This is a genomic window from Pseudomonas sp. GW821-FHT07B01 (genome assembly GCF_059419065.1).
In genome coordinates this window covers 1-57,671 of record NZ_JBWKRA010000024.1, presented here as the reverse complement: position 1 = coordinate 57,671, position 57,671 = coordinate 1, and the positions used below count along the sequence as shown (strand labels likewise).

Sequence of the window (57,671 nt, the reverse complement as noted above, 5' to 3'; positions counted from 1 at the left end):
CTGACCGGGTACAGCCACATGCGGTACTTGAGGCCTGCCTGCTCGGCAGGGCTCAAACCTTTGCGGAACTTGAGCTGAGCCAGCAGGATCATCAGCCAGGTCCAGATCGCGCCGAAGGTGGCGATGGAGGTCACCCAGACGAACACTTGGTCCGGTACCAGATAGTTGAGCAATACGCCGAGCAGCAAGGCAAAGATTGACAACAGCAGCGCCTTGCGCGGCACGCCATTGCTGGAGGTCTGGCCAAAGGTAGCTGGCGCCTGGCCGTTCTGCGCCAGGCTATAGAGCATGCGCCCTGTGCTGAAGATACCGCCGTTGCAGGAGGAAAGCGCGGCGGTGATCACCACGAAGTTGATGATGCCGGCAGCAGTCTTGATGCCAAGGCGCTCGAAGGTCATCACGAACGGACTGCCCTGGGTGCCGATTTCATTCCACGGGTAGATCGACAGGATCACGAACAACGCGCCCACATAGAACAACAGGATGCGCCAAAACACCGAGCCAATGGCGCTGGGGATGGTCTTCTGCGGGTTGCGCGCTTCACCGGCGGTGAGACCGATCATCTCAACGCCCAGGTAGGCGAACATCACCATCTGCAATGACATCAACACGCCCTGCACGCCATTGGGCATGAAGCCGCCATGGGCCCACAGGTTGGAAATGCCCAGTGCAACGCCGTCATTGCCGAAGCCGAAGGCAATGATGCCGACGCCGCCGATCACCATGGCAATGATGGTGACGATCTTGATCAGTGCAAACCAGAATTCGAACTCACCGAAAGCCTTTACCGCGATCAGGTTGATGGTGCCCATGCTGATCAGCGCCGCCAGGGCCCAGATCCAGCGTGGCGTGTCGGGGAACCAGACGCCCATGTACACCGCGACGGCGGTGATTTCCGCGACGCAGGTCACCAGCCACAGGAACCAGTAGTTCCAGCCGGTGAGAAAACCCGCCAACGGCCCGAGGTAATCCTGGGCATAGCGGCTGAACGAACCGGCCACGGGGTTGTGTACCGCCATTTCACCGAGGGCGCGCATGATCACCAGAATGGCCAGGCCACCGATGATGTACGAGAGCATGATCGCCGGGCCGGCCATTTCAATCGCCTTGGCCGAACCCAGGAACAGGCCCACACCGATGCAGGCGCCAAGCGCCATCAGGCGAATATGCCGTTCACCGAGTTCGCGTTTGAGCGGTCCGCCTTGAGCGGTCTCGCCAGGGGGCAGTGGTTTGCCGACAGGCATAGGGATACAACCTCATTTTGTTATTGGATTAAGCCACCGAGCCTGTGGTGCAGCAGCGTGTAGGCCGATACACCGGCTTGACCGGGTCTGCCTCGTGGGCAAACCCGCCTGGCGGGCGTAGGCGGCCAGGTCAGCGGGGCGTCAGTATAAAAAGCAAGCGGTAGGATATTTCACTCTATAAACACACAAATTTGGCGATATGCCCCGTAAAAAAGTCCTTGGACGGGGGAAGTACCAGGCCTCTAGACCGGCCTTCCCAGGGTAAAACGGCGCAGAGTATTGCATAACCTGTTACGGGTTAGGCTCGCTCATCCACCGCAGGCATGAGCGAACTGACCCCTACAATCAATCAACACTAAAGAACAAGCGCCTGGCCAACAGCCTCGAAATGCTCGTCCGTTCGATCTCCAGGGTCTGCTGTACACGGCCGGTCTGGCCGGTGCGAATCCGCGCGAACGCCTGGGCTTCGGCCTGGGCCTGGGCCTGGCGCCCGAGGCGTTCCTGTTCAGGGCTCTTGAGGTGGGCAGCGGTGTAGTGGTCGTCCGGCCCCTCGCGGTTTTCATAGTGAAAATGCGCGTAACACAGAGGTTGCTCACTGTGTGCATCCAATACCGCGTACACCTGCATAAAGTCCCGAGGCTTATCCTTGACGGGCACACGCCCGCCCTCGCGGATGATGCGAATTTCATTGAGCCCATGCAGGAAGTCCACATCTTCGGCGCGACTCAACTTCAACTTGCTTGCTCGCACGCGGGCTTCCACCCCAGCGGCTTCCAGACGTGTCGCAGCGGCACGCAGGTCGCTGGCGCGTACCCTGGCATTGTTCAACTGGGTCGCCGCCAGCCGTGACAAGTTCAGGCTGCGCAGCTTTTTATCGATATCTGCGGCAACCATCCGTCGGCTGTTGGCTTGTGCCGCCAGCAAAGCTTGCAGAGAGGAAGGCTCACATTGGCTGGATAACGCCTGCACCTTGAGGATGGCGATATCTACATCCGCCAACAAACGCTGGCCCTTGTTCAGCAGCGCGCCCAATTGTGGGTTGGCCGTGCGCCGGGCTTCAGGCTCAACCGGCTCCCATATGCCGTCTTCAGCCTCGGTGAAGGTGGCAAGCACACTGCCTTTGTCATCCACCAGCTCTGCCGTACCCGCTGGCGTCTTGATGCGTGCCACATAAACATCCCGGTTACGGGTGCGGATGATCTTTTTGACCCGCGCCCCTGCTGCGCTGGGCGGCCTGGATTGTCTGGGTTGTCTGCCGCCAGGCAACGGTGCCAGCAGATCAGCCAGTTGCCCATCGACTTGCTGGTGCAGGTCGGCCAACAGCGCCTGCAGCTTTTCCAGGTTGGGCAAGTCAAAGGTGTCCGGTGCCATGGCTCGCCAGAACTGAATATGGTCGTCGGTCACCGCGTAGACATGACTGAGGCTTTTAAGCAGTTCGATACGCTCCTCAACAGTGGTGGTCAGGTTCTCCAATTCGGCCAGGGAGCGGCTGGCCCAACGGGCACGATTGATCACCCGGTTCAAGCTGTCGAAAAACTCTGCTTCCAGGGGCGGCCCTTCAATGTCGATGGTGATGCCCCACAGCGTGGTGACCTGCAACGCCTGCAAATCCAGAATGGAGGGGCGCGAAGGCAGCTGTGCGTCCAGCGCCCGGGCTTTGTCACGGCCCAGGCGCGGTACGCTGTTCAACTGCTCCATATAGGCGCTTTCCAACTTGCGATTGCTGATAGCTGCGTCCTCGGCCGTCACCTGTTCGCGCATGTTTTTTTCCAGGTTGGCATGGGCCTGACGGTTAAGGTCGGAGCCGGCTTCGTCATCGGTTTCGTCTTGCAGCAGATCCAACAAAGGTTTGATCCGCCGATTGATCTGGATCATGCGCTCACGGGTGTCAGCGTCCATCAATCGCAAGGTGAGAATCAGCGACTCGAGTATTTCACACAGATTTTCCTCGTAACGGGGACGGGGCTTGATTGCCCGCAGACGCATGAGCAGTTGCAGTTCCTTCTCGGAAAACTCGACCTTGTTGCGCAGTTCCTGCTGGTAACGCTGCTCAAGCCTGGCAAGCTGTTGGGCGTCGATTTTATCTTTGGACTCAACCACCAGCTTGCGCGCCACCTGCATGGCGGCAGCCGCTTTGGCACGCGAACGTCCAGCCTCACGATACTGTTCTTCAAGGCGTGGCAGTGAAAGCTCCAGCGCCTGCAACTGAGCCTCCATCGCCGCATCGGCATTGCCGCCGACCAAGCGCAAGCGCCCATCGAAATCCCAATGCCCGTCCCCCAACGGCTTGAGCCACGGCCCTTTCTGGGCACCATCGGCGCTGATCACCCGCCACGCGCCCGACTCGTCCACCACCCGATAAAGATGCCCACGCACCAAGGCTCGCCATTGCGGCGGCGAATAAGCGGTGTCACGCAACAAGCCACGGCGCGGGCCGCTTGACTCGGCGTGGTCCCAGCCGCCTGAGAACGCGCCCAGGCTCAAGGTACGGGCCCGTGCATGTTGCGCGGCGGTCAGGGTATCGCGGGCGTTACTCCACCGGGTCGGCGAGCTGAACGTCGCGGGCGGTGCGCCACGTGTGGGCACCCTGGTGGTGGCAGTGGCTCGGGCCAGGGGGGCGAACACCGGATGCTCCAGCTGCAATGGCGGTAAAGGATCATGGGGCGTGGCTTGATGGGCAAGGACAACCATCAGATTGCTTAACACGTCCATGACCGCTTTGTTCCTGACCTGTTCATCCTGGCTGGCCAAGTCCTGAATGTCTTGTTGCAGGCTGTCGATCAGTTGCACCAGCCACCCCCCCAGTTGCAAGGGCCCGCTGGCAAACGGCAGGACGCTGCCGAACAGCAGCCACCCCACCTCTTTGAGCCTGGCCCAGCGCTGCTCGGCATTCGATACCGATTGCCGATCCGCCAGAGCCACCAGGGCCTGGGCCGTGCCCTCAAAGACCGGGCTGCAAGCGTCCTCGTCGTTCAATTGTTTGCTGAGCTGGACCGGGGCAGGTTTCTCGTACAGCGTAAATTCATCACCGGGTAAAAAGCGGCGGATATGCGGTTCAAGGAAGCCGCCGTTGGCATACACCGCCTGGCGTGCCGGGGCGAGCCACGTCAGCACGTCATCCTGCAGCGGGCCGTTAGTCTTGATGGCGTCAAACAAAGCCTTGATCGACTCGAACCCTTGCAACATCGGCTTGAGCAAGGGCCGGTACAGCAGATGAACGCCAGCGCTCCCGGTAGCAGGCCCAATGATGAAGTGATTAGTGACCACATCCTGCGCAGCCTCAGGCGAAGCCTTGAATGCCAGCGGCCACAACGTCATCGCCTGGCCTTGCACCTTGCGCTCGGCAAGGCTGGCTTGCAACGCGGCCTGTACGCGGTCGACACCTTCCTGAGTCAGGCCGTGCTCACCTTTGAGTTTCAGTTCCAGCGCCAGCATCGGCAGTTGCACCCGTAACTGGCGGGTGAACAACCCTGAGCGACGACTGCGTTCCAGCGGGTCATCCAGCAGTTTTTTCTTCAATAGATCCGGGTAGGCCTGGCCCACATCGGCTTTTTCCACACAACCTTGAAGCAGGCCATAGGTCAACCACTCGGGGGCTTGGGCACCCTTGAGGGTGATCTCGATGACGGTGTGCGGGAAGCCGGCCAGGTTTTCCAGGGCCAGCTCGGTCAGGCTCACCGTGACCGGGTCGACTTCACCGGCGACAAAGCCCCCTGGGACTGGAATCGCCGCAGCGATCACGCGGTTGAAGGTCAACTGAACGTCGGCGGGCCGTACTGTTTTGGTGGCGGGTTCGGCTTGCAGGCAAGTGCGCAAGGCCCGGTCGGCAAACACCTGAATTGAATCAATACCGTCCAGAAAATGTTGCCGGCCACTGTGCTCACGGGCCAGCACCAGCGCCTGGACCAGACGTGCGTAGGTGATGCTGTCGTCACGGTTGGCATGGACCAGCCACAACGGCAGGGCCTCACGCAGCTTGCGCTGGCCTGCACTCAGGTGCGCAACAAACCAGCGGTGGGGGTTGGTGATGTACGCAAGCAACGCTTGGTGCTGGCCCGGCGCGAGGGGCAGGTTGCGGTCGATGCGATCGATTTCCCGCAGCTGCAGCGCCAGGTAACTGGCGGCCAACGCATCGAAGGGATCGCTTTCCACGTCCTGGGCAAACCACTGTTCAGTGTCGGCGTCTTCGGGCACATAGGCCGGTAACAGCGCCGCCACATCGTCGATGCTGCCCAATGGATGAACACCGCTGGCCGGGCTGAACAGCAATGTCTGTTGCCCGTGGCTGAGGATCAGCAACGGCAACATCAACGGCGTCGCGCCAGCCAGGAACACCGCCTGTACACGCAACGCCTCACCGTGGGCGCTCCACTCGCGGTCGGGCCGCGTCGGGTGCAGCAGGGTCTTGGGGAACAGCCGGGCAAATCCTTCGTCATTGAAACCGGGTGGTTTGCCGGCATCGTACAGCAACGTCAGCAGATCATCCGACAGGTAGCCCCAACGCGTCATCTCCACCGGCAACGCCTCACGCCACCAGGCTTGCAAGCGCTGTGCATACGCCCCCAACAACCCCGCGCCGCAGCGATTGAGCAGCGGCTCCAGCTCGCTGAGGGTCGGGCCACCGACCACAAATACTTCCCGCACGCGCTGCACCACGACGTGATAGTCCGCCACCAACAGCAAGGGCTTGCTGCTGGCCAAGCGTTGCAGCACCCACTCGGGCAAAGACCGGTAGGCCAGCGCGTCGTCGTCATCGGTCGGGGTGGCGATGTAAATCAAGCCAACCTGCCCTTTTCCCGCGCCCAAATGCTCGTCCAGATAAGCCTGGACACTGTCGTTCGCGACTGTGAGCAGGCTCGGCGGCTCGCCGAACAAGGTTTGGATTTGCTCAATGGTGGCTTGGCGCGGCGAGCCTGAAGCGGTGTCGGAAAGGGTCATGGCAGAGCTCTATGATGGTTTAAATCACGAACGCTACCCGCTGCCATCCTGGCGACGCGGTAGTTATTTACTCTCCCGTCTGACGACTCGATCTTTAGCGCCCTACAAACTTCGTAGTGCAGTCAATCAGCGTCTACGCTTCAGACAAGTCCGATCAATCTATAAGAATGGTCAATCGACTATGGGCGCACTGTGGCAAACCGACTCACACCAGGCGCAAGCTGACAGCCCGTCAGCCACGCCGCTGGCAAAAAAACTCAAACCCGCCCAGTCGTGGCGCCGGCTGTACTGGATGATTCTGTTAATGGCCCTGATCGCCCTGGGGTTTGCCGCCACCCGTGAAATGCACACGGCCCACTGGCAAGCCCGCACATTCAGCCAGTGGGCGGCCCAACTGACCTACACGGTGGCCCCCGGCGCCAGCGATGCCATGGTGTACCCCGACGACGGTCCGTTCGATCGGCGCCTGGGCTACAGCGCCCTGGGTGAGTTCCTGCCGCGCCTGCTCAAGCGCAACTATCTGATCGAATCCCAGGCGCGCTTTTCCGACGCGCTGATGGGCTACAGCCGCCATGGCCTGTTCATTCCCTATGCCGAAAAGCTGCAAGCCGGATTGACCATCACCGACTGCCGCGCCGCGCCGCTTTATCAATTCAACTATCCGCCTCAGCTGTATAAGCACTTCAACGAGGTGCCAGCGCTGATGGTCCACAGCCTGCTGTTCATTGAAAACCGCCAATTGCTCGACCCTGACCCGCCCCAGGCGAACCCCGCCGTGGACTGGCCGCGCTTTGCCAAGGCTGCCTGGTCGCAAGTCGCCCGTCAGTTGCACCTGCCAGGGCAATCGGCGGGCGGCAGCACCCTGGCGACGCAATTGGAGAAGTACCGCCACTCCCCGGACGGCTTGACCCTGTCGGGCAGCGAAAAGATCCGCCAGATGCTGTCCGCCAGCGTACGCGCCTACCAGCACGGGCCCGAAACCCTCACCGCACGGCAAAACGTAGTGCGCGACTACCTCAACAGCGTGCCCCTGTCGGCGGTCCCTGGGCACGGCGAAGTGCATGGCATCGCCGAGGGGTTGCGGGTGTGGTACGGCGCCGAGTTTGCCCAGGTCAACCAGGCCTTGAACGACACCGCACAAACCCCGGCCAGCCTCGCAGCGCGCGGCCTGGCGTTGCGCCAAGTGCTCTCGCTGATCATCGCCCAGCGCCGCCCCTCCTATTACTTGACCAAGGGCCGTGACGACCTGGTGCAACTGACCGACAGCCACTTGCGGTTGCTGGCGCAAAATGGTGTGGTGCCGGCCGAATTGGTGACGGCGGCGCTGGCAAGCAAGGTCAGCTACCGTGATTGGCAGCAGCAGCCAACCCTGCAAAAAGTCGAGACCAACAAAGGTATCAGCGTCGCGCGCAGCCGCCTGGCCGCCCTGCTCGACCGCCCACTGTACGACCTGGACCGCCTGGACCTGTCGGCCACCAGTACTTTGCAGGGCCAGTTGCAAGAGCAAGTCACCACCTACCTCAAACGCCTTGCCGCCCCTGACTATGCCGCCGAAGTCGGGTTACTCGGCGAGCGCTTGCTCACCCCGGCGAGTACCCCGCAGGTACGCTACAGCTTCACCTTGTTCGAGCGCACCAACGACGGCGCACGGGTACGGGTGCAGACCGACAACACGGACCAACCCTTCGACATCAACAACGGCAGCAAACTGGAACTGGGCTCCACCGCCAAGCTGCGGGTGCTCACCACTTACCTGCAAATCGTCGCCGAACTGCATGAGCGCTACGGCGCCGCAACACCTGCGGCACTGAAAAAAATCGAGGTTGCGGAGCAGGACCGCATCAGCCGTTGGGCCGTCGATTACCTGCTCCAAAACCCCCGAAAATCCCTGGCCGACATGCTCGACGCTGCGCTTGACCGCACCTATTCGGCAAGCCCGGGCGAGAGCTTTTTCACCGGTGGTGGCCTGCACCGCTTCCATAACTTTCGCAACGAAGACAATGGCCGCAACCCGACCCTGCGCGACGCCCTGCGTGAATCGATCAACCTGCCCTTTATCCGCCTGATGCGCGATCTGGTGCGCTACACCACCTACACCAGTGCCAACAACAGCGCGCATTTGCTCAAGGACGACAACGAGCCGCGCCGTCAGGAATACCTGGCGCAATTCGCCGACCGCGAAGGCACCACGTTCCTGCTCAAGTTCTGGAAGAAATACCAGAAGAAGGACACCCAGGGGCGCCTGGAAACCTTCCTCGACAGCCTGCATCCCACGGCGATCCGCCTGGCCGCGGTCCACCGTTATCTGCTGCCGGAGGCCAGCCGCGACAGCTTCAACAGCTTCGTGCGCGCGCGCCTGGCCGGCACCAAGGGCGAGCAGACGCTGACCGACAAGCGCCTCGATGCACTCTATGACAGCTACGGCCCCGGCGCCTACGACCTGCCCGACCAGGGCTATATTGCCAAGGTGCATCCCCTGGACCTGTGGTTGCTGGGCTACCTGATCAACCACCCGGAGGCGACGTTCAGCGAAGTCGTCAAGGCCAGCCAGTTCGAGCGTCAGGAGGTCTACAGCTGGCTGTTCAAGAGCCGCCACCAGAGCGCACGCGACAGCCGTATCCGCACCATGCTGGAGATCGAAGCGTTCCTGGAGATTCATCAACGCTGGAAGGACGTAGGCTACCCCTTCGACCATCTGGTGCCGTCCCTGGCGACCGCCATCGGCAGCTCCGGCGACCGCCCTGCCGCACTGGCCGAGTTGATGGGCATCATCCTCAACGATGGCGTGCGCATCCCGGTACTGCGCATCGACAGCCTGCACTTTGCCGCCGGTACACCGTACGACACCCGCGTGATCAACGACCCCGACCGGGCGCATCGCGTCATGCCCTCCGAAGTTGCCACGGCCTTGCGCGGCGCGTTATCCCAAGTGGTGGACGCCGGCACTGCAAAACGCGTCGCCGGCAGTTTCAAACAGGCCGACGGCACACCACTGGCCATGGGCGGCAAGACCGGCACCGGCGACAACCGCATCGAAGCGATCGGTTCGGGCGGACGCATCATCAGTTCCAAGGCGATCAACCGCACCGCCACTTTCGTGTTCTACATCGGCGAGCGCCACTTCGGCACACTCACTGCGTTCGTACCGGGCAGCTCGGCGCAGGGCTTCAAGTTCACCTCGGCGTTGCCGGTACAAGTGCTCAAAGGCATGGCACCGCTATTGATGCCTTATCTGCAAGGCGAGAGTCAGAGCGCATGCCTGCCTCGATGACAGCCGCACCAGGGTGGTAACCCGCTGTAGCTTACTCCTGGTTTATTGATCCAAAACGCCCGTTTCCCGGGCCCTGGGGTTTATTTTTCAAGCTTATTTTCAAGCATTCAGCTGAATAGACTCCAAAGCCTTTAAAGGACTATTCAGGTTAAAAGAAATGCCCATTTTGCTCCCCCCAGCCACGACGGACAGTTTTCAGGGCCGCCATATCGAACACCTGAAAAACGCCGTGCCCGACTGGCTCACAGGCGCGTCCCTGGCGCGTATCAACACGCTCAAAACCGCAAAACTGCCCTTGGCGCGGCCTTATCCGCACGCTCCCACCGAAGCTCACTCACCACTCAAACAGGCCATTGCCGAGCATTGGCGGGCCCAGAACACCCTGGACAAACGCCTGGGGGATATCAACGATCTCTACGCGTTTGCCGAGCCGTTACTCAAAGCGGCTTTGTTCACTGACTACGGCGACATTGACGTCAAGAACACCTTTTTGCGCCTGTATACCGATGCCGCCCTGGCCTGGTGGACGGTCAATGTCACACGAGGGGTACACAGCAAAACCCTGTCGTTGCTGGATGCCGCCCTGAGTAACTTTTCCGCGAAAGACCGTTTTGTCGATTTTGCCTTTCTCAGCGCACAAGACCCACGTGGGCAACAAGACATCCTGCATTTCCCCCATCGCCGCACGGGCGTGCGACTCGACGCAGACACCTTCAAGAACATCTGCCGAAGCCTGGACATCGGCGCTCGTTACCAGGCCAGCCTCCGGCAACGACTGGGGTTCGATAACCCGCCCGTTGCAGTCGCCGTGCGCGATGAGGCTGTCAGCGCCCACAAGGCCGCCCTCAAGAGCGCGGCCCATCTGGCGCAACTCAAAGGCGATCTGCGCGCCGATGCACTGGAGACCGTGCGGGGCTTGATCGAAGAACGCGCCGACGTGCGGCTCGATGGCCTGCCCATCAACAGTTACAACCTGAGCCTGCTGGATTGCCCACTCACGGGCATCCTGCTGTTCATGGCACAACCCGCCAGTGGCCGGCTCATTGCGTATGTACCGGGAGACCCTGAACACCCCGTCAAGGAATACCCCGACCCCATCGCTTTTGTACGAGAACTGACCCGCCAGTTGAAGGGCAGCTCCATGCAAACCACTGGCCCCTACCCGCAGTTTTTCAGCCAGTTTGTCCCTCACCAATTGCGCGGCCGGTTTTTCGCACAGCTCAATGCGCGACTCAGCCAGAAGACCGAACGGCCCACCCTGCAATTTCGCCTGCAGGACATCACCGAGGATTATCAGAACCGCTCGGACGACCCGGCCGCCGACAACCTGTGGCGTTACCTGTACCGTGTCCAACTGAACAAGATCGTCAATGACGCCAGGGACATGGCAGTGTCCACAGCCTACGTCGATCACCTGGCCCGTTGGGCCTGGTGGGATAACTTGCAGCAGGTGCTGTCGGACTTGCTCAATGCCAGCCTACTGCTGATCACCCCCTTTGTGCCCCTGGTGGGAGAACTGATGTTGGCCTACACCGCCTATCAAGTGCTCGATGAGGTGTTTGAAGGCATTGTCGACTGGTCTCAAGGCCAGCGCACGGAAGCGGCACAACACCTGCTCGACGTGGCGCAGAACCTGATCCAGGCAGCGCTCTTTGCCGGCGCGGGAAAACTCGGTGAGGTCATCCAGCTCAAGCCTTCGTCGTTTGTCGACGGCCTGCACCCGGTGCGCGTGCCCGACGGCCAACTCAAATTATGGAACCCGGACCTGCGCCCCTACGCGCGACAGGCGCATGGCCTGCCTGCCGACTCGCTGCCGTCGCCATCGGGCCTGCATGAGCATCAAGGCAAGCATCTGCTGGCACTGAACGGCGAGCACTATGAGGTGTTGCCCGACGCCGATACCGAAGAGCATCGGATCAACCACCCGACACGCACGGATGCTTATCGCCCGCAGGTATTTCTCAACGGTGACGGCGCGGTATTGCATGAAGGAGAGCAGCCGCAAACCTGGGACAGCGCCACCCTGATGCGTCGCCTGGGACATCGGGTCGAAGGTTTCACCGATCAGCAGCTGGAACAAATGCGCCGGGCCAGCGGCACCGACGAGGCCGTGTTGCGCGCCATGCATCTGTACCACGAACCCATGCCGCCGCTGTTGGCGGGCACGCTCAGGCGCTTCGAGGCACAGGCTTATCCGGCCATTGCCAGCGAAAGAATCCGCACCGGCCAACCGCTGGCGTCGGACCCTTCATCAGACTGGTTCATACAAACGGTCACCGAGCTGGACGGCTGGCCCTCTGACAAAGCCATCGAAGTGTTCCTCAACCCCGACTTGTCGGGACGCAGCATCAAGGTCGGTAACCCCGACGCAGCCTCGGCAGACACCTTGCCCCTCAGTTTTGCTCAAGTGATGTCGGGACAGTTGCCCGAACATGTCCTGGGATTTCTCGATGAAGAAGCGAGCCGCCGACTGCTGGGTGGCGACATTGCTCAATCGCAACGGGTGCAACACCTGCGAGATCTACTGGCAGATCACGTGTTGCACTGGCGCCGGGATTTCACCGACAACGTGTACCGGCAGGTATGGGAAATGACGGACGACCCGGAGCACTTGCTGTTGCGCCAATCCTTCCCACATCTGGATACGGCCATGCAGACACGCCTGCTCAGTACTGCCAGCAGCGAAGAACATACAAGCATGGCAGAGCAACGCTTGCCCTTGCGCCTGCATAACCAGGCCCGTGAACTGGACGTGGCCGCGCAGTCGGTGCAGGCCTTCGAAGGGTTTTATGCGGCACCGCCCTTGCCGGTCGCCACCGAGCGGATGGCCCTGAACACCCTCAAGGTTCACAGCGACAGCTTTGCCGACCTGCACCTTCAAATCCGCGAGCAGACGCCCACCGGCACCTTGCGTTGTGAGGCCGGCCCTGTCGAAGCGACGATTCGACGAGTCCTGGTGCCGACCGTACGTGGCTATGACCTGTTCGATGAAGCGGGCACGCGGCTGTCCTCCCACACAGACCTGTATGAGGCGGTGCTCGGTACATTACCCGCCGATAAAGCCCAGTCGCCGGGTTACCACCCAGGCCAAGGCGCGCAACTCAAACAGTGGCTGATGGACCAGGTCGCATCACTGGCCGAACGGCGTGTGGTGCTGGCCGAGCCACCGACCTACCGTCGGGCCGACCGAGAAACCGTGCAACTGCTGGGCGGCGGCGGTGTGAGCCGCCGCGCCGAGCCCCCTGTCGAAACCTACGCTCAACATGCCCGGCAAACGTTGCAGCTGCTGTTTCCCACACTCGACGAACAGCGCCTTGAGCTGTTTATCGACAGCGTCCCTCCTCGACACCTGCGCAATCTGCTCAACGAGCTGACCGAAGAAAAACAACGCCTGCATGTCGAGCTGCAAACCTGGAAAGACAGCCCGACACAACACGCCAGAGGCAGTCGAGATGACCGTGTGCAACGAGCCAGGAGAAGACATTTAGCCGTGGCCATCGAGCGATGCTGGGGCGATCGATTTGCACAACACACCGATGCTTACGGCCACCCTCAAAGCGGTGCCCGCCTGGATCTGCACCATTGGCCCTTGCCATCGACCCTGCCTCGACTGACCGCCAATTTCGAACATGTGACCGCCCTGAACCTGAGCAATACCGAATTTGGCCCAGCACACAGCGACTTTCTCAAACACTTCCCCACCCTGCGCAGCCTGGACTTGCACGACAACAAGCTCATGGAGCTTCCGCCGGCGCTGGTGCACATGCGTTTACTCAAAGACCTCGACTTGAGCGGCAATGACCTGACGTTCAGCCCCGACGATATTCGCAGCCTGAGGAAAGCCCGTCGCCTGGAACGTCTTGAACTGAGCAACAACCCGCTGGTACTCGCACCCGACATCAGCCTGATGCCTGCGCTACGCCACCTGGGCTTGAGCCGCACGGCGATCACCCAATGGCCACGCGGCCTGTTCGCCCACCCGCGTGCTGACGAATTTTTGCTCGATCTGCGCGCCAATCCCATCGACGCGCTACCGGACGCCACCGCAGGCACGCCCAAGGCTCGTGTGATTGCCCGCGCACGCCTGGATCGAAACGCCCTGACGGTCGAGGCGCTTACCCGTTACGAACACTACCGGACCGCTGCCGGCCTGGACCCCAACCGCACCTACGAACCCATGGGCAACAGCGGCCCATGGATGCTGGAGGCTGACGCGCAAACCCGCCCCATCGCCGAGCAGGTATGGAATGCGGTTGAACACGAGCATGGATCCCAGGGTTTCTTCGAAGTCATCCGCTACCTTGAACTTCCCGAGTTCTTTGAACAGGCCGAGGACCGCCTGCGCTACGACAACAACCGCAGGGCCATGACGCAAAGGGTCTGGCGACTGATACGCGCCGCCCATGAAGACACCCCGTTGCGCGAACGACTGTTCAAGATGTCCAGTTTCCCAGGCCTGTGCGCCGACGCCGGTGCGCAGATATTCAATGAGATGGGGATCGAGGTCATGGCCAGCGAAGCCTTGCGTTACTCACAAGACGCCGCCGAGTGTGAAGAAAAACTCGTGACCCTGGCCAAAGGCAGTGCGCGCCTCAAGCTGTTGGGCAAGGTGGCTGGTGAAGACATCGCCCAACGCGTGCGACCGGTGAGCGAAGGCGGGCAGGGACAACGGTTCAGGTCGGATGTACGCGACGGCGTGCCAGGAGAGGTCGACGAAGTCGATGTGCATCTGGCCTACCAGACCGACCTGGCGGCCAGGCTGGATTTGCCCTGGGTCTCCAACCACATGCTGTATCGCGCAACGGCCAACGTCAGCGAGGAGCAAATCAACCAGGCCTACACCCAGGTGCTGGCGCTGAGTGAAGGCGACGGGCTGGTCAATCAAATGTTGCTGGAACCTTATTGGGAACAGTATCTGCGCAACAGCCATGACCAGGCATTGCGCGACAACGACCAGCTGTATTCCACACGTTTTCTGCAACTCGATGACCTGCAAACCGCGCAGGCCCAATGGGCGCGAGCAGACGAGCTGACAGCGGAAAAAAAAGCCCTGCTGCGCGACACATTGCGCACGCTGGGCGAAGCGCTCCAGGCCCCGGACAGTGTGGTATTTGCCGACGAGCCCATGTCCGATGAGGTGTATAACGGGCTGCTCAACGACCTCGGGTACAAGGAAAAGGAATGGCTGCGCCAACTGACCCGCCAGGCCCTCGCCCGTGACACGGGGCGCAGCAACCGCGCTTCGTAAGCAGGCACACGATGCGCGGCCCTGCCTAACGTTGTGTGCGACACCGAACCTGCGGCGAGGGCGCTTGCTCCCGTGACGGCCTGCCAACTGATACGTATCCCACTGATGGTCGCGGTGTGAATATGGAAGGGGCTAAGTAGTGGTTATGTATGCCTGGACTTTTCATGAGGGTGATTAGTGTAGATCGGGTTGACCACCCCACTACTCATCTCAAGGCAACACAACCATGTTCTTCGAACGCCCCTCCCCACACGCTGCGAGCCATGCCCAGAAGGGCATGCACTTTGATGTTATCCAGCGCTCCATTCCACATTGGCTCAGCGCGACCACGCTGACACGCGCTCGCGCACTGAAAGCCGCAAGCCCTTTTGTCTACACCCGACTCAAGTCGCTCGACACGCGCGCAGATACGGTTTCCACAGAGGCCATGGCCGAGCAGTGGACCGCCAGGAATGCCTTGGATGAACACTTCAAATACATCAAGGACGTGTACTCATTCGCAGAGCCTCTGCTCAAAAAGGCCTTGCGTGAATACGGCGACATTGATGTAAAAAACACGTTCATTCGCCTGTATGCCCCCGCCGAAGAAAGCTGGTGGGTCATTGGCGTTCAGAAAGGCGTAACCAGCCGGACCGTGACACTACTGGATGCCGCTCTGCATAACTTTTCCGCCAGCGAGCAGTTTGCCGACTATGGGTTCTTGTCCAAGCCCGACGCCCGCGGCCAGCAGGCCATCCTGACGTTCACCTCCAATACCAGCGGCCAGCCCCTGACCGCGCAAGTATTCAAAAACCTGTGCCGCACCCTGGATATAGGCCGCCAATACCAGACACGGTTATTGCGCACCCTTGGCTTCGGCAATCAAGTCCAGGCCGATACGCTACGGCGCAAAGTGATTGCCTGCGACAAGGCCACGCTGAAAAACGCCACCTGCATCGCCTGGTCGCAGCAGCACATTCAGGAGGACGCCCGACGTTTGCTGTTCGATATTGTCGAGGGCAAGCCCGACCCAGCGTTGGACGGCATACCGGTGGAGTACTACAACCTCAGCCTGCTGGATGCCCGGCTCAGCGGTATCGTGCTGATTGCCGCGCCACAGGGCAGCGACAAACACATCGAACGCCTGATTGCCTATGTTCCTGAAGACCCGGAGCATCCGTTGAAGGAGTACCCCTCGCCGATTGAATTCATGAATGAGTTGACGCGCCAACTGCGCGACAGCACCGCCACCCTGGATGCCCACGGCCAAGCGCCTGCAAAGACCACCTACCGGCAGTTTTTCAGTCGATTTGTCGACCATAAACAACGCGGGCATTTTTTTGCCGAGCTGCAAAGCCGCCTGTTCAAGGTGCAGTGGCACGAAAAGAAGCGCACCGATAGTGGCCCCAGTTGGCAAACCATCGCAGTGGACACGCCGCGGTTGCACTTCAGCGTGCAAAACATTTTTGACGACCACGAGAACCGAGCGCCTTCCGGGCATTCGGAGCCTGACACGCTGTGGCACTACCTGTACCGGGTCAACGTCAATAAAATTGTCAACGATACCCGGGAAGTGGCGATCAGCACCGCTTACGCCGACTTGATGGCGCGCTGGGCCTGGTGGGATAACCTGGGCAAGATCCTCTCGGATATTTTCAATGCGGCGCTCCTGGTGGTCACCCCCTTCGTACCGTTCCTGGGGGAGTTGATGCTCGCCTACACCGCCTACCAGGTGGCCAGCGATGTGTTCGAAGGTATTGTTGACTGGGCGCAAGGCAACGGACTGGAAGCCATCGGGCATGTCATGGACGTGGTGGAAACGGTGGTGCAACTAGGCATTTGGGCGGGGGCCGGCACCGTCGGCCAGGCTGTCACCCTCAAGCTGTCGCCCTTCGTCGAGGGCCTGCACCCGGTGACGCTGGATGGCGGTGAAAAGCGCTTGTGGAACCCCGATCTTTCGCCTTACCAGCAGAACATCAGCCTGCCCCAAGGCATCGCCGCTGATACACAGGGTTTGTATCAGCATGCCCAGAAACACTGGCTGGCCCATGCCGACCATCACTACCTGGTAGAACCGGACCCGCAGTTGCCTCATCACCGAATCGTGCACCCCAGCCGGCCACACGCCTATCAACCGAAAGTGCGCTTCAATGGTCATGGCGCCTGGGTACATGAAGGCGAACAACCGCGCAGCTGGGACGATCACACGCTGATGCGCCGCATCAGCCCCGCCACCCAGGCGCTCACCAACGAGCAGCTTGAACAGATCCGTATCATCAGCGGCAGCGAGCCAGACCATTTGCGCCACATGTATGTGCGCAACCAGCCGTCCCCGCCGCTGCTGGCCGACAGCATCGAACGCTTTAGCGCAGACCGTTTCGCCCAGGCGTCTGTCCAGAAAATACGTACGGGCCAGACACTCGCCCCCTATTCCTACTGGTTCGAACAAGCCGTTACCGACCTCCCCGGCTGGCCGCCGAGCAAAGCCCTGGAGGTGTTTCACAACAGCGATCTGAGCGGCGAGTCGCGCAAATACGGCGATACCCACGCCGCGCCAGCCGATACCCTGCGCATCAGCCTGGCTGACGTGATGGCTGCCAGGCTACCCGAGCGCGTGCTGGATTTTCTGGACGAACATCAGGTCAATACGCTGTTGGGTGAAACCTTGCCCCAGGCTCAACAGGCCCAGGCACTGCGCAATAAACTGGCGAACTACGTAGAGGGCTATGGCGGGCATGTCGCTAAAAGTCATTACCAATTGGGCCAAACCAGCAGCGACCCACACGTGGCCCTGTTGCGCCAGGACTTTCCCGAGCTGGCGCTGAGCAGTGCGAACGCGTTGCTCAAGCAGGCCTGGCCTGAAGAAACAACGGTGATGAACGACACACAGCGCCTGCCCCTGCGCCTCAAAAGCCTGGCACGGGAGTTGGACTTCGACCATCAGGCCAGCCGCGCTGTCGAAGGGCTATACCCTCCCCGGCAACCTTCGGCGCACAGCGAACGGTTGGTGCTCAATACCCTGCGCCTGCACAGCGACGTGTTCAGCCATCTGAAAATCGACATCCGGGACAACAACCCCACCGGCGCGTTGCGCTGCAGCGTCGGTGAAGCCGACGCGCCGCAGACCCGCACACTGGTACGCAGCGCAGACGGCACCTACACCGTGTTCGACGCCGATGCCAACCCACTCAACCCTGCCACCACGCTGTACGAGTCCCTGCTCTGGACCCTGGCGCAGGATCCGCAACGCGCCCCGCCCTACGCCGTCGGCGAAGGTGAACAGCTCAGGCAGTGGGTGATCGAACATAACCAGGCACCGGCCGAGCGACGCCTGGCATTGGCCGAACCGCCCTTACGCATGCGGCCCGCTCCCGAGACCGAGGTGCTGCTGGGCGGAGGCGCATCCTGCAAAATGTCCCGGGTCGACAGCTATGACATGCAACCCAAAACCATTGAAGAACGCATCAAACAGCTACTGCCCGCGATGAGCAACGACAGCGTTCGACGCTTATCAATCACGATGAGCACAGCCGAAGGCGAGCAAACGCTGATGCAGATGGAGTCGCAAAAACAGCAGTTGTTCAATCAGCTCGACGCCTACATAAAGGGGCCGACGCCCAGGGCGGGCACGCTGTTGGAGCCGGAAGTCCGCAAACGCCGGGCGCAAGTCGCGACCCGCCTCTATGATGGCTGGAGCAATGGCCTGACGGTGCATCTGGACGAAAGCTTCGAACACCGCGGCGGTATCGCACTGGACTTGTTCAATACGCCCATGCCCGACGAACTGCCCACCCTTAACGTGCCACTGAACCACATCAGCGACCTGGACCTGCGCGGTTGCGATTTTTCCGATCGCCACGCCGCCTTTCTCGACAACTTCCCGCATCTGCGCGACCTCGACCTGAGTCATAACCACCTCACCAGGCTGCCAGCGACCCTTGGCAAGCTCAAACGCCTGCGACGCTTGCACCTGGAAAAAAATGCCATCGTGCTGGACGATGCGGCCATTTCAACCCTCGCACGGCTCAAGCGCCTCAAACAGCTTGAAATGGCCGGCAACCCGCTGGGGCAAGCACCGGATATCAGCCAGATGCCGGCGTTGACCTTGCTGAACCTGCGCGATACGCAAATAAAGGAATGGCCCGCCGGGCTCGTGGGCCAGTCACGCGCGCGCGGATTCCAGCTGGACCTGAGCGAAAACCCGATCACCCAGTTGCCCCATGTCGCGCCGGCTTCGGATGATGCCGACATCATTGCCCGTACCCGTCTGGACCAGAGCAGGCTTACCTCGGATTTTCAGGACCTGCTCGCCGAATACCGCGAGTCCGTGGGGCTGGACCCGCTGCGTATGTACGCCCCTAAAGGCGAGAGCGGCCCCTGGCTGACAGACATCAAGCCTGAAGAACGCGAACGCCATCGGCAACTGTGGGACGCGATTGAAAAAGAGCCAGGCTCCCAGGGCCTGTTTGAAGTAATCAAGTCCCTTGAGGAGCCGGACGCATTTCAAACCGAGGAAGACCGTTTGGCCTACCAGAGCAATCAGTCTGAATTGAGCCAGCGGGTCTGGCGCTTGCTAAGGGCGGTCGAGGCCGACAGCGAGCTGCGCGAGCGCGTGTTCAAGGATACTCGCTACCCCGGATTGTGCCCCGATGCGGGCGCGCTGATCTTTCAGAAACTGGGCGTCGAAGTGCTCGCCAGCGAAGCCCACACCACCAGCACTTCACCGCAGGAACTTGAGGCCAGGTTGGCGGTACTCGCCCGCGGAGCCGCCCGGGACGCCTATATGGGCAAAGCCATCAGTGAAGATATCGCCCACCGCCTCAAACCCAAAGACCAGGGCGGGCTGGGGCAACGGCTATGGTCGCAGGTGATCGACGGCGAACATGGGGAGGTCGACGAGGCCGGTATTCATCTGGCCTATCGCAGCAAGTTGGCAGACCGGCTGGATCTGCCGTGGCTATCGACCCATATGACTTACCGCACGCTCGCTGACGTGACACCCGAGCAGATCGAAAAAGTGGCCGGCGCGGTGGCCAGGCTGGAAGAGGGTGACGGGCTGGTGAACCAGATGCTGCTGGACAAAGGTTGGGAGCGCTACCTTGAACAACACAACCCCACCGCCAAATGGAACAACGACACTGCGTTCGACCTGAAATTTGCCCAGCTTGAAGAGTTGCAGACGCTGCAAGATCAATACGCCCAATCACAGGACTTGCCCGAGACCGACCGGCAAGCCCTGCAGGTCAAACTGCGCAGCCTGGCGCAGGCCCTGGAAGTGGACGAAGCCGGCGTGTTATCCGGCAGCCCCATGAGCGCAACCCAGTACGCTGCAACACTCAACGAGCTGGGATATCGTCACAACCAGTGGCTGCGGGACCTGACCCGCGAGGCGCTGAGCCGGGCGGGGGCACGTAAAAACCGGGTTTGATAGCGAATCGCAAGGTCAAGGCGCTAGAAAGTCAAACATCAGATGCACCGTGCCGTAGTAGGCCCCGCCCTGGTAACCACCCTGCGGCTCGATCGCCGAAATATCCAGCTCGACGCGCCGGCCCATGCCCGCTTCGTCAGCGCTGAGTACCTGGGTCGAGTCCAGGGTCAGGGGCACCCGGTTGAACAGCACGCGCAAATCGATACGGTCATTGCCGCTCAACAGATAGGGAACGTCTCCCAGGCGTGCCGCAACGCCGCCATTGAGATTCTTGACGTCGAAGTTCTTGCGCAGGCGGCCAAGCCGGGAGGTCGCCAAATCCCAGGCCAGCAGCTGATCCTGCCCCATCCAGTCGGGTTCGGAAGGCAACACATAGGCTTCGTGGATCGGGATGGTCACCGACACATCAAAGCTCTGGCGCTCCTGAAACGCCATCGCTTGCCCGCCCAGGGTCAACGGCACCATCAGCGCCGCCAGTCGCGTCAATTGTCTAAATATCATCGGGTGACCTTCATCGGTTTTTTGTCCCGGCCTTCCACCAACTGGAAGCTGAATTGGCGTTCGACTTTCTTCTCGAATACCAGCTGGCGGCCAGGCAGGATGTGGTGCTTGGTGGTGGGTTCACAGTCGGTTTTGTTTGCCACTGAACAGTCCCGGAACTCATCGAGCACGACTGTACTGTTGCCGGCATTACGCAGGGTGTACTGGCTGGCGGTCTCGCTGATCTGCGTATCGAAGCGGGTATCCTTGGGGCGCACGAAGAACACCGTGCCATAGCCCGCCATGACGTTGACCCCGGCTGCCAGGTCTTTTTTGTATTCGCTGCGCTCTGCGTCGGTGACGGCAAAGTCATCTTCCTTTTCCGGCACGACGGGGATAAAGCGCACACGAAAGTAACGCTCCTTGTCACGCTGGCCCATGTACAACAGACGGGTGCCCTGGCGCCCACCGGCCGGCACGATCAGGCGCGCCGGGCTGGCCATCAGGCCGTCGCGATTGGTGGTGCTGCCCTTGGCGTCGGTCATCGAGGCGACCGGCACTTCCCGAGAGGTACCGTCGGCGTTATAGATAATCTCCAGCACATTGACCTTGATGAACGCGGTGCTGGTGCCGCCGTTGAATACCCGCTTGAGGTAGGAGCTGCGGTCGCCTTCCAGGTAGTCGTACACGACGCCGACGTTGATTGCCGGCCCCGCCTGTGCCGTCAACGACATCAGGAAAAGCCCGGCCCATAGCACTGCATGTTTCATAGTTGATTACGCCTTGTTGATTGAACGCGGCCCGCCACGACAGCGGGCCGATGTGCGGGCAAAACCCGCCTAGACTTCCGAATCCCAGACCACGGTGACCACCCCTGAATAGGTACTGCCGGGGTGCTTGAGCATGTCGCCCACGTCTTCCTTGTCGACTTGAAAGTGCAGCGTGCCGGGACGGTTGTTCACGTAGTGCACCGACTGGATCAACTCAGTGCCCACCCCATCCAGGCGCAACGCTCGCCTGGTCACGGGTTCGCCACGCTGGTTTTGCAGGCCAAAGGGCAAACTGACCGCGACCTGCAACGGCACCTCATCCCCTGCGCCGTTGCGCAGGCCGCAGGTGTTGCCGATCGCCAGCCCGCATTCAAGGTTCATCTTGAAACGCCCGCTGGAGAAAATGCTGAAGGTCTGGTCACGGGACAATCGCGAGGGCTGCCGCCCGCGGTTGAGCCAGGCTTGCCAGCCGCCTTCGGGGAGCAGTTCGACACGGTTGCCGCCGGGTGGCAACGTGACCTTGAGGATGTGCTCGACTTGCAGGGTGAAGTTGAAGGTGGCGATGTTGTCACTGGGGATCATCACATCACCGAAATCAAAGTCACCGCCAGGCCCCATGCTGTAAGTCAACGACCCGCGATACTCGCCGGCCGTCATGGTCAATGGGTTGGGCGTTCTGAGCTCGTAACCGTATTCCATATAGCTGTATCTGAGCCATGGAATGTCGTACCCCGGCGTGAGGCTGCACGCCCCGGCATTTTCAGGAACGCTCCAGAAAAACAACCCGAAATTGATCCATGCCGCGTGATAGCCCAGCCCAACACACGGCGGGGCGCCAGCCTTCCAATAGAAATCCCAGGGTTTGCCGGCAAACGTCCATGCACTGACGCCAGGAGGATAGGCAATGTCCCAGCGGGTCCCTACTCCCGCAATACGCATTTGCACAGTGGCCATCTCGCCTGTGCCCGTGTGGATCACCTGCACGTCGCGCCACGCTGAAGGCACCTTGAAATAGGCGCCCTGCCGCGGGTCGGTATGCCCGGCTGCAATTGGCGTCGAAGAGGCAGCCCGAAAATCCGTGTTGCGGATGCTGAAGATGTTCAGCGCCTCGCATCGCGTCGGTATGTGCCACGCGCATACGCCACTGTGCACCGTGGTGTTCTTGAACTTGTTACTCATCGGGTTCGTCGGATCAGGGCGAAACACGGCGGTGATGTCCTCAACGAACGCCTGCGCCGTCAAGCTCGTACAGCCGAGTGCGAGTGCCAGGGGCATCGGCCTCAACAGTGTTTTTATTGCAGTGATAAAAGTCATCGAATCCCATCCAAGCCGCCGTCAACCGGCGGTGTCGGCCTTGTGGTTAGCTTCAGCCAGCGTGTCCGGCGTGCAGCGCAGATCACCGATCATCAACACATCGTTTTCATTGGTCGTATGCCTCGGGTCGAGGCGGAACTGGCATAGCAACTGGTTCTGGTAGCGCACTTGCAGGGTCGGTGAACTGGAACTCATCTCCATGGAGAAAAACCCGTCCACTTCGCTGACGCCACGGCTGGCGTGGTTGATCACGTGATGCCCCTTGAGCGGCGCGCCTCGCCCGTCGAGCAGACGACCCAGTACGGTGACGGTTTTCATCACGGTGACCTTGCGGTAGTCCACACCGCCCTTGTTCAAGTGGTAACTGGAACGGGTGGGCTGGATATTGGCCGCCGGCGGGTGGTTGCCTTCGAAGTCGAAGCTCACGCTGCTACTCTTGTAGGCCGAAACCGGCACATAGTTGCGCCCTGGCCGCAACACGGCACTGCCGCCGCCCAGGTCGTCGGCGCGCAGGGCAATTTCATCGAGGTCGGTTTCCACGTCGATGATCATGCCCGCACCGTTGCCCTGGTACTGGCTGCTCAGCAACATCTTGCCGGCGCCCGCGACGAACGTGCTGTTGAGGTTCAAGCCACCGCTGAGGTCGCCGTTGAAGGAGCTGCGCTGCACAAAGCCGTCACCACTGACCGCGTCGGTATTGAAGCTGGCCATACCCGACAGCCCCACGCCGTAGGTGTCAGAGATCGCCGTGGCCGAGACGCTTTGCAACACATGGTCGGTAAGGTCTTGGCGAATCGTCACCGAAGCGTTGTTGTCGCGCCCACCATCACGGGCGGTGCGGGTGCCGACGCTGCCGGAAATCTGCCGGCCGTCCGTGCCCAGGTTCATGCTCAGGGTCACGTCCACGCCACGGTTGCGTTGATCGTTGGTGCCGCTGCTGCCCGGTCGGTCGAATACCGAGAAACGCCAGTTGGCATCACTGCCGAACAGTTTGTCGTGGCGGCTCCAGCCCAAGTCCACGCCCGCCCCTTCCACATTGCCCTGGCTGTGGGAAACCCGCAGGTTCAAGGTGTTCTGCGCGTCGAGGCGGTGGTTGACCGACAGCGCTGAATTGCTCGCCTGGCCGACGAAGGTGTTGCGCCGCAGACGTGTACCGTCCGGGAGGGTTTCGTAGGTGTCGCGAGTGTCGAGCCAACTGCGGTTATGGCTGAATACCAGGTTGGTCGCACCGAAACTGTAAAGCCCTTGCAGGTCCATGCCGGTGCCATGTTCCTGGGTTTGATACAGGTTGGCGTAGAGGCTGGTATTGCCGGCCACGGTCCAATCCACCGAGCCGCCGTACTGCAGTTGCTCGCGCACCTGGCGAGCGGACAGGCCGAGGATCACGCGCGGATGCACCAGGTAGTTGAGTGACGCACCGGCGGTGATCGCGCCGGAGGCCTGCTCATCCCAGTTGCTGAACAGCTTGGTCTCGCGCCCGGCAAACAGGTTGTAGCGCCACGGGTCGTCGGCGTTGCGCCAGTTGCTGGGCTTGTACACCAGTTCCTGGCTGGTGCTGGTGGTGAGGCCGTCTTCCACCAGGCGCACTTCGACCTCATAGATGCCGCCCGGCAGTGGGCGGGTATCCAGGGTTTGCAGACCGGCCGTCACCGACTGGGTGTTGATCAACAAGCCATTGCGATAAATCTCTACCGCCGCCTGCCGGTTGGCGGTGACGTAGATCGGGTACACGCTGGGCTTGGAATCATTGATCGCCAGTGTGTCGGAACTGCCATACATCACGCCCAACGCCGTATCGGGGCTGGCGCCGAAGCTGCGCAGTTGACGGGTGAGGCCATCGGAATTGGGGGTGAAATGGCCCAGGCGGAAAAACTGCCCCTGCAGTTCGCGCTGGGTGTACAGCTCGTGGATTGCATGACGCATTTGCGCCTCATCGCCACTCTGGCGGGCCAACTGCAGGTTGAACACCTGGCTCCAGTTACCCACGCTGGAACTGGCTTGCAGGCCATAGCGTCCGCCGAGGCTGTCTTGCTGGCTGCCATTGAGGTTGAGCTGGTTATTGATGATCAACCCCAGGCTGCCGCCTTCCGGTTGGTCATAGAAACGCGGAGTGTCGTCTGCCAATTCGACGTTTTGCGTCAGGATCGACAACTGCGAGCTTTCGAGGTTGTAGTACGCCGAGATCATTTTTTCCGGACAGGACTGAGTGCAGGCGCCCAGCGGCACGCCTTTTTCCAGCACGGCCTGCCAGGTGTCGCGGGTGGCTGCCGGGACTTTACTGTCACCGGTATCGGTAAATTCCAGAAGGGTCACGCGGTCGTCTTGAGACAACACGATCAAGGCTTCGCCGAGCAGTTGTTGGTCCAGGTCCACTCGCACCGCCAGCGGCACATCAAAAAAATGGTCGGCAAACCCTGCGGGCAAGCCTTCGGCCTGAGAAATCAGGCTGCCGGGGGTGGCAGCGCCAGAAGTGGCGGGCGCTGCCAGGGCACTCGTACACATCAACAGCGCAAGCGCTGCCGCGATAGGCGTCATCGGAAACATGAACGGAATACTCGGAATGCCAGGGCCAAAAATGAAAATCAGGTCGGCAGACCGAGGAGGGAAAATCAGCCGACCTGCAAGTCATGCAAGTAATGCCCGTGCGTTGCGGGCATTTACAGGTTTCAAGGCGTTGGCAAAACCGCGTCGAACACCACCGGCATCACGGCGGTGTAAGAGCCGCGCTGTGTGGCCGATGGCTTGGCTGCGACGATGCGCATTTCCGCACCCACGCCAGGGGTGGAATCGGCTTCATTGACCACTTCCTGGGGGGTGCCGGTCAGCGTGACGCCATTGAGGCTGGTGGTGAGCGGGATGTTCTGCGCCGCGTCACCGTTGAACAACACAGCCGGGCCACCTTCGATGTAGGCGTGAACCGAACCGTTGGTGTTCTTGATGTCGTAGATGGCGCTCAACGGAGCCAACTCGCCGCTGACCAGGTTGTAGCTCATGGTTTCGTCACGGCCCCAGTTCGGATCACGCGGTTGTGCGTGGAACACGGTAGTCGGGATGTTTGCCTTGAGGTTGACGGTATGGCTGGCTTCGCCGGCAGCAGTAGCCGTTACCGAGGAAGACAGCGCCAGAACAGCCAGCGGAACAGCAACAGCAAACTTCTTGAACATGATCAATACCTGCGGTTATCAACATTGATTGGTTCGTCGCCAAGTAATACCTCAACAACGAATTGCGCTGACGGTTAGTTGAACCGCACAACGCCAAACAATCATCCACTCAAATAAATAACCGATATGCAGGGAACTTCTCACAAGAACGTAGCCCTTGTAATCAGGGCTTGCGCGAAAAAGATGGCACTTTGACCAAACTTAAAAAGTGGCTGTAAGAATTGGACTACTTAAGCACTAATTACGCCAGACAAATTAACTGTAAGAACCGGACTACAAAAAAACAAGTTAACAAGATAACTAAACGCATTGGCATGTTTTGAGCATTGGCTCTAATTAAAGTTATAACTCTAAACTCTGTATTCGTCTATGCACACAGTGTGCGATCCCATGACAGCGCGCCACGCCGTGACCGTTGGTCGCCCTGAGCTACCGCCGGCATAAGATATATCTTAAGTTATATCTAAACGTGAACCGAGGCCCACACATGAAGCACGATCATCGTGGCGAATTTGAAAAACGGGGTGGCCGTGGCCCCCGGGTGTTCGCCCCAGGCGACCTCAAGCTGCTGCTATTAGCCCTCATCGCTGAACAGCCCTGCCACGGCTACGACCTGATCCGCCGCATCGAGGGCTTGTTCGACGGCGCCTACAGCCCCAGCCCCGGCGTGATCTACCCCACCCTGACCTTTCTTGAAGAGAGCGAGTTGATCAGCGGCGACGCCGATGGCGGAAAAAAGCGCTACACAATCACCGACGCCGGTCGTCTCTTCTTAAGCGAGCAAGCCGTTGCCCTGGACGGCGTGCGCATGCGTATCGATGTCAGCAAGCGCTCGCTGCGCGGGCACGACCGCCCACCCGAGATCCACGAGGCGGTGCACAACCTGCGCCATGCCTTGCACTCACACCACGGGCACTGGAGCCCGGAAGAAATCGTTCGTGTCGCGGCGCTGCTCAACGGCACCGCCCAAGCTATTGCCGACGGGAGAGATCAATGACCACACAAGCCATCCATCGCGTGACCCACGACATCAAACGCCGCCGCCTGCAAGTACTGCGGGTGGTGGATATCACCCCGCGTATGCGCCGTATCACCTTGGGTGGGCCGGAACTGGCAGGTTTCATCAGCCTGGGCAGCGACGATCACATCAAACTGCTGTTCCCGCAGAACGCCGCCGAACAAGCGGCGCTTGAAAGCCCGACGTTCGCCATCAAGGGCGACGGCCCGCAACCCGCCATGCGCGACTACACGCCACGGCGTTACGACCTGGACATCGGCGAGCTGGACATCGACTTCGTGCTGCACGGCGATGGCCCTGCCTCCACCTGGGCCGAGCAGGCACGGGTCGGTCAGCACCTGTATATCGGTGGGCCAAGGGGTTCGATGATCGTGCCGGACATCTTCGACAGCTACCTGCTGATCGGTGATGAAACCGCCCTGCCCGCCATCGGTCGACGCCTGGAAGAATTACCGGCCGGGCGCAAGGTGCTGGCGGTGATTGAAATCGCCGATGCGGCGGAACAACAGGTGCTCGGCAGCGCAGCCGAAGTCGAGGTGATCTGGGTTCTGCGCGGCCACGATGACCTGCTCGATGTAGTGCGCAACCTGACGCTGCCCAGCGGGGCGTTGTACAGCTTCGTCGCCACCGAAACCAAGCTGTCGCGCCAGGTACGGCGGGTGCTGCTGGATACGCACAAGGTCAACGAGGAATACCTCAAGGCCGTGGGTTACTGGCGTACTGAGGGCAGCGACGAAGAATAAATAAGGTGGGAGCTGGCTTGCCAGCTCCCACCTTAATGGTGCTCACTTTAAATCGAGGGGGATTTGAGGTGCTTGTCCAGGCCAATGATCGCCAGCGCGATGACGATGAACCCTGCCAAAATCCCTGCGGCATTCACAAACACCTGTGGATAACCGAGGCTGTCCACATCCATGAACGGGTACTGATACTGCCCGAGCATATGCCCCCGCAGCAGCACATAACCGAAGTACACCAATGGGTAGATCACCCAGCCGGCAATGTGTTTGAGCCGCAACGTACCCTTGGGCACACACCGCCACCAATACACCACAAACAACAGCGGCATGACGTCGTGCAGCAACTCATCGGCGATAAATTGAAAGCCTTGCGGGCTCCACAGATGCCGCAGCAGCAGGTTGTAGGCCAGGCTCACCACCACGATGCTCGCGGCAATCGCGCTACTGATGCGGGGCGCGAGGAAAAACCGTTTGGCGGCAGAGTCGCGCTTGACCAGCGCGTAGCTGAACACCACGACCACCAGGGTATTGGTCAGCACGGTGAAGAAGCTGAAGAAACTGATCAGGCCGCCCAGCAAGCTCGCGCCACTGGTCCAGCGCGAATAGAGAATCAGGTATTGCTGGATCGCCAACCCCACCCAACCGGCCAAGGCTGCCGTCGCGACAAAGCGCTTCATGCTTTCAATCCAAGGGGCGCTTGGTACGCATCAGCTTGACGTACAAACCTTCGACCTTTTCCCGCGCCCACGGGGTTTTGCGCAGGAAAGTCAGGCTCGACTTGATGCTCGGGTCACTCTTGAAGCAGCGGATATCAATGCGCTCGGCCAAGCCGCTCCACTCGTAATGCTCCACCAGGGTGGTGAGCACGTGTTGCAGGGTCACACCGTGGAGCGGGTCGTTGCTTGTCGCGGTCATGCCAGGCCTTTTGCAAAAAGAGGAAACACAGCCGCGCACCTTAGCCGACGGGGCGTGCAGGTGGAAGCATCGCATTGAATATAGCCCGCCAGGAAAAGTTCCCCTTCTACACAAAAAAGAGATGTTATATTGTAACTTAAATTATCAGTCATTTTGCCCAGGAATCTCCGATGTCGCTGCCTTCTCTCTGGCGCTTGTCGCCCCTCGCCGCCGCCCTGTTGATTGGCTCCCAGGCCCATGCCCTGGAACTGCCACCCCAAGTGATCACTGGCAACCCGCTGGGCAGCGAACAGCTGGCCTCGCCCACCACTGTGCTGACAGGCGATGACCTGACCCTGCAACAAAAAGGCAGCCTCGGTGAAACCCTGAACAAGCAGCCGGGTGTGTCGTCTTCGTACTTTGGCCCGGGGGCCAGCCGCCCGATCATTCGCGGCCAGGACGGCGACCGCATTCGTATACTGCGCAACGGGGTGGGGGCACTGGATGCCTCGTCGCTGTCCTACGACCACGCGGTACCGCTGGACCCGATCAACGTTGACCGCATCGAAATCGTGCGGGGCCCGGCCGCCCTGCTGTACGGCGGCAGCGCCATCGGAGGGGTGGTCAACACCTTCGACAATCGCATCCCCACCGAGGCCATCGAAGGCATCCATGGCGCTGGCGAGTTGCGCTACGGCGGTGCCGACACCACCCGCAGCAGCGCGGGCAAGTTGGAGGCCGGCAACGGTACCTTCGCTTTGCATCTGGATGCCAATGGGCGCGAGTTCAATGACTTGAAAATCCCAGGTTATGCCCGCAGCCGGCATGCACCGGAGAGCGAGAACGGCCCCGGCAAAAACGGGCGCCTGGGCAACAGCAATGGGCGCCAGGACGGCGGTGCGGTGGGCGGTTCCTACACTTGGGACGATGGTTATGCCGGGCTGTCCTACAGCAATTACGACAGTAACTACGGCTCACCCGCCGAGCAGGATGTGCGCATCCGCATGAAACAGGACCATTACGCCTTTGCGTCCGAGATCCGCAACCTGCAAGGGCCGTTTACCTCGGTGAAAATAGACGCCGGTTACACCGACTACGAACACCGGGAAATCGAAGGCGGCGAAACCGGCACCACCTTCAAGAACAAAGGCTATGAAGCCCGCGTTGAAGCCCGACACCAGCCGATTGCCCCGTTCGATGGCGTGGTCGGCGCCCAAGTGACGCGCAACGAATTCTCGGCCCTGGGCGAAGAAGCTTTCGTGCCACAGAGCGACACCAACGCCGGCGCGCTGTTTATCCTCGAAGAAATGCAAGCCACTGAACGCCTGAAACTCAGCCTCGGCGCACGCGTGGAACACACCAGCGTCGACCCGAACGCCAAAGGCAACGAGCGTTTTGCCAATGCCGACAAGAGCAATAACTTCACCGCCGGCAGCTTGTCGTCTGGCGCTGTCTACACCCTTACGCCGGTCTGGTCCCTGGCCGCCACCCTGGGCTACACCGAACGCGCACCGACCTTCTACGAGCTGTATGCCAACGGCGCCCACGTCGCCACCGGCACCTATGAGTTGGGCGATGCCAACCTGAAGAAAGAAAAAGCCGTGTCCAGCGACCTGGCGCTGCGCTTTGACAACGGCACCCACAAGGGCAGCTTTGGCGTGTTCTATAGCCGCTTCTCCAATTACATCGGTTTGCTCGGCACTGGCCGTACGCTAAACGACGAAGGTGAAGGGGACGCGGGCGGTGTTCCCGAGTACGAATATTCTGGCGTACGAGCACGCTTCGCCGGCTTCGAAGCCCAGGATCACTGGAAGCTCGGCGAAGGCGCCTACGGCAAGTTTGCGCTGGAACTGTCGGGCGACTACACCCGCGCCACCAACCTGGACACCGGCGAAGCCTTGCCACGCATTGCGCCTCTGCGCATGAGCAGCGGCCTGCTGTGGGAACTGGATCGCTGGCAGGCGCGTATCGACGTGGAACATGCCGCAGGCCAAGGACGCGTGCCGGATAACGAAAGCGGCACCGATGGCTACACCACCCTCGGCGCCAGCGCGGGGTATCGCTTCAATGTGGGCGGCAGCCAGTGGCTGGCCTTCGTCAACGGAGAAAACCTGACCAACCAGACCGTGCGCTATGCCAGCTCGATCCTGCGCGATATCGCGCCGGCGCCAGGTAGAAGCGTGCAGTTCGGCGTTCGCACTACCTTCTAATCATCACCGAAAATCCCCTGTGGGAGCGGGCGTTGGGTCAGTCAACATCAATGTTTGCTGGGCCGACGTCTTCGCAGGCAAGCCAGCTCCCACATTTGAACGTCGTTGCGTTGAGCATTGCGTTCGCTTGACTGATCGGTATTGGGGCGACTATCTGTCACTGTTACCAAAACTGAAATGATGCATCTTGCGATTCACCCTTTCTCAAAACGCCCCGCCGCATTATCCTTCGCAACAATCTGAAACGCTTCAGCTCCCGGTCGACTCCTTTTGCCGAATCTCTTTTTGCTCAAAGACAGCGCTGTCTTAATCCGACCTGCGCTCGGGAGTTTATTGCCTGCCTGTGGATAACCCGGTTATCCACAGAAAAAACCAAAAATAACGATGAACCAAGCCCGAGCCGAATCGTCATCTACAGTGAGTGAAGCACGGGGTTACATAATTCCAACGTAACGGAGAAACACACTATGAGCACTGATGGTGCCTCAAGCCCAAGCCGCCTGTTGCCCAGGCTGCTAGGCGTCTTGCTGCTGATCATGGGGCTGGCCTTGCTGGCTGGCGGCGTCAAGCTGAGCATGCTCGGCGGGTCGCTGTACTACCTGCTCGCCGGTATCGGCATCACCCTGACCGGCGTGTTGCTGCTGGCCACCCGCCGCGCTGCGCTGGGCTTGTACGCCCTGGTGTTGTTCGCCAGCACCGTGTGGGCGCTGTGGGAAGTCGGCCTGGACTGGTGGCAGTTGGTGCCGCGCCTGGCCCTGCTGTTCGCCTTGGGCATCGTCATGCTGTTGCCGTGGTTTCGTCGTCCGTTGCTGCGTGGCCAAGCGGCCCCGCTGGGTACCGGCGCGCTGAGCGTTGCCGTGGTGCTGGCGGGCGCGACCGCCCTGGCCAGCCAATTCACCAACCCAGGTGAAATGGTCAAGACCGGCCAACTGGACCGCGACGCGGTGCCGGGTATGGCCAGCGCTGCGCCAACCCAGGCCGATGGCGACTGGAACTCCTATGGCCGCTCGGCCTTCGGTGACCGTTACTCGCCACTGGCACAGATCACCCCGGAGAACGCCCATAAACTGGTGCCGGCGTGGACTTATCGCACGGGCGACATCCCTGGCCCAGGCGATCCCGGTGAAACCACCGCGGAAAATACCCCGCTGAAAGTCAATGGCATGCTCTACGTGTGCACACCGCACAGCCAAGTGATTGCCCTGGACCCGGATACCGGCAAGGAAATCTGGCGTTTCGACCCGAAGATCACCACCCAGGGTGCTGAGAGCTTCAAAGGTTGGGCGCACATGACTTGCCGTGGCGTGTCGTACCACGATGACGCCGCCTACGCTTCCGAGCAGAGCCCGACTGGCACTGCCAGCCCGGCCGCCGCACCGAATGCCTGCCCGAAACGTATCTTCGTGCCGACTGCCGACACCCGTCTGATCGCCCTGAACGCCGACACCGGCAAGATGTGCGAAGACTTCGGTGACAAAGGTCAGGTCGACCTGCGTGCCAACATCGGCAGCTTCGCCCCAGGCGGTTACTACTCCACGTCGCCACCGGCCGTGACCAAGAACCTGGTCGTGATCGGCGGTCACGTGACCGACAACGTTTCCATCGACGAGCCAAGCGGCGTGATCCGCGCGTTCGACGTGCACACCGGCAAGCTGGTGTGGAACTGGGACAGCGGCAACCCGGACGACACCACCCCGTTGGCCGAGGGCAAGACCTACACCCGCAACTCGCCGAACATGTGGTCCATGTTCGCCGTGGATGAAAAACTCGGCATGCTCTACCTGCCGATGGGCAACCAGATGCCCGACCAGTACGGCGGCGACCGTACCGATGAGTCCGAGAAGTACGCCGCGGGCCTGACCGCCCTGGACATCGACACCGGCCATGTGAAGTGGACCTTCCAGTTCACCCACCACGACCTGTGGGACATGGACGTGGGCGGCCAGCCTTCGCTGATCGACATCAAGACCGCTGCGGGCGTGAAGCAGGCAGTGATGGCGTCGACCAAGCAAGGCAGCATCTACGTGCTGGACCGCGCCACTGGCCAGCCAGTGGTGCCCGTCAATGAAATCCCGGTGCCACAGGGCGCAGTGGCGGGCGACCGCACCTCCCCTACCCAACCCAAGTCCGACCTGAACTTCATGCCGCCGCCGTTGAAAGAACGCGACATGTGGGGCGTGACACCGTTCGACCAGATGCTGTGCCGGATCGACTTCAAATCCATGCGCTACGACGGCCCGTTCACACCGCCGTCCCTGCAAGGTTCGATCGTGTACCCAGGCAACTTCGGCGTGTTCGACTGGGGCGGCATCTCGGTTGACCCGGTGCGCCAGATCGCCTTCGTGAACCCAAGCTACATGGCGTTCAAATCGAAGCTGATCCCGGCTGCCGACATTGCCAAGCAAGGCCCACGCGTCAGCGAAACCGAAGGCGTGCAGCCGAACAAAGGCGCCCCGTATGGTGTGATCCTTGAAGCACTGCTGTCGCCGATGGGCCTGCCGTGCCAGGCACCGGCCTGGGGCTACGTGGCGGCGGTCGACCTGACCACCCACCAGACCATCTGGATGCACAAGAACGGCACCGTGCGTGACAGCTCGCCGGTTCCAATCCCACTGACCATGGGCGTGCCTAGCCTGGGCGGTACGTTCACCACCGCCGGTGGCGTCGCGTTCCTCAGCGGCACCCTGGACCAGTACCTGCGTGCCTATGACGTGAAAAACGGCAAGCAACTGTGGGAAGGCCGCCTGCCTGCAGGCGCGCAAACCACCCCGATGACCTACACCGGCAAGGACGGCAAGCAATACGTGCTGGTCATGGCGGGCGGTCACGGTTCCCTGGGGACCAAGCAGGGTGACTATGTGATGGCGTTCAAACTGCCGGATTAAGCAACGCTGGCGGTACAAAAAAGCGGCGGCCCGAATGGGCAGCCGCTTTTTTTTGCCTGCCGAAAATGCCCCAGCGTTTCCCCTCAGCCCTTTAAAACTAATTTAGTGCGCACGCCCTGCGTAATACAAAAGGCGTACGGATAAAACTTTAAAGGGAGCTTCACTGCATGACGGACCATGTCGCTACAAAACCGATGCTTTCCACCCCCACAAAAATTCTGGAGCTTGAACACCTCAATACTGCCAGTTTGAAAAAACTCATCAGTGGTGAAGTGCTTGCCATTCGGGTACCTGAATTTGCCAACGCAACCACCAGCGCACGGTTGATTCAGGCCATCGACGAGACCGCCACCCTGGAACACTACGGCCATGAAACCTACGAAGAGGGGCGCGTCGTTCAGCACTTCTACGGTGTGCATCGCTGGGGCACGCCGTTCAACTCCACGTACGGCAAGGCCGCCGGCGGTGACGCCCAAGAAAAATATTATGCAGACGCGGCCCGTATGCGCGGCCTTATCGGCAGCCTCTGTGCGCCGCAAACGCCGCCCATTCAACAGCTGATGGAACAGTTCCAGGCGCTCTGGCCGCAAGGTGCAACAGCCGCTGCGTTCCAGGGCCGACCGATGTTTTGCGGGATCATCCGCGTCATGTTCCCGGAGACGGCGCACCTCTCGGAAACGGTGCCCCATGTGGATTGCCTGCCCCGCACAATCGCTGACCTGCAGCATCAATTCAGCGCCAATATCTACCTGCAAACACCGCCTTCGGGGGGCGAGTTGATCATCTGGGATACCCAAGCCTTTAGCTATGACGAGGTCAAGCGCTTCGAGGGTGCCCAACTGCCCGAACAGTGTTTACAAAAACCGCTGCGCATCCGCCCACGCCAGAACGAATTGGTGCTCATCAATACCCGCCGCCCCCACGCCATCTGCGGGTTCGATTCGGGAAAACGCGTCAGCATGCAGTCGTTTATCGGCTATACCCCCGGCGAACCGTTTTACTTCTGGTGCTAATACTTTTATTGCTCGTGCACATGGACGTTTATCTATGACCCCCGAAGAATTCCGCCAACATGGCTATGCCATGATCGACCTGATTGCAGACTACCGACAGAACATCGAACAACGCGGCGTGCAGCCCACCACCCAACCTGGCGAGATCAAAGCCGCCCTGCCGGTCAGCCCGCCTGAAACCGCCGAACCGTTCGAACAGATCATGGGCGATGTCGAAAAACTGATCATGCCCGGCTTGCTGCATTGGCAGCATCCCAGTTTCTTCGGGTTCTTCCCTTCCAATGTGGAACTGTCCTCAGTGCTGGGCGATTGCCTGAGCACCGGCCTGGGTGTGATTGGGTTGTCCTGGCAATCCAGCCCGGCCCTCACCGAAATCGAGGAAGTCACCACCGATTGGCTGCGCGACATGCTCGGCCTGGGCAGCACGTGGAGCGGTGTGATCCAGGACTCTGCGTCCACGTCCACGCTGGTGGCGCTTATCAGCGCCCGGGAACGCAGCTCCGATTACGCGCTGATGCACAACGGCCTGCAAAACAGCGGCGCGCCCCTGATCGTCTACACCTCAGCCCATGCCCACAGCTCGGTCAACAAGGCGGCGATCCTGGCCGGATTCGGCCAGAACCATATCCGCACCATCGCCACCGATGCACACAATGCAATGTCGCCCCAGGCACTGGCGCACGCCATCGAACAGGACCTGGCCGCCGGCAACACGCCCTGCGTGGTGATTGCCACCACCGGCACCACGGCCGCCATGGCGATCGACCCTCTGGCGGCCATTGGCGACCTGACCCAACGCCACGGCCTGTGGCTGCATGTAGACTCGGCCATGGCTGGCGCCGCGATGATCCTGCCAGAATGCCGGGCCTTGTGGGATGGCATCGAAAAGGCTGACTCCCTAGTGCTCAACCCGCACAAATGGCTGGGCGCGGCCTTCGATTGCTCGGTGTACTTCGTGCGCGACCCCGAGCATTTGATTCGCATCATGACCACCAACCCGAGTTACCTGCAGTCCAGCGCAGACGGCCAAGTGCGAAACTACCGTGACTGGCGGATCTCTCTGGGCAGCCGTTTCCGCGCCTTGAAGTTGTGGTTCCTGATACGCGAGCAAGGCGTCAGCGGCCTGCAAGCGCGGTTGCGGCGAGACCTGGCCAATGCGCGCTGGCTGGCAGAGCAGATCGAAGCCACTGAGCACTGGACACTGGTGGCCACGCCCGCCTTGCAAACCCTGTGCATTCGCCATGAACCGCCGGGTTTGGAAGGCCAGGCACTGGACCATCACACGCGAGCCTGGGCAGAAAAACTCAACCAGTCAGGCGATGCCTACGTCACCCCCGCCATCCTCGATGAGCGCTGGATGGTGAGGGTGTCCATCGGCGCGCTGGGCACCGAGCATCAGCATGTCCAGAGGTTGTGGGTGCGATTGCAAACCCTGGTCGCTTGAACGCTGCCAAAGTAGCCCCCCTGTGGCGAGGGAGCTTGCTCCCGCTGGGCTGCGCAGCGGCCCGAAAATCCTGGGAGCGCTTCGCACTCCAGCGGGAGCAAGCTCCCTCGCCACAGTCAAACTGTCTAGGTTGGCACCTGCTCACGCCGCATCCACCGCTCGAACGCCAAGGCATTGAGCGGCCGGCTGATCAGGTAGCCTTGGGCCGTGTCGCAGTTCCAGCGTTTGAGCAAGGTGAGGCTGTGCTCGAACTCCACGCCCTCGGCCACCACCTTGAGCCCCAGGCTATGACTCATCTCGATGGTGGAACGCACGATCACGCCGTCGCCGCTGGTGCTGTCGAGGTTGCGCACAAAGGACTGGTCGATCTTCAGCTCTTGCACCGGTAGGCGCTGCAATTGGGCGAGGGACGAGTAGCCGGTGCCGAAATCATCCACCGACAGGCTGATTCCGCAATTGCGCAGCTGCTCCAGCACGCTGAGGGCCTGCTGCGGGTTGTGCATGATGGCGCTCTCGGTGATTTCAAAAATCAAATGCTCGGCGTCCACGTGGTATTGGGCCAATAGCGCAGTGACGCGAATCGCCAAGTCATCATCCGCCAAGTCGTTCACGGAGATATTCACCGACAGCTGGATAACCAGCCCACGCTGCGCCCATTCGGCAATCTGGCGGATGGCTTCCTCGATCACCCACAGCGTTAGCGCGCTCATGCTGCCGGTGCGTTCGGCCAGGGGAATGAACTCCCCGGGGGCCACTTGCCCCAGCGTCGGGTGCTGCCAACGCAGCAAGGCTTCGGCCTGGCCCACGTGCCCGTGCCGCAGGTCGAGCTTGGGTTGGTAGCACAGGAACAACTCGCCTTCGATCACGGCGCGGCGCAAGTCGCGAATCAGGGTGATCTGGCGTTGGTGGGCGAGGTCGCGGTCCGGTTGGTAGATCTGCAAATGCCCCGGCAGGTTGGCCGCGTCGTGCCGGGCGATGGCCGCGCGGTTGATCAACTCTTCCACCTGCTGCCCATCAGCAGGGTACGCGGCGATGCCGATGCTCACTTCATGGCGCACTTCGTCATTGCCGATGCGCAGGGGTTCGGTCAACGCCCCATGCAACTGGTCGGCGCGGGCCACGGCTGAGTCGATCTCGGTGTTTTCCAGCAACAACAGAAACTCACTGCCGGCGATGCGTGCTGCGGTGTCGCTGGCCAACAGGCTGCTGGACAAGCAGCGGCTGGCCTCGCACAACATGTGCTCGACACCTTCGGGGCCAAACCCTTCGTTGATGACCCGGTAGTTTTCAATCCCCACGTACAGCAACACCACCGGCCGCCGTGCGCTGATCGCGCTGCCCAGGCGCTCCATGGCCAGGGCGCGGTTGGGCAGGCCGGTGAGCGGGTCATGCAAGGCATTGTGGGCCAGTTGCCGCTCGCGCAGGGCGATGCCGCTTTGCATGGCATTGAACGCACGCGCCAGCAGGCCGAACTCGTCGTGGCTGCGCACCCGCACCGGGGTGCGGTAGTCACCGGCCCCGATCCGTTCAGCGGCTTGCACCAGCGCATTGAGGGGGCGTGACACTCGCCGCGCCAGGAATAATGCCACCGCCAGCGAGACCAGCAGCACCGCCAGGGCAATCCCCATGAACTGCCGGTCCAGCGGCGCGAAGGATTCCAGCGCATGGTCCAGCGGGCTTTGCAGCAACACGCGCACTTCATCGCCTTCGCCGCTGTTGGCCAAGGGCAACACCTGGCTGAGCACACGCTGACCATGGAACAGCTGGATCTTCGCCTCAGGATCGACCTGCGTGCCATGCAAGAGGCTGATGATGCTTGGGCGCCAATTGCCAGGGTGGGTGGTGAACAGCTGACCGAGATGGCCGTCCTGCACACTGAGGAACGACACCTCCAGATTGCTCATGGAGCGCAGTTCATGGGCGAATTGCGTGTCCATGGGAAAGCCCATGACCACGCGTGCGATCGGCACAGGCCCGAGCACATCTTTTTGCACCAGCAAATAGGGGCGCCCGGCCATGGCGACGATCAACATTTGCTGGCCGCTGCGCCGCGCCTTGCGCAAGGCATCGGCATACGGGAACAGCTGGCCGCGCGTCTGCATCAGCAGGGTGCTGACCATGACCCTGTCATCCAGGCCCAGCACCATCACTTCGCTGGAACTGACCCCGGTGCCATGGGTGCCCAGGGCCTCCAGGATCGGCAGCGTCCGGCCGCCGGCCACCGCCTGCTTGAACGGCCCATCGGCGGTGAGCCAGTCCAACCCGTACTGCAAGCGCCGCCCGCGCAGGTCCAGCAGGCGCTCGAACACCTGCCGCCCCGTGTTCAGCTGTACGTCGGCCTGGTTCTCCACCGCCCGAGTGGTGGCAGCGTTCACGGCAAAATAGGTGGCGGCCACGACCACCAGTAACAACAGCGCCAGCACCCCGGCTATGCGGGTCTGAAACGTGTGGCGCCAATGCATGGCCGCGCCCTCGGGCCGTGCTCGTCGCTCTTGGCCGTGCTTTCCTTGTGTCATACGCGTCCCTGCCGACTGCTAACCGGCGTCAAAAAAACATCCTTTTTTATCGGATATTTTATTTAAGCAGGTTAGCTGGGACTTAGGATAAGTAAACCCAATAAAAGCTGGGTTTAGCCGTCACATTATTGACGATCAGTTCGAAAAGCGGAGGGGTAAAGTACGTTGACCGCAACTCTCCCGTTATTTCATGCAAATTGTTGCTAACGACGCCCCCCCATTGAAACCACCGCAACCCCGCCCCATCTAACCTGCATACTTACTGATGCAGGTGCCCCATGAGCGACCAGCAAGAATTTCCAGATTACGACCTCAACGATTACGCCGACCCCGAAAACGCTGAAGCCCCCTCGTCCAATACTGGCTTGGCCCTGCCTGGGCAAAACCTGCCGGACAAGGTCTACATCATCCCGATCCACAACCGGCCGTTTTTCCCGGCCCAAGTGTTGCCGGTGATCGTCAATGAAGAACCCTGGGCCGAAACCCTGGAGCTGGTGAGCAAATCCGACCACCACTCCCTTGCGCTGTTTTTCATGGACACGCCGCCCGAAGACCCACGGCACTTCGACACCTCCGCCCTGCCGCTGTACGGCACCCTGGTGAAGGTGCACCACGCCAGCCGCGAGAACGGCAAGCTGCAGTTCGTCGCCCAGGGCCTGACCCGCGTGCGCATCAAGACCTGGCTCAAGCACCACCGCCCACCTTACCTGGTGGAAGTCGAATACCCGCACCAGCCCAGCGAGCCGACCGATGAGGTCAAGGCCTACGGCATGGCGCTGATCAATGCGATCAAGGAACTGCTGCCCCTCAACCCGCTGTACAGCGAAGAGTTGAAGAACTACCTCAACCGCTTCAGCCCCAACGACCCGTCGCCGCTCACCGACTTTGCCGCGGCACTCACCTCGGCGACAGGTAATGAGCTGCAGGAAGTGCTGGACTGTGTGCCCATGCTCAAGCGCATGGAAAAAGTGCTGCCGATGCTGCGCAAAGAGGTAGAAGTCGCGCGTCTGCAAAAAGAACTCTCCGCCGAAGTGAACCGCAAGATCGGCGAGCACCAGCGTGAGTTCTTCCTCAAGGAACAACTCAAGGTCATCCAGCAGGAGCTGGGCCTGACCAAGGACGATCGCAGCGCCGACGTCGAACAGTTCGAACAGCGCCTGCAAGGCAAAGTGCTGCCGGCGCAAGCGAAAAAACGCATTGATGAAGAACTGAACAAACTGTCGATCCTGGAAACCGGTTCGCCGGAATACGCCGTCACGCGCAACTACCTGGACTGGGCCACCTCGGTGCCGTGGGGCGTGTACGGTGAAGACAAACTCGACCTCAAGCACGCGCGCAAAGTGCTCGACAAGCACCATGCGGGCCTGGATGACATCAAGAGCCGCATCCTCGAATTCCTCGCCGTGGGCGCCTACAAAGGCGAAGTCGCCGGCTCCATCGTATTGCTGGTAGGCCCGCCGGGCGTGGGCAAGACGAGTGTGGGCAAGTCCATCGCCGAATCCCTGGGGCGGCCGTTCTATCGCTTCAGTGTCGGCGGCATGCGCGACGAGGCCGAGATCAAGGGCCACCGGCGCACCTACATCGGCGCCCTGCCCGGCAAGCTGGTGCAGGCGCTGAAAGACGTGGAAGTGATGAACCCGGTGATTATGCTCGACGAGATCGACAAGATGGGCCAGAGCTTCCAGGGCGACCCGGCGTCGGCGCTGCTGGAAACCCTGGACCCGGAGCAGAACGTCGAATTCCTCGACCACTACCTGGACCTGCGCCTGGACCTGTCCAAAGTGCTGTTCGTGTGCACCGCCAACACCCTGGACTCAATCCCCGGTCCGTTGCTGGACCGCATGGAAGTGATTCGCCTGTCGGGCTATATCACCGAAGAAAAAGTCGCCATCGCCAAGCGCCACTTGTGGCCCAAGCAGTTGGAAAAAGCCGGCGTGGCCAAAAACAGCCTGACCATCACCGACGGTGCCTTGCGCGCCTTGATCGACGGTTATGCGCGAGAGGCCGGCGTGCGTCAGTTGGAGAAACAGCTAGGCAAGCTGGTGCGCAAGGCGGTGGTAAAACTGCTGGATGAGCCTGACTCGGTGATCAAGATCGGCAACAAGGACCTGGAAAGCTCCCTGGGCATGCCGGTATTCCGTAATGAGCAAGTGCTGTCCGGCACCGGCGTGATTACCGGCCTGGCGTGGACCAGCATGGGCGGCGCCACCTTGCCGATCGAAGCGACGCGCATCCACACGCTCAACCGCGGCTTCAAGCTCACCGGGCAGTTGGGTGAAGTGATGAAAGAGTCCGCCGAAATCGCCTACAGCTACATCAGTTCCAACCTGAAGTCGTTTGGCGGCGATGCGAAGTTCTTCGACGAAGCCTTCGTGCACTTGCACGTGCCGGAAGGCGCCACGCCGAAAGACGGCCCGAGCGCCGGCGTGACCATGGCCAGTGCGTTGCTGTCCCTGGCCCGCAACCAACCGCCGAAAAAAGGCGTGGCGATGACCGGCGAACTGACCTTGACCGGGCATGTACTGCCGATTGGCGGGGTGCGCGAGAAGGTGATTGCGGCGCGGCGCCAGAAGATTCACGAGTTGATCTTGCCGGAGCCCAACCGTGGCAGCTTTGAAGAGTTGCCGGACTATTTGAAGGAAGGGATGACGGTGCACTTTGCCAAGCGGTTTGCGGATGTGGCGAAGGTGCTCTTCTGATAGATCTCTAGCGCCTGGACTGGCCCTATCGCGGGCAAGCCCGGCTCCCACAGGGATCGGCGTTGTTGATGACAACGCGGGTCAAATGTGGGAGCGGGCTTGCCCGCGATGGCGCCATCCGCCATACCTCACGCCCTCTTGTCACACCTTGTCTCATCTTCGGTTATGCTCCCCCTTCGTCGTGTATTAACGGAGCCTTCATGACCGCTGCCCGCCTGTTTCTCCCCTTGAGCCTTGCCCTGCTGGCCGCATGCGCCAGTGCCCCCAAGCAAAACGTCAGCGTGGACAACCAGAGCGCCTGCCCGCTCCAGCTTAAAAACGGGCAAAACCTGATCCTCACCCTGCCCAGCAACCCCACCACCGGTTACCGCTGGGCCATCCAGGACTCCGCGGGCGGCGTGTTGCGCGCCTTGAGCCCCGAGGTCTACAGCAGCACCGAGTCCGGCGTGATCGGCGGGGGCGGCCAGTCCACCTGGCGCTTCCAGGCGTTTGCCGCAGGGCAAGGGCGTTTGCGCCTGACATCCCAGCAACCTTGGGAGCCGGAGGCCGAACCTGTCGAAACCTTTGACTGCGCCATTACGGTGAACTGATATGCCATGGCTGATCCTTGCCTTGATGGGCGCCGGCACCTTTGTCTATGGCCTGGCGACCCATGCGACGCTGCTGTGCCTGCTGGTCAAGCCACTGCCGGTGCTGGCGCTGCTGGGTTGGCTGCATGACGCGCCGCCCACCGAGTATCGACGCTGGATCAGCCTGGGGTTGATTTTTTCCCTGGTGGGCGACGTGTTGCTCGCCTGGCCAGGCGACCTGTTTATCTTTGGCCTGGGCGCGTTTCTGTTCGCGCACCTGGCCTATCTCAAAGCTTATTTCAGTGACTGTCGGCGCTTGGCGCTGCTGCCGCTGGTGCTGGCCCTCGGCATAGGCGCAATCTTGCTGAGCATCCTGATCTCCCACGGCCTCGGTGAACTGCTGATACCGGTGGTGGTTTACGCGCTGGTGATCAGCGCCATGCTCTGGCGTGCGTTGGCGCGACTGGGCAGCGAGGTGCCCAAGCGTTCAGCGTGGCTGGCGGCGGCGGGTGCGGTGTCGTTTGTGGTTTCCGACGCGCTGATCGGCATCAATCGGTTTGTGCTGGCGTTCGAGGCAGCGCCGTATTTGCTGATCGCCACTTACTGGCTCGGGCAGTGGGGCATCACCGCCTCGGCTTTCCATCAGACAACCCGCGCATCCGAGGGCCAACTTGGCTAAAATGCCGGCCTTTCCCCCACCGTCGCCGGAACAGCCGTGAGCAAAGAACCCGATCGCCTATTCGCCCAGCCCCTGCCCCAGGTGCCGGACTTCGCCTTTAACGAGGATGTGGTGCGGGTGTTCCCGGACATGATCAAGCGCTCGGTGCCGGGCTACCCCACCATCGTCGAGAACCTCGGCGTGCTGGCCGCGCAATTTGCCCAACCGGGTAGCGTGCTGTATGACCTGGGCTCTTCCCTGGGCGCCGTGACCCAAGCCCTGCGTCGCCATGTACGCACCGAGGGTTGCCGGGTGATCGCCGTGGATAACTCCGCCGCGATGGTCGAGCGCTGCCGCGAATACCTCAATGGCCAGGACTCGATGTTCCAGGAGTTGCTGCCGGTGGAGGTGATCGAGGGCGACATCCTCGCCCTGCAATTCAAGCCCGCCTCGGTGGTGGCCCTGAACTTCACCCTGCAATTTATCGCCCCCCAGGAGCGCCTGGCGTTGCTGGGGCGCATTCGCCAGGCGCTGCTGCCGGGCGGGGCGTTGATCCTCTCGGAAAAGCTGCGCTTCAACGATGTTGAAGAGCACGCGCTGCTGACCGACCTGCATATCGCCTTCAAACGCGCCAACGGCTACAGCGAACTGGAAATCGCCCAGAAGCGCAGCGCCATCGAAAACGTCATGAAGCCCGACAGCCTCGAAGAACACCGCGAACGCCTGCTGGCGGCCGGGTTCTCGAAAGTCGTGCCGTGGTTCCAGTGTCTTAACTTTGCCTCGTTGATTGCCTTGCCATGATTGATTTGTCCCCCCTCGCCCGCCATCTGGTCGGCACTCCCCTGGCCGTGTGGGCCCAGGGCCTGCAAGCGCAGCTCGATAGCAAGATGGAAAAAGGCCATGGCGACCTGGAGCGCTGGCAGAGCGCCTTGGATGCACTGCCGAAGATCCAGCCCAACAGCGTAGATTTGCTCAACGGCCTGGTGCTGGACACCGATTGCGACAACGCCACCCGCGAACAGATGCACACGGCGCTGATGGGCCTGAGCCCCTGGCGCAAAGGCCCGTTCCATCTGTTCGGCGTGCATGTGGACACCGAGTGGCGTTCGGACTGGAAGTGGTCGCGGGTGGCGCCGCACCTGGACCTCAAAGGCAAGCGCATCCTCGACGTGGGCTGCGGCAACGGCTACTACATGTGGCGCATGCTCGGCGCCGGGGCCGACAGCGTGATTGGCGTGGACCCCAACTGGCTGTTCTTCTGCCAGTTCCAGGCGGTGCAACGCTACTTGTCCGAGCCCAAGGCCTGGCACCTGCCGTTCCCGTTCGAAGACTTGCCGGCGAACCTGGAAGGCTTTGACACGGTATTTTCCATGGGCGTGTTCTACCACCGCCGCTCGCCGATCGAGCATCTACTGGCGTTGAAGGACACCCTGGTCAAGGGCGGCGAGTTGGTGTTGGAAACATTGGTGGTGGAAGGCGACCAACAACAAGTGCTGGTGCCAGAAGACCGTTACGCCCAGATGCGCAACGTGTGGTTCCTGCCGTCGGTGCCGGCGTTGATGCTGTGGCTGCGCCGGGCCGGGTTCAGCGACGTGCGGTGCGTGGATGTGAGCGTGACCACGGTTGAGGAGCAGCGTGGAACGCAGTGGATGAAGTATCAGTCGCTGAGTGATTTCCTGGACCCTGAGGATCACAGCAAGACCATTGAAGGGCTGCCGGCGCCAATGCGGGCGGTGATCATCGCGCGCAAATGACACCACTATGATCGTTCCCACGCTCTGCGTGGGAATGCCTCTTGTGACGCTCTACGTCACGCTTTGGGACGCAGAGCGTCCTGTGCTGCGTTCCCACGCAGAGCGTGGGAACGATCATCACGGTTTAGCTCGTCGGGCTTTGAAGAACTCGCTCAGGACAGCCCCACACTCCTCGGCCAATACCCCGCCCTCAAACAACACCCGATGGTTTAGAAAACCCTGGGTAAAAAACTGCCCCTGGCTTTGCACGATGCCCGCCTTCGGCTCCAACGCGCCATACACCACCCGCGCAACCCGCGAATGCACGATCAAACCCGCGCACATGCTGCACGGTTCCAGCGTCACGTACAGCGTGCTGCCCACCAGCCGATAGTTGCTGATTGCCTGAGCAGCGGCGCGGATCGCGACCATTTCGGCATGGGCACTGGGGTCGTTGCCACTGATGGGGCAGTTGAAGCCGCGGCCGATGATTTCACCGTCCTGCACCAGCACCGCACCCACCGGCACTTCGCCCAATGCAGCGCCTTGGGCGGCGAGCGCCAGGGCTTCGCGCATAAAGTCCTGGTCGCGGCTGCGGTCGATAATCGCGGCGGGACGAATCTGGCGCATCACGCCACCTCGATGGCGGCCATCAGGCCGGTTTCCATGTGGTCGATCACATGGCAATGGAACATCCACACCCCTGGGTTATCCGCCACCAAGGCCACGCGGGCGCGTTCGTTCTTGCCCAGCAGGTAGGTGTCGGTGAAATACGGGATCACCTTGTGGCGGTTGGACGCAAGCACCTTGAAGCTCATCCCGTGCAGGTGGATCGGGTGCTGGTATTGGGTCATGTTCTTCAATTCGAAAATGTAGCTCTTGCCCTTCTCCAGCTTGGCAATCGGGCGGTCGGCACAGGTCTTGTCGGTGATGTCCCAGGCCTGGCCGTTGATCTGCCACAGGCTCGGCGGCTTGCCGTTTTCGACGTTGACCGACACTGAGCCGACCCATTCGAAATTGAAGTTGAGTTTCTCGGCATTGGCCAGGTCTGGCTCGGCAACCGGGTTGGCCGGCAATGCCGGTGGCCATGCGGTAGGCGCGTCGGTATTGGCGACAGAGCGGAAGGTGCCAAGGCGCACCGGGCCGTTGCGCAGCGACAGTTCTTCGCCCGCCGGTGGCGCCTTGATCGCCAGGCAAATGCGCATGCCCGGGCCCAGCCAATATTCCTTGCCCAACGGGCGCGGCTCGATGGGGTTGCCGTCCAACGCGTAGATCTGCGCTTCGACGCCAGGAATATTGAGGCGATAAGTCAGGGTGTTGTCGAGGTTGAGCAGGCGCACGCGGGTGATTTGCCCAGCCGGCAGGTCGATGACCGCCTGGGGCACCCCATTGATGCTCGACAGGCGCCCGGCCGTGCCGCCACGCGCCGCTTCACGGGGGATGCTGAACTCGACAAACGCGCCCTCTTCGTCGATGTGCCAGTTCTTCAGGCTCAAGGTGCGTTCGTACTTGAAACCGGTGGGTTCGCGCTCTTCCACGATCAACGGGCCGACCAGGCCACGGCCGAGTTCTTCGCTGCTGCTCACGTGAGGGTGATACCAGTAGCTGCCGGCATCGGGTACGCGGAATTTATAGTCGAAGTATTCGCCAGGCAGCACCGGCAATTGCGAGACGTAGGGCACGCCGTCCATTTCCAGCGGCAGGCGGATGCCGTGCCAGTGGATGGTAGTGGCGACTGGCAGATGGTTGATAAAGCGCACCCGCAGCCATTCGCCTTGGCGCACCCGCAACTCGGTGCCCGGCGCCGATGGGCCGAACGCCCAGGCCTGGGTCTTGTGCCCCGGCACCAACTCTACGTCCAGAGGCGCGGCGATCAGCTCGTAATCGTGCCCCGCCTCGGACTCAGCGACTTTCCCCAGCCAGTAGCGGTAGCCACCGCCGGCACCGACGCCTACTACGGCCAGGCCAGCAAGACCACCCAGGATTTGTCGACGGGAAAAGGATCGGGACACAACAACCTCGCGTATCTGCCGCAGGCCAAGGGCCCGCAAAGGGCTGATACGATACACCTGCGTCGGCTAAACAGTAAGGCTTCGCATTGCCGCATGCCAAAAACGCCGACGACTCATCATGTGGGAGCTGGCTTGCCTGCGATTGCAGTGGGCCAGCTACGAATGCGTCAACTGACACTCCGCTATCGCAGGCAAGCCAGCTCCCACAATGATCTTCATTGTTTATCAGTGCTTGGCAGCGGCCAGAATCAGGGCTTTCATCTCGGCCACGGCGCCTTTGAAACCGACGAAAAGCGCGTGCGCGACCAGCGCATGGCCGATGTTCAGTTCGTTGATGCCCTTGATCGCAGCCACGGCTTCGACGTTGTGGTAATGCAAGCCATGGCCGGCATTGACGATCAAGCCTTCGTTGAGCCCGCAGTTCACGCCGTCGATGATGCGTTGCAGTTCGTCGGCCACTTCGGTCGGCGTGGTGGCATCGGCATAACGGCCAGTGTGCAACTCGATCGCCGGGGCGCCAACACGGCGGGAGGCTTCGATCTGGCGTTCGTCGGCGTCGATAAACAGCGAGACTTCGCTGCCGATCCGCGACAGGCGCTCCACCGCGGCCTTGATCCGCGCTTCCTGGCCGGCGACGTCGAGGCCGCCTTCGGTGGTCAGCTCCTGGCGAGTTTCCGGTACCAGGCAGATATGCGCCGGGCGAATGCGCTCGGCGAACGTCATCATTTCTTCGGTGACGCCCATTTCGAAGTTCATGCGGGTTTGCAGCACGTCCTTGAGCAGCAGCACATCGCGCTCCTGGATGTGACGGCGGTCTTCGCGCAGGTGCACGGTGATGCCGTCGGCGCCCGCTTCTTCGGCGTCCAGCGCGGCCTTGACCGGGTCAGGGTAACGGGTGCCCCGGGCCTGGCGCAGGGTGGCGACGTGGTCGATGTTGACGCCAAGAAGAATGCGATTGCTGGTGGTCACGGAAGCGCTCCTGAAAAGGGAAAGAATCGGTGCACAGCATACACGGGGATGTCAGGGCTTTCGAAACAACTCGCGACTGACCAGCGGCCGCCCGCCCAGGTGCACGGCCAGGGCCTGGCGCATCAGGCGCTTGGCGGCGGACAGCGCACCGGGAGCGTGCCAGTCGGCTTCACTCATGGCCAGCAGTTCGGTGCCCTGAAACAGGCCGGGCTGCAGCAGGTACACGCGCTCAAGCCCCGCATCGACTTGCAGGCGATACATGCCATCGGCGGCGATGGGCTCTCCGTGCAAGTCGTTGGCCAGTTCGAAGCCGTAGCCAAGGTCGTCGAGCAAACGCCATTCGAAAGCGCGCAGCAGCGGTTCCAGCGGACGGCCTTCAGCGAGGGCCAGCAAGGTGGCAGCGTAGTGATCAAAGACTGCCGGGTGCGGGTCTTCGGCGGGCAGCAGGCGAATCAGCAGCTCATTGAGGTAAAGGCCGCTGAACAGCGCATCGCCATTCAGCCAGGCCGAGGTGCCAACGCTTTCCAGGCGGCCGACGTTTTTCAGCTCGCCCTTGCCGCGAAACTCCACGTCCAGCGCCACGAACGGCCGCGCCAAGGTGCCCGCCTTGCCCCGCGCGCTGCGCAATACCGCGCGCAGGCGGCCTTGGGGCGTGAGGAAGTCCACCAGCGCACTGGTTTCGCGGTAGGCGCGGCTGTGCAGGACGTAGGCGGGTTGGCTGGGGGTTGGGGATTGCGACATGAGACGGGGAATCTCTAAAGAAGGAGAGCGCTTGTGTGGCGAGGGAGCTTGCTCCCGCTGGGCTGCGAAGCAGCCCCTCTAGCAGCCACCGAGTTATACCTGAAAAACCTCGTCGACCTTGTTGGGGCCGCTCCGCGGCCCAGCGGGAGCAAGCTCCCTCGCCACAGCAAGCCTGCCAGTCACTGTGCAACCCGTTACAGGTCGCCGTAGCCCAGGGAGCGCAACGCACGCTCATCATCGGACCAGCCACCCTTCACCTTCACCCACAGGTTGAGCATGATCTTGGAGTCGAACAGCAACTCCATATCTTTGCGCGCTTCGGTGCCGATGCGCTTGATACGCTCGCCCTTGTCGCCAATGATGATTTTCTTCTGGCCGTCACGTTCGACGAGGATCAGCGCATGGATATGCAAGGTCTTGCCCTGCTGCTTGAACTCTTCGATTTCGACGGTGATCTGGTACGGCAGCTCGGCGCCCATCTGGCGCATGATTTTCTCACGCACCAGTTCAGCGGCAAGGAAACGGCTGCTGCGGTCGGTGATCTGGTCTTCCGGGAAGAAGTGCTCGTTTTCCGGCAGGTAACCGGCGATCACGCGCTCCAGGGCTTCGAGGTTGTGGCCGTGCTGGGCTGAGATCGGCATGATCTGGGCGTTCGGCAGTTGCTCCTGCAACCAGGTCAGGTGCGGCATCAGCTCGGCTTTGTCTTCGATACGGTCGGTCTTGTTCAGCGCGACGATCAACGGGCCGGTCACGTATTGCACACGCTCGAGGACCATCTGGTCTTCGTCGGTCCACTTGGTGCGGTCGACCACGAAGATCACCACGTCGACGTCTTTCAACGCGGCCGAGGCGGTCTTGTTCATGTAGCGGTTCAGGGCTTTCTCGCCACCTTTGTGCATGCCAGGGGTATCGACATACACCGCTTGCACGTTGCCTTCGGTCTTGATGCCCAGCATGTTGTGGCGGGTGGTCTGGGGCTTGCGCGAGGTGATCGCGAGCTTCTGGCCGAGGATGTGGTTGAGCAGCGTGGACTTGCCCACGTTCGGGCGGCCGACGATGGCAACATAGCCACAGCGTGTTGCGGTTGAATCAGTCATGGCCATTCTCCACGCCCAGGGCAATCAGTGCTGCAGCGGCCGCTACCTGTTCGGCAATACGACGGCTCACACCCTGACCTCGGCTTTTTTCGTTCAATAAAGTGATTTCACATTCCACGAAGAACACCCGGCAATGGGGCTCGCCCTGGATATCCACCACTTCGTAGCGTGGCAGTTCGCAACCGCGGGACTGCAGGTACTCTTGCAGGCGGGTCTTGGGATCCTTGTTGGTATCTACCAGCGTCAGGCTTTCGATTTCCGAGGCCAGCCAGGCGACAACGCGCTCCTTGGCCGTCTCCATGCCTGCATCGAGGTAGATCGCACCGATCAAGGCTTCCAGGGCATCAGCCAGGATTGACTCGCGACGGAAACCGCCGCTTTTCAACTCACCGGAACCCAGCCGCAGGTACTCGCCCAGGCCAAAGCCTCGGGCGAGCACGGCCAGGGTCTCGCCTTTCACAAGGCGTGCGCGCAGGCGCGACAGCTGGCCTTCTCGCGCTTGGGGGAAGCGCTCGAACAGCGCCTCACCGGCGGCGAAATTGAGGATAGCGTCACCGAGGAATTCCAGGCGCTCGTTATTGCGCCCTGCAAAGCTGCGGTGTGTGAGGGCAAGGACCATCAATTCCTGGTCCTTGAAGGTGTAGCCGAGCTGACGCTCGAGACGACTTAGAGAAACGGTCACGGTTTATCCATATCTAGTTGATGGCACCGGCGGCCATCGACGATTGACGCAGTGTTCAAATTCAAATCCTGATGGGTACCGGGCATCGGAAAATGTCCAAGCCCCAGAAAAGCATTCGGCGCTGTGTTCACAGCGCCGCTTGTATTACTTGATCAGCCCGACCCGCGAGAAGTTCGGCAGGTGGCTGAGCTTGGGTTCCGGCCAACTCATCCAGACCGCGAAGGCTTTGCCGACAATGTTCTCGTCCGGCACCATGCCCAGCAGATCCTTGGGAATGTTGGGGTCATCCCAGTAGCGGCTGTCGTTGGAGTTGTCGCGGTTGTCGCCCATCATGAAGTAGTGCCCGGCAGGCACTTTCCACTGGCCATCCGGCATCGCGCGGTAGCGGCTCATTTCCTTGCGGATTTGGTGCTCCACCGCGCCGAGTTTTTCCTGGTACAGCTCGGCGCTGCCCAAGGTATTCGGCTCGGCGCCCAGCAGCTTCTCGGCCACCGACTCACCGTTGATGAACAGGCGCTTGTCGCTGGTGTAGCGCACCACGTCGCCCGGCAGGCCGACCACACGTTTGATGTAGTTGACGTTCGGGTCGCTTGGGTAGCGGAACACCATCACATCACCGCGCTGCGGGTCACCCACGGGGATGACTTTCTTGTCGATCACCGGCAGGCGAATGCCGTAGGAAAACTTGTTCACCAGGATGAAGTCGCCCACATCCAGGGTCGGTTTCATCGACCCCGAAGGGATCTGGAACGGCTCTACCAGAAACGAGCGCAACACCAGCACGATGAACAACACCGGGAAGAACGACTTGCCGTACTCAACCAGCAAGGGCTCTTTGTTCAGCTTCTCGACCACCACCGCATCGGGCTGGCTGACGCTGCCCTGATAGGAAGCGATGGCCGCCCGACGACGCGGGGCGAAGAACACCAGATCGAGCAACGCCAGGAGACCACAGACGGCAACGGCAATGACCAGCAACAGCGGGAAATTTAGTGACATAGGACCTAACTATCCAACCTGAGCACCGCAAGGAAGGCTTCTTGTGGAACTTCCACGTTGCCTACTTGCTTCATGCGTTTTTTACCGGCCTTTTGCTTCTCAAGCAGTTTGCGCTTACGGCTTACGTCACCGCCGTAGCATTTGGCCAGTACGTTCTTTCTGAGAGCCTTGACGGAAGTCCGTGCAATGATCTGCCCGCCGATGGCGGCCTGGATCGCGACGTCGAACATCTGGCGCGGAATCAGTTCTTTCATCTTCTCGGTCAGTTGGCGACCTTTGTAATGCGCGTTGTCCTTGTGCACGATCAGTGCCAGGGCATCTACCTTGTCGCCGTTGATCAGCACATCCAGTTTCACCAGATTAGCCGATTGGTAACGATCGAAATGGTAGTCCAGCGAAGCATAGCCGCGACTGGTGGACTTGAGACGGTCGAAGAAGTCCAGGACCACTTCGTTCATCGGCATATCGTAGGTCACTTGTACCTGAGTACCGAGGAACAGCATGTCGCGCTGCACACCACGCTTTTCGATACACAGTGTAATGACGTTGCCCAAGTGTTCCTGCGGTACCAGGATATTGGCCCGCACGATCGGCTCGCGCATGTCTTCGATGGCCGACAGGTCCGGAAGCTTGGAGGGGTTGTCGACGTAAATCGTTTCACCGGTTTTGAGCAGCAACTCAAAAATAACGGTTGGCGCGGTGGTGATCAGGTCCAGGTCGTATTCGCGCTCAAGGCGCTCCTGGATGATCTCCATGTGCAGCATGCCCAGGAACCCGCAACGGAAGCCGAAGCCCAGGGCGTCGGAGCTTTCCGGGGTGTACTGCAACGACGAGTCGTTGAGGGTCAGTTTTTGCAGGGCTTCGCGGAAATCTTCGAAGTCATCGGAGCTGACCGGGAACAGGCCGGCGTAGACCTGTGGCTGGATGCGCTTGAAGCCGGGCAGCACGTCGACGTCTGGCGTGGAGCTCAAGGTCAGGGTGTCACCTACTGGCGCACCATGAATGTCCTTGATGCCGGCGATGATGAAGCCTACTTCACCGGCTTTCAGATCAACGGTAGCGGTGTGCTTGGGGTTGAATACACCGACGCTGTCCACCAGGTGGATCTTGCCGGTGGACTTGACCAGGATCTTGTCGCCCTTCTTCACACGGCCATGGCGCACGCGCACCAGGGACACAACGCCCAGGTAGTTGTCGAACCAGGAGTCGATGATCAACGCTTGCAGCGGATCTTCGTAGTTGCCGGTCGGCGCGGGAATGGTGTGCACCAGGCGTTCGAGCACTTCGTCGACACCCAGGCCGGTCTTGGCGCTGCAGGTGACGGCGTCGGTGGCATCGATGCCGATGATCTTCTCGATCTCTTCCTTGACGCGCTCAGGCTCGGCCTGGGGCAGGTCGATCTTGTTGAGCACGGGCATGACTTCCAGGCCCTGCTCGATCGCGGTGTAGCAGTTGGCAACCGACTGCGCCTCGACGCCCTGGCCGGCATCGACCACCAGCAACGCACCTTCACAGGCCGCCAGCGAACGGCTGACTTCGTAGGTGAAGTCAACGTGGCCAGGGGTGTCAATGAAGTTCAGTTGGTAAGTGATGCCGTCTTTGGCCTTGTAGTACAGCGTGACGCTGTGGGCCTTGATGGTGATCCCGCGCTCGCGTTCGAGGTCCATGGAATCCAGTACCTGGGCTTCCATTTCACGCTCGGCAAGGCCGCCGCACATCTGGATAAATCGATCGGCCAGCGTCGACTTGCCATGGTCAATGTGGGCGATGATGGAGAAATTGCGGATATGACTCAAATCACTCACGGATCAACACTCAAAAAGGCTGCAGGCAGATTGCCCGCTGAAAAATAGCCGGGAATTGTACCTGATGCTCAGGCCAGACGTCATCTTTGCTGACCAATACAAAAAAGCCCCACTTTAATGGGGCTTAAGACTGTAGGAGCGAGCTTGCTCGCGAAAATCGCCAACGATAACGCGCTTATTCTGGATAAACGCGGCGTTTCGCAGACTTTTGCGAGCGCGGCTTCAACCCGCCCGGCGCAGCAGCCAGAACCCAGCCACGGCACAGATGGCCGTAGGCACCAGCACCGCAAACAGCGGCGAGAAGCCGAATACCAGGCTCGACGGCCCAAGCAAGTCCTGGGCGATGCGGAAGGTGAAGCCCACCAGCACGCCGGTAAATACCCGTTGGCCCAGGGTCACGGAGCGCAATGGCCCGAAAATGAAGGAGATCGCCATCAACACCAAGGCGGCGGTAACCACCGGCTGCAAGACTTTCACCCAGAACGCCAGCCAGTAGCGGCCATTGTTCAAACCCTGCTCCTTGAGGTAGTGGATATAGCTCCACAAACCGGAGATCGGCAGGGCTTCCGGCACCATGACCACGGTATTGAGCAATTCCGGCTTGAGGGCGATATCCCACTGTTCGGTCGGCACGTTGACCACTTCGGTGCTGGACTGGGTGCCCTGGCCCACGTTACGGAAGTGCGTGGTGGTGACGTCGCTCAGTTGCCATTGCTCGCCACTGTACTGCGCGCGCTTGGCGAAGCTGGACGACAGCATGTGCCGTTCTTTGTCGAAGGTGTAGCGGGTCACCCCGATCAACAGGCCACCCGGCTGCACGGCGTTGATGTGAATGAACTCGTCACCTTGGCGGTGCCACAGGCCATGCTTGGCGCTTTGCGCATCGCCCGAACCCTGGGCCAGGGCGCGATTGGCCTGGGCGGTGGCTTCGGCCGGTGGCGCGACGTACTCACCGATCAGCACGCTGCACGCCATCAGCAGCAGCATCGGCTTCATCACCGCCCAGACGATACGGCCGATAGACACCCCGGCGGCGCGCATGATGGTCAGCTCGCTGTTGCTGGCCAGGGTACCCAGGCCGATCAGGCAACCAATCAGCGCGGCCATTGGCATCATGTCGTAGAGACGACGCGGCGCGGTCAGTGCGACGTAGCTCAGCACGTCCGTGACTGTGTAAGTGTCAGTAACGTTGCCCACTTCATCAATGAAGGCGAACAACAAGGCCAGGCCGAGGATGATGCCCAGTACCGCAAGGATGGCGATCAGTACGCTAATGCCGATGTAGCGATCAAGCTTAGCCACGGGCCAACTCCTTCAGGCCACGACGGCTCTTCATTTTCAAACGGATAGGTTCCCAGTAGAGCAGCCCCAGGCCGATCATCAGGAAAACCCCGTGCACCCACCACAGGCCCAGGGCCGGCGGCAACTTGCCCTTCTCCAGGGAACCACGGGCGGAAATCAGGATGGTCAGGTAGGCCATGTACAACAGGATCGCCGGCAGCAACTTGAGGAAGCGCCCCTGGCGCGGGTTGACGCGTGACAGCGGCACGGCCATCAGGGTCACGATAAACACCAGCAGCGGCAGGGACAGGCGCCATTGCAACTCGGCGATGGAGCGCAACTCCGGGCTGCCGAAGAGCGATGAGGTGGGCAGTGCGTCGCGGTCGGTGACCTCGTCACTGATCTCGGCCTTGGGCAGCATGACGCCGTAGGTGTCGTACTTGATCGCCCGATAATCCGCCAGGCCAGGGCTGCCGTCGTAGCGGTAGCCGTTTTCCAGGATCAGGTAGCGATTGCCATCGGGACGGATTTCCTGGCGCCCGCTGTCGGCCACCAGAATCGAAATACCCCGATCCTTCTGGTTCTGACCGAGGTTCTTCTGGGAGATGAACACGCCGCCAAGGTTGGAGCGGTCGTCGGTCATGGTTTCGGTGTAGGTCACCCGCGAACCGTCGCTGAGCGACTGGAAGCGACCGGGCTCGAGGGTGTCGAACTCAGTCATCGCATCCTGCTTGTTCAGCAGCAGTTGGAACTGCATAGCCCCCTGGGGCGCCAGGCTCATGCTCAACCAGGCCACCACCAGGGCAACGCCGGCGGCAGGCACCATGGTCATGGCCAGCAGGCGCTGCTGGCTCATGCCGGTGGCCGACAGCACGGTCATCTCGCTTTCCAGGTACAGCCGGCCATAGGCCAGCAATATGCCGAGAAACAGGCCAAGCGGCAGGATCAACTGCAGCATGCCGGGCATCCGGTAGCCCATGATCAGGAACAGTGAGCCCGGATCCAGGGCGCCAGCGGCGGCTTGGGCCAGGAACTTGACGAAACGACCACTCATGATGATGACCAGCAACACCGCACTCACGGCACTCAGGGTCAACAGGACTTCGCGGGACAGATAACGGAAGACAATCAAACCAGACACTCCAGGGTTGTCAGGCTAAGGCGGCCAAACAAGCAAGCATACCGAGTCGACCCGTTTACCACGGGCCGGCTAAAAAGATGGCGCATTATCCTGTGATTGACCGCGCCTGTCACGGAGCTTACTCATGCGCACGCACAAAGCGTGCGCCAAGGGTTGTCAGGCTCCGCTGGCGAGGTTCAAACTGCGGCCTTTGTCGCTGGCGGTTTACAACGCTGCCGAGCTTTAAAGCCGGAGTACAAGCTCCCGGCTCACAGACCTTGATAAGGGACCCGAAAATGGAATTGGTTGTAAAAAGCGTTAGCCCCGAAACGTTGAAAACCGCCACCCTCGTGGTCGCTGTCGGCGAAGGCCGCACACTCGGCGTCGCCGCCAAGCAACTGGACGAACTGAGCGGCGGCGCTATCAGCGCAGTGCTCAAGCGCGGTGACGTGGCCGGCAAGGTCGGTCAGAGCCTGTTGCTGCAGAGCCTGCCCAACCTTAAAGCCGAGCGCGTTTTGCTGGTGGGCGTGGGCAAGGATGCCGAACTGGGCGACCGTCCGTTTCGCAAGATCGTCAGCGGCCTCCTCACCACCCTCAAGGGCCTGGGCGGCAGCGATGCGGTGCTGGCACTCGATGAAATCGTGGTCAAGGGCCGCGACAGCTACGGCAAGACCCGCCTGCTGGCCGAGTCGCTGGTGGACGGCGGCTATATTTTCGACCAGTTCAAGAGCCAGAAAACCGAACCCCGCGCCCTGAAGAAAATCACCCTGCTGACCATCAAGGCTGCCCAGGCTGAAGTCCAGCGCGCCGTCACCCACGCCCAGGCCATCGCCAACGGCATGTCGTTCACTCGCGACCTGGGCAACCTGCCGCCGAACATCTGCCACCCGACGTTCCTGGGCGAACAGGCCAAGGCACTGGGCAAAGAGTTCAAGGGCCTGAAGGTTGAAGTGCTGGACGAGAAGAAGATCAAGGACCTGGGCATGGGCTCGTTCTATGCCGTGGGCCAGGGCAGCGACCAGCCGCCACGCCTGATCGTGATGCAATACAACGGCGGCAAGAAGTCCGAGAAGCCTTACGCCCTGGTAGGTAAAGGCATCACCTTCGATACCGGCGGCATCAGCCTCAAGCCGGGCGCCGGCATGGACGAGATGAAGTACGACATGGGCGGCGCCGCCAGCGTGTTCGGCACCCTGCGTGCCGTGCTGGAACTCAAGCTGCCGATCAACCTGGTGTGCATCCTGGCCTGTGCCGAGAACATGCCGAGCGGCGGCGCGGCTCGCCCGGGCGATATCGTCACCACCATGAGCGGCCAGACCGTGGAGATCCTCAACACCGACGCCGAGGGCCGTCTGGTGCTGTGCGACGCCCTGACCTACGCCGAGCGCTTCAAGCCCCAGGCCGTGATCGACATCGCTACCCTGACCGGTGCCTGCGTAGTCGCCCTGGGCGCCCACACTTCGGGCCTGCTGGGCAACAACGACGAACTGATCGAGCAACTGCTCAGCGCCGGCAAGGCCGCCGACGACCGCGCCTGGCAACTGCCGCTGTTCGATGAGTACCAGGAACAGCTCGACAGCCCGTTCGCCGACATCGCCAACATCGGTGGCCCGAAAGCCGGCACCATCACGGCGGCCTGCTTCCTGTCGCGCTTTGCCAAGAACTTCAACTGGGCTCACCTGGACATCGCCGGCACGGCCTGGACCAGCGGCGGCAAGGACAAGGGCGCCACTGGCCGTCCGGTGCCCCTGTTGACCCAATACCTGCTGGATCGCGCCAAGGCTTAAGCGGCCCCTGCGCCTCTCTGTAGGAGCGAGCTTGCTCCTACAGAGGGGCCATCAGGCCAACCCCAGGATTTTCAATGCCCCAAGTCGACTTCTATATATTGCCCAGCGCCGATCCCCTCGCGCGCCTGGACTTCGCCTGCAAACTCACCGAAAAAGCCTGGCGTATGGGCCATCGCATCTACCTGCACTGCAGCGATGCCGCCCAACGTGACGAACTTGATGCCCGTCTGTGGCGCTTCAAGGGCGAAAGCTTCGTGCCCCACGGCCACGCCGAATCCGAACCTGAAAGCCTGGTTGTGCTGGGCTTGGGGGATAATTGCGGCGATCACAGTGATTTGCTGGTCAACCTCGACCTGAAAGTACCGGCCTTTGCCCAAGCGTTCGCCCGTGTGGCGGAAGTGGTAGTGGAGGACCCGGCTATTCGTCAGGCCGCGCGGGAGAGTTTCCGTTTCTACCGTGAACAGGGCTATCCTCTGCAAGATCACCGGCTACAACGACTTTGAGTACATGATGGACACTCCAAACCCGCTGAAAAAAGACGACCACCTGCTGGATGACCTGGAGTCGATCCGTCAGTTGCTGGGTGATGACAACCTGCAACCGCCGCTGCTGACCGAGACGGCCGATGGCGAGGTACAGATCCCGCTGCTGTTCGACATGGTCGGCGGCAAGCCTGCCGCGCCGGCACCTGTGGTTGCTGAACCCGCCCCAGCCGCCGAAAAAGCCCCCGATGCCCTGCTGCTGCACCTGGACAACGAACTGCGCGCCGCCGCGCAATTGATCATGCAGGATGTGATCGACGACTTTGCGCCGCATATCGAAGCCGAGATCAAGCGTCGGATGGATGCGCGGATGGAGCGGTTGCTCAGCCAATACCAGAACTGAAAGTCCCCCCCATCCTTGTGGGAGCTGGCTTGCCTGCGATGGCGGCGCATCAGTCGCCGAAGATGCTGACTGAAACAC

Annotated in this window: 37 protein-coding genes (1 of these 37 running past the window's edge); 17 read left to right on the top strand and 20 right to left on the bottom strand. The window is 61.1% G+C overall.

The genetic code is table 11. The features are described from left to right. Positions 1–1,244 carry the 5' portion of an amino acid permease gene (locus AC07S6_RS22415; protein ID WP_495113078.1) on the bottom strand. It extends 175 nt beyond the left edge of the window, so 1,244 of the gene's 1,419 nt are visible here — the first part of the coding sequence; it begins with the start codon at positions 1,242–1,244; the stop codon falls past the left edge of the window. Between the two features lie 345 nt (positions 1,245–1,589). After that, positions 1,590–6,182 carry a coiled-coil domain-containing protein gene (locus AC07S6_RS22410; protein WP_495113077.1) on the bottom strand — a complete coding sequence of 1,531 codons (4,593 nt, stop codon included), beginning with the start codon at positions 6,180–6,182 and terminating at the stop codon, positions 1,590–1,592. Positions 6,183–6,363: 181 nt separating this feature from the next. Here AC07S6_RS22410 and AC07S6_RS22405 point away from each other — a divergent pair, with 181 nt between their 5' ends. The 3 genes from AC07S6_RS22405 (at position 6,364) to AC07S6_RS22395 (ending at position 20,108) form a co-directional block, all read left to right on the top strand. Then, the gene (locus tag AC07S6_RS22405; protein WP_495113076.1) at positions 6,364–9,453 is read left to right on the top strand and encodes a transglycosylase domain-containing protein; all 3,090 of its coding nucleotides are present in this window, start codon (positions 6,364–6,366) and stop codon (positions 9,451–9,453) included. A 157-nt stretch (positions 9,454–9,610) separates the two neighbouring features. Next, on the top strand, positions 9,611–14,701 hold the full coding sequence (locus AC07S6_RS22400) for an NEL-type E3 ubiquitin ligase domain-containing protein (protein ID WP_495113075.1): 5,091 nt from the start codon (positions 9,611–9,613) through the stop codon (positions 14,699–14,701). A gap of 226 nt (positions 14,702–14,927) precedes the next feature. Then, complete coding sequence (locus AC07S6_RS22395; protein ID WP_495113074.1) at positions 14,928–20,108, top strand: NEL-type E3 ubiquitin ligase domain-containing protein; 5,181 nt, start codon at positions 14,928–14,930, stop codon at positions 20,106–20,108. 15 nt (positions 20,109–20,123) lie between these two features. On the opposite strand, the gene AC07S6_RS22390 is transcribed toward AC07S6_RS22395, so the two are convergent. From AC07S6_RS22390 to AC07S6_RS22370, 5 genes are all read right to left on the bottom strand, one after another. Further along, positions 20,124–20,609: a CS1 type fimbrial major subunit gene (locus AC07S6_RS22390; RefSeq protein WP_073845097.1), complete on the bottom strand. Its 486-nt coding sequence runs from the start codon at positions 20,607–20,609 to the stop codon at positions 20,124–20,126. Next, complete coding sequence (locus AC07S6_RS22385; RefSeq protein WP_133633288.1) at positions 20,606–21,358, bottom strand: molecular chaperone; 753 nt, start codon at positions 21,356–21,358, stop codon at positions 20,606–20,608. Before AC07S6_RS22385 ends, AC07S6_RS22390 begins: the two co-directional genes overlap by 4 nt. Positions 21,359–21,427: 69 nt before the next feature. Continuing rightward, entirely contained in the window at positions 21,428–22,633 is a 1,206-nt protein-coding gene (locus AC07S6_RS22380; protein ID WP_495113073.1) for a hypothetical protein, read from the bottom strand. A 60-nt stretch (positions 22,634–22,693) separates the two neighbouring features. Further along, positions 22,694–25,216, bottom strand: coding sequence for a CS1-pili formation C-terminal domain-containing protein (locus AC07S6_RS22375; RefSeq protein WP_495113072.1), 2,523 nt, complete (start codon positions 25,214–25,216; stop codon positions 22,694–22,696). Positions 25,217–25,338: 122 nt separating this feature from the next. After that, positions 25,339–25,836, bottom strand: coding sequence for a CS1 type fimbrial major subunit (locus AC07S6_RS22370; protein WP_133633286.1), 498 nt, complete (start codon positions 25,834–25,836; stop codon positions 25,339–25,341). 487 nt (positions 25,837–26,323) lie between these two features. Between AC07S6_RS22370 and AC07S6_RS22365 the strand changes: the two genes are divergently transcribed. Next, the gene (locus AC07S6_RS22365) at positions 26,324–26,833 is read left to right on the top strand and encodes a PadR family transcriptional regulator (RefSeq protein ID WP_014717092.1); all 510 of its coding nucleotides are present in this window, start codon (positions 26,324–26,326) and stop codon (positions 26,831–26,833) included. Beyond that, positions 26,830–27,597 carry a siderophore-interacting protein gene (locus AC07S6_RS22360; RefSeq protein ID WP_495113071.1) on the top strand — a complete coding sequence of 256 codons (768 nt, stop codon included), beginning with the start codon at positions 26,830–26,832 and terminating at the stop codon, positions 27,595–27,597. Before AC07S6_RS22365 ends, AC07S6_RS22360 begins: the two co-directional genes overlap by 4 nt. 47 nt (positions 27,598–27,644) lie before the next feature. Here the strand turns inward: AC07S6_RS22360 and AC07S6_RS22355 are convergent, their stop codons facing one another. Both AC07S6_RS22355 and AC07S6_RS22350 read right to left on the bottom strand, forming a co-directional pair. Continuing rightward, positions 27,645–28,271 (bottom strand): Pr6Pr family membrane protein, encoded by a 627-nt coding sequence (locus AC07S6_RS22355; RefSeq protein ID WP_495113070.1) that lies wholly within the window; start codon positions 28,269–28,271, stop codon positions 27,645–27,647. A gap of 4 nt (positions 28,272–28,275) precedes the next feature. Further along, complete coding sequence (locus AC07S6_RS22350; RefSeq protein ID WP_003188882.1) at positions 28,276–28,509, bottom strand: VF530 family protein; 234 nt, start codon at positions 28,507–28,509, stop codon at positions 28,276–28,278. Positions 28,510–28,679: 170 nt separating this feature from the next. On the opposite strand from AC07S6_RS22350, the gene AC07S6_RS22345 reads away from it, so the two are divergent. The 4 genes from AC07S6_RS22345 to AC07S6_RS22330 all read left to right on the top strand — a co-directional run bounded on the left by AC07S6_RS22345 (position 28,680) and on the right by AC07S6_RS22330 (position 36,040). Continuing rightward, the gene (locus AC07S6_RS22345; protein ID WP_495113069.1) at positions 28,680–30,698 is read left to right on the top strand and encodes a TonB-dependent receptor; all 2,019 of its coding nucleotides are present in this window, start codon (positions 28,680–28,682) and stop codon (positions 30,696–30,698) included. Positions 30,699–31,165: 467 nt separating this feature from the next. Next, positions 31,166–33,583: a glucose/quinate/shikimate family membrane-bound PQQ-dependent dehydrogenase gene (locus AC07S6_RS22340; RefSeq protein ID WP_014717088.1), complete on the top strand. Its 2,418-nt coding sequence runs from the start codon at positions 31,166–31,168 to the stop codon at positions 33,581–33,583. A 167-nt stretch (positions 33,584–33,750) separates the two neighbouring features. Then, positions 33,751–34,596, top strand: a complete 846-nt coding sequence (locus AC07S6_RS22335; protein ID WP_495113068.1) for a 2OG-Fe(II) oxygenase — start codon at positions 33,751–33,753, stop codon at positions 34,594–34,596. 34 nt (positions 34,597–34,630) lie between these two features. Next, on the top strand, positions 34,631–36,040 hold the full coding sequence (locus tag AC07S6_RS22330) for a pyridoxal phosphate-dependent decarboxylase family protein (protein WP_490614186.1): 1,410 nt from the start codon (positions 34,631–34,633) through the stop codon (positions 36,038–36,040). Between the two features lie 125 nt (positions 36,041–36,165). Here the strand turns inward: AC07S6_RS22330 and AC07S6_RS22325 are convergent, their stop codons facing one another. After that, complete coding sequence (locus AC07S6_RS22325) at positions 36,166–38,502, bottom strand: putative bifunctional diguanylate cyclase/phosphodiesterase (protein WP_495113067.1); 2,337 nt, start codon at positions 38,500–38,502, stop codon at positions 36,166–36,168. Positions 38,503–38,834: 332 nt separating this feature from the next. Here AC07S6_RS22325 and lon point away from each other — a divergent pair, with 332 nt between their 5' ends. The 5 genes from lon to cmoB all read left to right on the top strand — a co-directional run bounded on the left by lon (position 38,835) and on the right by cmoB (position 44,236). Continuing rightward, positions 38,835–41,255 (top strand): endopeptidase La, encoded by a 2,421-nt coding sequence (gene lon, locus AC07S6_RS22320; protein WP_105225874.1) that lies wholly within the window; start codon positions 38,835–38,837, stop codon positions 41,253–41,255. Between the two features lie 200 nt (positions 41,256–41,455). After that, positions 41,456–41,845: a protease inhibitor I42 family protein gene (locus AC07S6_RS22315; protein ID WP_014717082.1), complete on the top strand. Its 390-nt coding sequence runs from the start codon at positions 41,456–41,458 to the stop codon at positions 41,843–41,845. Position 41,846: 1 nt separating this feature from the next. Beyond that, positions 41,847–42,503 (top strand): lysoplasmalogenase, encoded by a 657-nt coding sequence (locus AC07S6_RS22310; protein WP_089041323.1) that lies wholly within the window; start codon positions 41,847–41,849, stop codon positions 42,501–42,503. Between the two features lie 36 nt (positions 42,504–42,539). Further along, positions 42,540–43,283 carry a carboxy-S-adenosyl-L-methionine synthase CmoA gene (gene cmoA / locus AC07S6_RS22305; protein WP_014717080.1) on the top strand — a complete coding sequence of 248 codons (744 nt, stop codon included), beginning with the start codon at positions 42,540–42,542 and terminating at the stop codon, positions 43,281–43,283. Then, entirely contained in the window at positions 43,280–44,236 is a 957-nt protein-coding gene (cmoB, locus tag AC07S6_RS22300) for a tRNA 5-methoxyuridine(34)/uridine 5-oxyacetic acid(34) synthase CmoB (RefSeq protein WP_314548217.1), read from the top strand. The genes cmoA and cmoB overlap by 4 nt, the downstream gene beginning before the upstream one ends. A gap of 117 nt (positions 44,237–44,353) precedes the next feature. Here the strand turns inward: cmoB and tadA are convergent, their stop codons facing one another. The 10 genes from tadA to lptF all read right to left on the bottom strand — a co-directional run bounded on the left by tadA (position 44,354) and on the right by lptF (position 54,933). Further along, positions 44,354–44,845: a tRNA adenosine(34) deaminase TadA gene (tadA, locus tag AC07S6_RS22295; protein WP_034128654.1), complete on the bottom strand. Its 492-nt coding sequence runs from the start codon at positions 44,843–44,845 to the stop codon at positions 44,354–44,356. Next, entirely contained in the window at positions 44,845–46,227 is a 1,383-nt protein-coding gene (locus AC07S6_RS22290) for a multicopper oxidase family protein (RefSeq protein ID WP_495113066.1), read from the bottom strand. Before AC07S6_RS22290 ends, tadA begins: the two co-directional genes overlap by 1 nt. A 225-nt stretch (positions 46,228–46,452) precedes the next feature. After that, positions 46,453–47,196 (bottom strand): pyridoxine 5'-phosphate synthase, encoded by a 744-nt coding sequence (gene pdxJ / locus AC07S6_RS22285; protein WP_054921124.1) that lies wholly within the window; start codon positions 47,194–47,196, stop codon positions 46,453–46,455. 51 nt (positions 47,197–47,247) lie between these two features. Continuing rightward, positions 47,248–47,937, bottom strand: a complete 690-nt coding sequence (recO, locus tag AC07S6_RS22280; protein ID WP_490614184.1) for a DNA repair protein RecO — start codon at positions 47,935–47,937, stop codon at positions 47,248–47,250. Between the two features lie 194 nt (positions 47,938–48,131). After that, positions 48,132–49,034, bottom strand: a complete 903-nt coding sequence (era, locus tag AC07S6_RS22275) for a GTPase Era (RefSeq protein WP_005785147.1) — start codon at positions 49,032–49,034, stop codon at positions 48,132–48,134. Then, complete coding sequence (rnc, locus tag AC07S6_RS22270; protein WP_003188856.1) at positions 49,027–49,716, bottom strand: ribonuclease III; 690 nt, start codon at positions 49,714–49,716, stop codon at positions 49,027–49,029. The genes era and rnc overlap by 8 nt, the downstream gene beginning before the upstream one ends. 144 nt (positions 49,717–49,860) lie before the next feature. Then, positions 49,861–50,715: a signal peptidase I gene (gene lepB / locus AC07S6_RS22265; protein ID WP_003188855.1), complete on the bottom strand. Its 855-nt coding sequence runs from the start codon at positions 50,713–50,715 to the stop codon at positions 49,861–49,863. Positions 50,716–50,720: 5 nt separating this feature from the next. Then, positions 50,721–52,520: a translation elongation factor 4 gene (gene lepA / locus AC07S6_RS22260; protein ID WP_003188853.1), complete on the bottom strand. Its 1,800-nt coding sequence runs from the start codon at positions 52,518–52,520 to the stop codon at positions 50,721–50,723. Positions 52,521–52,742: 222 nt separating this feature from the next. Further along, positions 52,743–53,822, bottom strand: a complete 1,080-nt coding sequence (lptG, locus tag AC07S6_RS22255; protein ID WP_003188851.1) for an LPS export ABC transporter permease LptG — start codon at positions 53,820–53,822, stop codon at positions 52,743–52,745. Beyond that, positions 53,815–54,933, bottom strand: a complete 1,119-nt coding sequence (gene lptF, locus AC07S6_RS22250) for an LPS export ABC transporter permease LptF (RefSeq protein ID WP_034128657.1) — start codon at positions 54,931–54,933, stop codon at positions 53,815–53,817. Before lptF ends, lptG begins: the two co-directional genes overlap by 8 nt. 284 nt (positions 54,934–55,217) lie before the next feature. Here lptF and AC07S6_RS22245 point away from each other — a divergent pair, with 284 nt between their 5' ends. From AC07S6_RS22245 to AC07S6_RS22235, 3 genes are all read left to right on the top strand, one after another. Then, positions 55,218–56,708, top strand: a complete 1,491-nt coding sequence (locus AC07S6_RS22245; protein WP_495113065.1) for a leucyl aminopeptidase — start codon at positions 55,218–55,220, stop codon at positions 56,706–56,708. A 74-nt stretch (positions 56,709–56,782) separates the two neighbouring features. Further along, positions 56,783–57,211, top strand: a complete 429-nt coding sequence (locus AC07S6_RS22240) for a DNA polymerase III subunit chi (RefSeq protein WP_054921121.1) — start codon at positions 56,783–56,785, stop codon at positions 57,209–57,211. Between the two features lie 7 nt (positions 57,212–57,218). Next, positions 57,219–57,593 (top strand): hypothetical protein, encoded by a 375-nt coding sequence (locus AC07S6_RS22235; RefSeq protein ID WP_003188844.1) that lies wholly within the window; start codon positions 57,219–57,221, stop codon positions 57,591–57,593. Positions 57,594–57,671: the final 78 nt, after the last annotated feature.

Coding starts and splice junctions, on each gene's coding strand:
- AC07S6_RS22390 (WP_073845097.1), bottom strand. CDS start 20,609: ATGATATTTAGACAATTGACGCGACTGGCGGCGCTGATGGTGCCGTTG.
- AC07S6_RS22340 (WP_014717088.1), top strand. CDS start 31,166: ATGAGCACTGATGGTGCCTCAAGCCCAAGCCGCCTGTTGCCCAGGCTG.
- tadA (WP_034128654.1), bottom strand. CDS start 44,845: ATGCGCCAGATTCGTCCCGCCGCGATTATCGACCGCAGCCGCGACCAG.
- era (WP_005785147.1), bottom strand. CDS start 49,034: ATGACTGATTCAACCGCAACACGCTGTGGCTATGTTGCCATCGTCGGC.
- recO (WP_490614184.1), bottom strand. CDS start 47,937: ATGTCGCAATCCCCAACCCCCAGCCAACCCGCCTACGTCCTGCACAGC.
- AC07S6_RS22370 (WP_133633286.1), bottom strand. CDS start 25,836: ATGTTCAAGAAGTTTGCTGTTGCTGTTCCGCTGGCTGTTCTGGCGCTG.
- AC07S6_RS22350 (WP_003188882.1), bottom strand. CDS start 28,509: ATGACCGCGACAAGCAACGACCCGCTCCACGGTGTGACCCTGCAACAC.
- cmoB (WP_314548217.1), top strand. CDS start 43,280: ATGATTGATTTGTCCCCCCTCGCCCGCCATCTGGTCGGCACTCCCCTG.
- lepB (WP_003188855.1), bottom strand. CDS start 50,715: ATGTCACTAAATTTCCCGCTGTTGCTGGTCATTGCCGTTGCCGTCTGT.
- AC07S6_RS22380 (WP_495113073.1), bottom strand. CDS start 22,633: ATGCCCCTGGCACTCGCACTCGGCTGTACGAGCTTGACGGCGCAGGCG.
- AC07S6_RS22235 (WP_003188844.1), top strand. CDS start 57,219: ATGGACACTCCAAACCCGCTGAAAAAAGACGACCACCTGCTGGATGAC.
- AC07S6_RS22405 (WP_495113076.1), top strand. CDS start 6,364: ATGGGCGCACTGTGGCAAACCGACTCACACCAGGCGCAAGCTGACAGC.
- AC07S6_RS22315 (WP_014717082.1), top strand. CDS start 41,456: ATGACCGCTGCCCGCCTGTTTCTCCCCTTGAGCCTTGCCCTGCTGGCC.
- AC07S6_RS22395 (WP_495113074.1), top strand. CDS start 14,928: ATGTTCTTCGAACGCCCCTCCCCACACGCTGCGAGCCATGCCCAGAAG.
- AC07S6_RS22335 (WP_495113068.1), top strand. CDS start 33,751: ATGACGGACCATGTCGCTACAAAACCGATGCTTTCCACCCCCACAAAA.
- AC07S6_RS22355 (WP_495113070.1), bottom strand. CDS start 28,271: ATGAAGCGCTTTGTCGCGACGGCAGCCTTGGCCGGTTGGGTGGGGTTG.
- AC07S6_RS22410 (WP_495113077.1), bottom strand. CDS start 6,182: ATGACCCTTTCCGACACCGCTTCAGGCTCGCCGCGCCAAGCCACCATT.
- AC07S6_RS22325 (WP_495113067.1), bottom strand. CDS start 38,502: ATGCATTGGCGCCACACGTTTCAGACCCGCATAGCCGGGGTGCTGGCG.
- AC07S6_RS22385 (WP_133633288.1), bottom strand. CDS start 21,358: ATGAAACATGCAGTGCTATGGGCCGGGCTTTTCCTGATGTCGTTGACG.
- AC07S6_RS22365 (WP_014717092.1), top strand. CDS start 26,324: ATGAAGCACGATCATCGTGGCGAATTTGAAAAACGGGGTGGCCGTGGC.
- AC07S6_RS22375 (WP_495113072.1), bottom strand. CDS start 25,216: ATGTTTCCGATGACGCCTATCGCGGCAGCGCTTGCGCTGTTGATGTGT.
- AC07S6_RS22245 (WP_495113065.1), top strand. CDS start 55,218: ATGGAATTGGTTGTAAAAAGCGTTAGCCCCGAAACGTTGAAAACCGCC.
- lon (WP_105225874.1), top strand. CDS start 38,835: ATGAGCGACCAGCAAGAATTTCCAGATTACGACCTCAACGATTACGCC.
- AC07S6_RS22400 (WP_495113075.1), top strand. CDS start 9,611: ATGCCCATTTTGCTCCCCCCAGCCACGACGGACAGTTTTCAGGGCCGC.
- AC07S6_RS22330 (WP_490614186.1), top strand. CDS start 34,631: ATGACCCCCGAAGAATTCCGCCAACATGGCTATGCCATGATCGACCTG.
- AC07S6_RS22310 (WP_089041323.1), top strand. CDS start 41,847: ATGCCATGGCTGATCCTTGCCTTGATGGGCGCCGGCACCTTTGTCTAT.
- AC07S6_RS22360 (WP_495113071.1), top strand. CDS start 26,830: ATGACCACACAAGCCATCCATCGCGTGACCCACGACATCAAACGCCGC.
- AC07S6_RS22240 (WP_054921121.1), top strand. CDS start 56,783: ATGCCCCAAGTCGACTTCTATATATTGCCCAGCGCCGATCCCCTCGCG.
- AC07S6_RS22345 (WP_495113069.1), top strand. CDS start 28,680: ATGTCGCTGCCTTCTCTCTGGCGCTTGTCGCCCCTCGCCGCCGCCCTG.